Below are 50633 nucleotides of genomic sequence, written 5' to 3'. Positions count from 1 at the left end.
GGTGCTGGCGCAAGGCGAGGATCTGATCCCGATCCCCGGCACGCGCCGCATCGCGACCCTGGAGCAGAATGCGGCGGCCGTGGACGTCGTTCTGACGTCTGAGGATCTCGCCCGGATCGAGGACGTCTTCCCCAAGGGCGCGGCGACGGGGCATCGCTACGCCGAGGCGGCGCGGGCGGCGCTGAACCGTTAAACTAGGGCAGACATGAGAAAGGCCCGGTCGGATCACTCCGGCCGGGCCTTTCGTATGTGGGGGGTCCTGATCCTACTGGATGCGGGTCCAGGTCTGGGTCTTGCAGAGCGGAGCCACGATGCAGCCGCGCAGACGCAGGCTGTTGTCGTTTGTCATGGTAATGGTGCCGCGATAGGTGCCGCCGTCGGCCGGGTTATAGACCGAGCCGTTGCGCCATTCCGTCGGACCGCCGGTGAAGCCGGTCAGCATGGGCAGATTGCGCAGGGTGCGGTTCCGCAGCGAGGCGTCGCGATTGTTCGCGTCGCGCGCATTCGCGTCGCGGCGAATGTGGTCCGAGGTCACCAGCGTGCCGCACAGCGCCTGTCCGCAGCGCGCGATCCGCACCTGACCGCCATTGGTCGGCGTCTGCCACAGGCCCGTCGGGTCGCCCGCCAGGGCCGGAGAGGCGAGGGCGCCCGCCAGGGTCGCTGCGGCCAGCATGATCTTGTTCTTCATAGTCGTTCCCTTTCGTCGGGTCGGTCGCGCCGCCCGTTGAAGCGGACGTTGATCGCGGTTTCGGTTGAAAACAAGGCCAAAACCCCAGCGATCACCAACGAAAACCGACCCTTAGGTCAACTTCAGCCGCCGATCAGGGCCAGCCATTCGTCCTCGGTCAGCACCTGGACGCCATGTTTTTCGGCGTCCTTGAGCTTGGAGCCGGCGCCGGGGCCGGCGACAAGGTAGTCGGTCTTTTTCGACACCGAACCCGACACCTTGGCGCCCAGGCTTTCGGCGCGGGCCTTGGCCTCGTCGCGGGTGAAGCGCTCCAGGGCGCCGGTGAAGACGACGGTCTTGCCGGCGACCGGGGTGTCGGACTTGGGGCGTTCGGCGTCGAGGATCTGGGTCAGTTCGGCTTCCAGAGCCTCCACGACCCTTAGATTGTGCGGCTCGTGGAAGAAGTGGGCCAGGGCTTCAGCGGCGACGGGGCCGACGCCGGTGACGCCGGCGATCTGGTTCAGGATTTCGGACGGGCCGTCCTCGCGCGCGACTCGGGCCAGTTCGACCAGGCCGGACCAGTCGTGAACCATCGTCGCCAACGACCGGCGGGCGGGGGCGGCCATACCCGGAAAGGCCTGGCTGATCTTCATGTCCATCGTGGCCTCGGGCCAGGGATCAACGGCGGGCTGCTTCGCCTCGGCCATCAGGGTCAGGACGCGGGGCGATATGGCGTGGGCGGCGGCCAGAGCGGTCCAGGCGTCGGACGGCACACCCGAAGCGGCCTGGAGGCAGGCGGCCTTCAGCGCGGACCAGCTCTCGAAGGCGCGGGCCAGGACGATGGAGGTCTGTTCGCCGATGTCGCGGATGCCCAGGCCGAACAGGAACCGGTCCAGCGAAATGATGCGACGAGCGTCGATGCCGGCGACCAGGTTGCGGATGCTGGTCTCGCCATAACCATCGTCTCGCTCCAGTTCCTTCAGCCGCGTCTCGTCGCGCGCCAGTCGGAAGATGTCGGCCGGCTCCTTGATCCAGCCGCGCGCATGGAAGGCGACCAGCTGCTTTTCGCCCAATCCTTCGATGTCAAAGGCGCGGCGGCCCACGAAATGTTTCAGCCGTTCGACGATCTGGGCGTCGCAGATGAGGCCGCCGGTGCAGCGGCGCTTGACTTCGCCGCCTTCGCGCACGGCTTCCGAGCCGCAGACGGGGCAGTGTTCAGGGAAGACATAGGGCAAGGCGTCGGCGGGACGTAGCTCGGCGACCACGCCCAGGATCTGCGGGATGACGTCGCCGGCGCGTTGCAGGCGGACGGTGTCGCCGATGCGGACATCCAGACGTTCGATCTCGTCTTCATTGTGCAGGGTGGCGTTGCGCACCACGACACCGCCGACGGTGACCGGATGCAACCGGGCGACGGGGGTCAGGGAGCCGGTGCGGCCGACCTGGATGTCGATGCCCTCCAGCACAGTGGTGGCCTGCTGGGCCGGAAATTTGTGAGCGATGGCCCACCGGGGGCTGCGGGCGACGAAGCCCAGCCGGCGTTGCCAGTCGATGCGATCCACCTTGTAGACCACGCCGTCGATGTCATAGCCCAGGGTCGCGCGGTCACGTTCCAGTTCGCGATAGGCGGCGATCAGGCCTTCGGCGCCCTCGACCCGGCGCGAGCGGGCGTTCACGGGGAACCCCCAGGCCTTGAGCTTTTGCAGGGCGTCCCACTGGGTCTCGGCGAAGTCGCTGGAGTGTTCGCCCCAGGCGTAGGCGAAGAAGTTGAGCGGACGTTTGGCGGTGATCCGGGCGTCCTTCTGGCGCAGGGAGCCGGCGGCGAAGTTGCGAGGGTTGGCGTAGGTCCGGCGCCCTTCGGCCTCGGCGGCTGCGTTGAAGGCAGCGAAGGCGTCGTTGGGCGCATAGACTTCGCCACGCACCTCGATCCGGTCGGGCCAGTCGTCGCCGGCCAAAGTCTGTTGCACATCGGCGATCGTGTTCAGATTGGCGGTGACGTCCTCGCCTGCGCGGCCATCGCCCCGCGTGGCGCCGATCGTCAGTCTTCCATCGACATAGAGCAGATTGGCGGACAGGCCGTCGATCTTGGGCTCGGCGACAAAGGCGATCGGTTCGTCGGCGGGCAGTTTCAGGAAGCGGGCGATCCGGGCGACGAAGTCGCGCACCTCGCCCTCGTCGAAGGCGTTGTCCAGCGACAGCATGGGCACGCCGTGGCGCACCTCGGCGAACTGGGTTGAGGCGGCGGCTCCAACCTTGCTCGACGGCGAGTCGGGGCGGACCAGATCGGGAAAGGCGGTCTCGATCGCCAGGTTGCGCGCACGCAGGGCGTCGTAGTCGGCGTCGGAAATCTCGGGCGTCGCCTCGTTGTACAGCGCGTCGTGACGGGCCATTTCGGCGGCCAGCCAGGCCAGGGACTCGGCGGCTGTCTCGGCGGTGAGGTCTTCGACGGGGACTTCGAGAGGAATCGCGTTGGCCATGGCCGTCGTCATATCATCTGACGCGCCGCCCGTGCATCGCGCAAAGCCGATGATGACAGAACCGTAGGCTGACGCGCCGTCCGCTCTTCGCTAGGTTCGCGCGTCCCTATCGGAGCCTGTATGACTCGTTCGACCCTCTGCCTTTTCGTAGCTGGTGCCGCCCTGATCGTCAGCGGTTGCACCGCCGTTCCTCCGGCAGCGCCGATTGCGCCGAGCGCCGTCGCGACCGGTACGAGCCAACTGCTGGAGGACGTGCGCATCCTGTCGGCCGACGACATGCAGGGCCGCGACACGGGCTCGGAAGGCGGCGAGCGGGCGCGCGCCTATATCGTGTCGCGGCTGGAGGCTATGGGCGTCCAGGCGGCGCCGTTCGGGCGTTTGCAGCGGTTCGAGGCGCCGGGCCGCACGCGCGAGGGCGTGAAGACCTTCAGCGGCGTCAACATCGTCGGCCTGATTCCCGGAACGCGCGTCGCCGACCGCTATATCGTGGTGACTGCCCACTACGACCATGTCGGCGTCAATGACGGCCAGGTCTTCCACGGGGCCGACGACAACGCCTCGGGCGTGGCGACGATGCTGGAGTTGGCGGCGCGACTGAAGGCCCAACCGCCGGAACACAGCGTGCTGATCGTTGCGCTGGATGGCGAGGAGCGGGGGCTGTTGGGGGCTCGCGAGTTCGTCAAGGCGCCGCCGGTGCCCCTGTCGTCACTCAGCCTGAACCTGAACTTCGACATGACGGCGCGGGCGGAAACGGATGGCCATCTGTGGGTCACCGGGACCTATCAGCACCCCAATCTGCGCCCCGTGCTTGAGGCCGTGGTGCCGAACGGGGCCGTGTCCTTCGCCTTTGGCAAGGACACCCCGCAGGATACGGGCGAGAACAACTGGGTCGACGCCTCCGATCATGGCGCCTTCAACGAGGCGGGCGTGCCCTTCCTGTACATGGGCGTCGATTATCATCCCGATTACCATCGACCGAGCGACACCTTCGACCGGATCACGCCGTCGGTCTTCACTAGCGCGACCGAGATCGCCATCGCCGGGTTCCGCGCCTTGGATCAGGCGCTTGATCGATGAGATCTTCATGGGTGATCGTCGCGGTCATGGCCGTGCTGAGCTTGGCGGCATGCGAGCGGCGCGACGCCGCGACACCGACGTCGATGCCGGAAGCGACGTTCCAGCATCGTCTGAGCGGTGATATTTCGGGCGACTATCGCCCGACAGGTGAGGGGGAGATGCCGCTCGTGGCTTCCCTGTTTGTCGGTCAGGATGAGGCCTTCGCCGCCTGGGACGGCGGGGCCCGCGCTTCGCCGCCGCTGATCCTGTCGCTGACCGGCCCGCAAGGCGAGGCCAGGGTTCTGCCGGACGCCTATGTCGTCACCGACGATCGGATCCAGATGCGCGGCTCCGTACCCGGCATGGGCCCGTTGGAGTTGTCGGCGCGGATTGATCATGGCGCATTGGCGACAGCGCGGCGCAATCTCGGAGATCAGACGCCTGTCGTCACCGGGACGATTTCGGCCAACGGTCGTCGCACGCCGTTCACGCTAAGCTGGTGGGGCGGCGACTGATCTAAGCGATCTGTGCTGAAGACGCGCCAAGATTGCCAATCTCGCAATCCCAGGTCATGGTGACGCTTGGGGGCGCTGAATGTCGACATCGGAATTGGCCGGCTGCGATGTGACGTCGACACGCGGCGTCGTTGCGTCTCGACGCCGCATTCGTCTTGACCCGACCCGCGCCATGGATGTCCTCTTCGCCCTGACAGGTCTGCTTCTGACCTGGCCGCTCTTCCTTGTCATCGCTCTGGGCGTCAGGGCGCAGGACGGAGGGTCCGCGATCTTTCGCCAGCAGCGGATCGGGTGCGACGGCCGAATGTTCGACTGCCTCAAGTTTCGCTCGATGCATATAGGCGCGGAGCAAGCGCTGCCCTCAGCCTCTGATCCGGAATGGCAGGCGATGCGAAAGCTGACACACGATCCGCGCGTTACGTCGTTGGGCCGCCTGTTGCGACGGTTCAGCCTGGATGAACTGCCTCAGCTGATCAATGTGTTGAGGGGCGAGATGTCGCTGGTCGGCCCCCGACCGATCGTGATCGATGAGGCTGCACGATATGGCCGGCGACTGGCCGACTACTGCGCGGTCCGGCCGGGGCTGACGGGGCTGTGGCAGGTCTCGGGCCGAAACGCCGTGCCCTATCCGCGCCGTGTCGCGATGGATGTCTGGCTGGTCAGAAACCGCACCGTCGGCGTCTATCTGGCGATCCTGGCGCGCACGATCCCGGCGGTGCTGAGCCGACGGGGCGTGTCCTAGGGAAGACGCTCCTCAAAGCCGTCGTCCGTGCCGATGATGGCGAGGTCGGCGAGATCCAGGAACAGGCCGTGCTCCACCACGCCGGTGATCAGTTTCAGATCGTCGGCCAGACGGACCGGATCGTGGATCGCCTTGCAGACCGCGTCATAGATCAGATTGCCGCCGTCCGTGCGGACCAGGCCGCGATCCGCCTGACGCACGCGCGCCGGCTGGTTGATGTCGTGGTCGATCAGCACATCGGCGATGCGGTTGGCTGTCGTCTTGTGACCGAAGGCGACGACCTCGATCGGCAGGGGGAAGGTTCCCAGCACTGGCACCACCTTTGCCGCGTCGGCGATGACGATGCAGCGTGCCGAGGCCTCCCACACCAGCTTCTCGCGCAACAGGGCCGCTCCGCCCCCCTTGATCAGCGCCAGGCCCGGCCCGATCTCGTCGGCGCCGTCCACGGTCAGATCGATACGGGGCGTGTCCTCCAGCGTCGAGAGCGTCAGCCCGAGTTCGCGCGCGAGATCTGCGGTCTTCTCCGATGTCGGCACGCAGCGCAGGTCGGGCAGGTTGCGCGCCGCCAGCGCCTTGACGAACCAGGCGGCCGTCGAGCCGGTGCCCAACCCGACGATCATGCCCGCCTCGACGTGGGCGGCGGCGGCCTCGCCGGCGTTCTTCTTCTGGAGGTCGCTCATTTGGATTTCGCAGCCTTCCTGACCTTGGCTTCGGCACGGAAGGCCGCAGCCGCTTCGGGTTTGACAGTCTGGCGCGCGCGGCCGAAGGCCATGGCGTCGGCGGGCACGTCCTCGGTGATGACGGAGCCGGAGGCGATCAGGGCGCCGTCGCCGATGACCACCGGGGCCACCAGGCTGGAATTCGATCCGATGAAGGCGCCGGCGCCGACCTGGGTCTGAGCCTTGTTGAAGCCGTCATAGTTGCAGAAGATGGTCCCTGCGCCGACGTTGGCGCCGGCGCCGACCGATCCGTCGCCCAGATAGGCCAGATGATTGGCCTTGGCGCCTTCGGCCATCTTCACGTTCTTGACCTCGACGAAGTTGCCGACCTTGACCCCCTTCGCCAGGTCCGCGCCGGGACGCAGGCGCGCGTAAGGACCGACCTCGGCGCCGGCCGAGACCCGCGCGCCCTCGATATGGCTGAAGCTGCGAATGCGCGCGCCGGCATTGATCACCGCGCCGGGACCGAAGACCACGAAAGGTTCAATGACGGTTCCGGCGCCGATCTGGGTGTCCCAGGCGAAATGGACGGTTTCGGGCGCCGCCATCGTCACGCCGGCCGCCAGGAAGGTGTCGCGTTGCACGGTCTGAAACAGGGCCTCGGCCTGAGCCAGTTCGGCCTGGGAGTTGACGCCCATCACCGCGTCCTCTGCGGCGAAGACGGCGCGGGTCGGGTGGCCGCCCTTCCGCGCCAGAGCGACGACATCCGTCAGATAGTATTCGCCCTTGGCGTTTTCGTTCTTCACCTCGGCCAGCAGCGAGAAGAGCAGGGCCGCAGGCGCGGCCATGACGCCGGAGTTGCAGGCGGTGATGGCGAGAACGTCTGACGACGCCTCCTTGGCCTCGGTGATGGCGGTCAGGGTGTCGCCTTCGACGATCAGACGGCCATAGGCGCCCGGATCGCGAGCCTCGAACCCGATGACGGTCACGCCGTCCGCATTGAACACGGGCTCGATGTCGGCGGCTTTCAGCAAAGGGACGTCGCCATAGGTGACGACCACCTCGCCGTCGAAACCGGCCAGCGCCTGTTCGGCGGCGCGCACCGCGTGGCCGGTGCCGAGCGGCGGGTCCTGGACCGCAATGGCGGCCTCGCCCAGCCGTTTCACCACATGGGCCCGGACCTCGGGCGAGTGATTGCCGACCACGACGACGATGCGTTCGCACCCCAGGCCTTCCGCCGCATCGATGGCGTGGTCCAGCATGGCGCGGTGGGCGACGGGGTGCAGCACCTTGGGCAGCGGCGACTTCATCCGCGTGCCCTGGCCGGCGGCGAGAATGATGGCGGCGCGGGCGCGCGTCTGGCTGGTCATGAATCGTCTCGCAGTCTAGTCGTCCTGCGATCTAGCCCATCATGCGGGCCAGCGGGAGATGTGGATGAGCGATCGCGACCTGGAAGGCTGGACCATCGCCTTCGACCTTGACGGCACGCTGGTCGATTCCGCCCCGGACCTGATCGGCACGCTGAACCGGATGCTGGTCGAGGAGGGGCTGCCGCCCGTGCCGATGGAGTCCGCCTCGAGCCTGATCGGATCGGGCGCGCGGGCGCTGCTGGTGCACGGCTTCGAAGCCGCCGGCGCGCCGGTCGAGCGGGCCAAGTCCGACGAACTGTTCGAGCGGTTCCTGGTCGATTACGCCGCCCATATCGCCGACGGCTCGCAGCCTTTCGAGGGCGTAGTCGAGACGCTGGAGCGGCTCAGCGAGCGGGGCGCTATCCTGGTCGTGGCTACCAACAAGCGTTCGGACCTGTCGGAGTTGTTGTTGGGCAAACTGGACTTGACCCGACATTTCGCCGCCATCGTCGGCCCGGATCGGGTCAGCGCGCGCAAGCCCTCAGGCGCCCATTTGAAGGAGGCCGTCGTGATCGCAGGCGGCGATCCCGAACGAGCCATTATGGTGGGAGACGCTTCGCCGGACGCGGACGCCGCCAAAGACGCCAGCATGCCCTGCATTCTGACGACCTTCGGCTTTACGCCGACGCCTGTTGAAGACCTGGGCGGGGACGTGCTGATCGATGCCTTCGAAGACGTCGAAGAGGCGATCGACGGCATTCTCTCCGACTTCTACGTGCGGCGGGCGCTGAAATTCTGAAGCCAGCCGACAGGAAATCTGTTGGCTGAATGATCGCTGCTGCGGTTGCGGATCGCCATGGCGATGGACAGATTGGCGCACCCCAGTTGAAAGTGCCGTCATGCTCGCTCGCTTTTTCAAGATTCCGCTGTGGCAGCGGACCGCCGCCGGCTTCATCCTCGGCATCATCGCCGGGCTGATCCTGCGCGAGCGGGCCGAGACCTGGCTTCAGCCGATCGGCGACGTCTATCTGAACCTGATCCGCATGGTGGTGGCGCCGCTGGTGCTGTTCACCATCGCCAGTTCCATCGCCAAGCTGGGGGAAGGGGCGGGGGCTGTGCGGCTGGGGGTGCGAACCATCCTCTGGTTCGCCATCACGTCGCTGCTGGCGGTGCTGGTCGGTTTCGCCTTCGGTCACATCATCAATCCGGGCGTCGGCCTGTCCAACCTGCCGCTGGGCGAGGTTAAAGAGCGCGTAATCCCGACCCCGCTGGAAGTCTTGATCGGCGTCGTGCCGACCAATCCGTTCGCCGCCCTGGCCGAAGGCAAGGTGTTGCAGATCATCTTCTTCTCGGCCCTTGTCGGCATGGCCTTGGTGGCGCTGGGCGACCGGGCGCAGGGCGTTCGGCGTCTGGTGGATGAGGGGGCAGCCATCATTTTCCGCATCACCCGCTGGGTGATCCAGCTGACGCCCATCGGCGTGTTCGGCCTGATCGGATCGGTCGTCGGCGGCTACGGCTGGGAGGCGCTGCTGCCCCTGGTGAAGTTCATCCTGGCCATCTACGCCGCCTGCCTGTTCCACATCCTGATCGTCTATTCGGGCCTGCTGAAGGTCCATGGGCTGAAGGTGACCAGCTTCTTCCGCGGCGCCTTCGCGGCCCAACAGACTGCGTTCGCTACCTCTTCCTCGCTGGGGACTTTGCCGATCACCCTTCGCCAGACGGTCGAGCGTTTGGGCGTGCCGCAGGCCTACGCCGCCTTCGCCGTGCCCCTGGGGGCCAATGTGAAGATGGACGGGTGCGGGGCCATCTATCCGGCCATCGCCTCGATCTTCATCGCCCAGTATTTCAAGATCGATCTGACGCTGACCCAATACGTCCTCATCGGCCTGACGGCGGTGCTCGGATCACTGGGGACGGCCGGCGTGCCGGGCACCAGCATCGTCATGCTGACCCTGACCCTGTCGACCGCCGGCCTGCCGCTGGAAGGCATCGGCTATATCGTCGCCATCGACCGGATCATCGACATGATGCGCACCGCGACCAACGTCACCGGACAGATGCTGGTGCCGGTGCTGGTCGCCAAGGAAGAGGGCATCCTCAACCAAGACATCTACAACGGTCACGTCGCCTGGCTGCCGGGCGACCCGGAAGCCGATACGCCCGAAGGCGTTCGCGCCGCCGGAATCTGAAACAGGCGCTTGCGCGGGGCCGGCGACCGGGCTATGTCGCCGCCTCCGCAAGGCAAGGACGCGTAGCTCAGCGGGAGAGCACCTCGTTCACACGGATGAGGTGGCTTCCACGAAGTCAGCGCCTTACAGCCTTGCATCCGGTGCGAATGAACCGGGGACGCGTAGCTCAGCGGGAGAGCACGCCCTTCACACGGGCGGGGTCGTAGGTTCAATCCCTACCGCGTCCACCATTCCAACCAAGAGGAATGGTGATCCTGACTGGGCCGCGATTCTGCGACCGTTCGGCTTTAGCCCGCCTACCTATTCATCCCGCTCAGGCGACTATGTTCGCTGGCTCTATTTCATCCAGCGCGGCGACATCGTGAAAATCGGCATTGCCTGGGATGTGACGCGACGGCTCCACCAGCTACGGGCTGGATGCCCCGACGGGCTAAGGCTGGCCGGGAAAATCGCGATCCCCTCCCTTCTTGCTCTCCAGACTGAGAAGAAGGTTCACACGGCCTTGGCCAATCACGCGATTGGTCGGGAGTGGTTCCGGATATCACCCAAGGAAGCGAGGACGACTGCGGCCCCAATTTGCAAGATGGCGCACCAAGCGGCCGATGCCCTGGACCAGGCGCGGCATGACCTTCGATATTCGGCGGCGGCCTGATGTTCTCTTTCCGTTCTCATTGAGCTATGACCCAGCCCGTCGGTGGCGCGACGGAGGACATCATGGGTCAACCCCTATCAACCGAAGAACTGATGCGTCTCGACGCCGAGCTTGCCGCCCGCGTCGTGCGCAACCCGGCGCCGCATCCCAGCTTGCCGGCGACACCGGGGCCGGGATCGAACGTCGCCTATGTGTCGAAGGAGGAGAACGACCGGCTTGTGCGGCAGGCGATGGTGTTGGGCCTCGGTCTCTTCCAGGCGCGATGATGCTGCCGATTTCCACATGGGTCGATGACGGCATTGGCCTGGACGTGTTCTGCAACTGCGGCCGAACAGGCTATGTCTCAGCCGAGGCGGCGCGCAAGCTAGACACGTCGATGTCTCTACCGCTCGTCGCGCATCATCTGGTCTGCAAGGCCTGCGGGTCGAAGGGCGCCGCACTACAGGTCAGGTTCTCGATCTCGGACTATTACGATCAGGCGCGGGGCCATGGCTGCTTGATACCGGGCGGGCACAGCAAAACGCCCCCGGCGTGAGCCGAGGGCGATCAAGGCGGGCGGTCTCACCCAGGGAACGTAATAGACCGCCCACCGAGCGGGGTGGCGCATATTGCCGGGCCACCACCCTCACAGGCCGGCTCCGCGCAACTAACTCAGATCAACGACACTGCGTTCCGGAAGTCCGCAAAACGACAAAAGCCGCCGTCCTCGAAAGGTCGGCGGCAGTCGGAAAACACATGAGCCGACTTTGCGATCGGCTAGCCAGATAACCACAAAGCGCTGCGTCAAGTTCCCCTTAATCCACTCAAGCTTGGGATTTGCAGCGTCGGTTTTGATTGGTAAATCAGCGCGTTTAGTTCGGAGTGATCAATGCAACGCAAACCTATCGACGAGCTGTGTGAGCTAGCGCGCTGCGGGGGCAGCATCACAATCTATGCCGACACGCGTTCCGCTGACGAACTTATCCAGCTCGCGAGCGCGCTACGCCATGGGGCAAAGCTCACACTGAATGGCACAGCGATGCGGCCGAATGAGGAGCTATGTCGGATCGCCAAAGCGTCGCCGGGAAACGTCACTTTCACGGGCTAGAGGGCTCGCGAGAATACCAGAGCCGACGTCGCTGCTCTTTTAGCTTGAGCCACTCTTCTATCAGCCGCCGCTCCGCGATCAGCGTTTCGATTGCGAGGGCGCGGGCGGCATCCGCCACGCTCAAGGCCTGCTGGGCTGAGCTAAGCGGGGCTGTCGTCGTTGGAGGCTGGTCGTATCCGGGCGACATGGTGCCTCTGGATGGGAAATCACCAAATCGGTCGGGCGATAGAAAGCCCACAGGTCCGATGAAGCGGATCGGTCGGCCGGAGGATTGGGAATGACGAAGCAAAACGCCCCCGGTGTGAACCGAGGGCGCTATGCTCTGTACCCATGCAGCGCTGATCACACGCTGGGACGGCCCCGGAGCTTTGCGAGGCCGGGCGCTACTCCGGCTGGCTGAGAGGGCGATGGAGCCTCAACCTACCCCTCCCGCCCGGTTGCATGCCCACAGAGCCGGAAAATGGGAGCGCAATGTAGCGTGTCTGCTTTCCACGCCGCTCGCAGACGAATTATGAGTCAGTGACCGGCGATCCGCAAGGCGGAAACGACGGCGCCGTAAATACGGGATTTTCCCGCTATTTCGCTCAAAATGCCCGTAGCTGCTAATTTCTAGGTCGGCGCCGAGATTGCGCATCAAAACGACGAAGGCCGCCACCCCGAAGGGTGACGGCCCGACATTCAAGCTGCCGTGCGAGCAAGCTCTCTGGCGGCCTCCTCGCTTCCGACGTGACGCCGCCGCTTGAGCACTTCGTTCACCCGGCCGGGGTTCACGTCGAAGCTGGCAGCGATCCTGTTCTGGAACTCTCCCGACCAGTGACGAAGCCAGACCAGAACAGCGTCATTGAAGGTGAGGGTACGGCTTGGCGCGTTGTTGTTTGCAGCCATCATATTGATCGGGCTCCTTTGGTCCCGAGAATATGGCTGGCGGCTTGACTAAGGCTCCGAACAAACTCATAACGCGTCCTGTGCACAAAAACGAACCGCCAGCCGGTTCATCTAGGGGCCGGGGCTGTCACCCCGGCCTTTCGTCTGTCAGCAGCAAAGCCGCCAACTTGGGAGACATGCCCTAGTTGTGCGATTCGGGCAAGTAATTGTCCTGACTCATGTTTTTTACTTCAGGAACGGCGAAAGCCGCCCCGGTCTCCCGGAGCGGCCTCGATAGCGGAACCGAGGCTCGACGCTGGGATCGATAATGTCGAGGGCATCTAGCCCGGTCGCGGCGGCGGCGGACAATCCAGCCCTCGCATCCCCATGGTGTCGAAGAACCGGCAGAGCCGAGACACCCGCGCCCAGCCTTCCTCGCCCCAGGCTTCCACGGCGTTGTCGTATTGCTCGCCCGCGATGCGGCTGGTCAGCACGTCGTCAGGCGGGACTGGCTTGGGCTGGACGATCAAGTCCGTTGCAGTCGGGAAGGCTCCGACCGGCTTCGCGCAACTGGCGACAGCGGCGCCTAAGCTCGCGATCATCAGGGCGGCTGTCAGGGATCGCTTCAGCGGCATGGTCTCTCTCCTCTTGCCGGTTGCGGATGGTGGTCGTGTCGGCTTCGCGCTCGACAGCAGCGGTTTCCCGCGCGCCTGATGCCTTTGCCTCGGCCTTCTGTGTCTCGACCGCCTGTCGGTCGCGTTCGCCCTGTGCGCCTCTGTGAGAGCAGTAGGCTCCGGTCAGGACGAAGGCGGCGACGATGGCCACGATCAGCCAGCCGGTTGGATTAAGAAGGCGGGGGACGGAGCGGAGGAGGGCGAGGGCGGCGATCATCCGGCGCCGCCGCTTTCGATCTGCTGGGCGATCCGTTCGGCGCGGCCCTTCACCTGTCCAACCCACACCTTGTTTGCCCGGATCGCGGCGGCCGCCTCGCGCCAGCGGCCGGCCTTCATAAGGGCCACGGTATTGGGCCACTTCTCGACGAGGCCATCTGCCCCAAGGTTGAAGGCGATGTTCTGGATCGCGCGCTGGCGCACCGGATCAGCCGTCCGCCACCACGGCGCCACCCGGTCCAGGTCGCGCTTGAAGCGGGCGATATCATTGCGCTTCAGCAGGTCGGCTTCCTCATTCGAGATGCCGCCGCCCTTCCGCTTGTCGATCAGACGGCCGATGCCGATCGTCCAAAACCCAAGGCTGTCCTGATAGGCATGAAGCACCCGGCCTTCGTCACGCTCCAGCTCGCGGATCAGGGCCATGTCGTTCGGATCGATCTCACCGATCGCCGCAAGTGACGGCGCCGGGATCGCTGCCTTGATCTGATTGACTTCCGCTTGGGTCAGGCCGCGACCCGCGATGGCGCGCACGACGTCGAATAGAGCCCGGTCGCTCATGAGCAATCTCCAGATTTTGGGGGTGGCCGAGAGGCCGGCGTCAGCCCGCGTTTGCGGCGCTGTTGAGCGTCATCAGTAGGAGGAGGCTCGCAAGCACGATGATAGCGCCGCCCAACATGGCCAGCCGAAGCCAGCGGCGCCCGACTTGCGGGTGGTTCGGGTCTTGGCTGGCGGGAAGGTCAGCGACGGCCATTGCTGGCGCCTCGAAGGCCATGCGTATGGCGTCCCGATCCGAAACTCCCGACCTTTTCGCCATCTCGATCATCCGCTGGATCAACGCGGGCGGCGAGCGCTTACGCAGCACATAGTCGAGGATGAACAGCATCAGTATCAGATCAGCCGTAGCCTTCAGCGGCGACACCCAGCTGATGGCTGAAAGCGTCACGACCTGCCCAGGGAACAGGATCGTCACCCCCCGGAAGAACAGCACGCCCATGTAGACGGCGCCGCAGATGATGAAGGGCAGCGGTGCCGTGATCCGCGAAGGAAACAGCGGACCCAACACCTTGATGATCGGCACGCATACGGCTGCGGCTGCGATGTATGTCAGGCCGGAATAGAGGGCGATGGCTTCTTGCAGGGTCATTGTTCGCGACCTCCCAGCCGCTTATCGATCTGCCCTTTGATCCGCTCGATGAAGCCGGGGCCATACGGGGCAGTGATGAGGCCGAGCGTCAGAGCTACGGCGGGCATGGCGAGGCCTGGAATGACGGTCAGGACCCAGCCGGTGAACGCTTCTGCGACAGCTGGCGCAAACAGGGCGCCGGCCACCAACTCAAGGAGGGCTCGCCGGCGCGCCTCGGGCGTTCCGACCTTGGCGCTGAAAGCGGCAATGACGCCGAGGGCGCCGTAGAACATTCCGCCACACAGTCCCCAAAAGGCGGCGATCGTGCGCGGGTCAGGCAAGTCGAGCATCCGCCCCTCCAGATGGTCAGGCCGTAGTGAAACAGCCGTCGGGCGGCTGGAGGGAACCGAGCGGTCAGGCGGGACGCTTCAGAGCCATGGGAATGATCTGGTTCTTCATCGGCATTGTGGTTCTGGCCGGCGCGATGTTCGCCCTGTCGAACGGCATCCAGGGTTTCAACCGACGCCGCTCCTTTGAGGACAAAGACCTCGATGGCGCGCCGGACGAACCCAACGGCCCGGCGAAAGACCTCTGATCAGTCGCGGTTGAAGTTCAGCAGCACGGCGGCGCAAGCGATCAGCCGCCAGCCCAGCGGCACCCGGTCCACGCCCAGGGCTTCGAAGAAGACGTAGTCGCCCAGCAGCTTCGGCCAGCGGGTGTCGTTCCGCATCAGGTCGTGAACGATGGCGGCGCGGGCGATCTGGTCCCGCAGCCGTGTGCCGGCCGCCGTGCGGGCGAACCAGGCGGGCAGACTGGCGAGGTCGCTGCAGAAGCCCTTCCCCGCCTCGATCGACCAGCCGGAGTTGCGCATCTTGTCGAAGAGGGGGGCAGAGACGACGGCGGATTGGCCCTAACCATCGCCCGCGGCTTGCGGCCACTCCTGGAGTGCGCGAATGTGAGCGCTGTTTGCTCAGCGTAGAGTTGCTGACCCAGCGCGTCGCATTGAGGAAGATCATGCAAGGTAGCCACGCTGTCCCGGCCGGTGCCCACGAGTTCTTTCGCCAGCTTGTGGAGGATGCTTATGAAGCCGTGTTGCTGCGCGCTGCCGATCCGGCGAGCCTGGAGCGCTGGTCGGCGGACCTAGAACAAGGTCGGGCGGCGCTGTCCGATCTGCTCCGGTTTCTATTGGGCAGCGGCGAGTTCGCAGGAAAGGCCGATCGCTTTCTGGAGTCTCACGTGGCGGGCGCGCACAAGATCAAGGACCACTCTCAGAACGGAGAGCTCGGCGTCCTTCTCCCGCACCTGTTCGATCTCCCAGACAACGGTAGGGTGGTCGTCGACGTCGGCGCCCACGCGCGCCAGGGGTCGAACAGTTACGACCTGATGAGAGCGCTTGGATGGAAGGGCGTCCTGATCGAGCCAAACCCTGGCTTGATCGATGGCCTTCAACGGGACTTTGACGGGCTTGACTTCAGCATCCATCAGCTTGCCGTCTCGGATGAACCGCGGCGAGCGAAGCTCCACTTCGGCATCCACCCAGAGATTTCCTCACTGGTCCGGTCCAGCACCGAGCAATGGGGCGAGGTGACTAATGAGGTAGAGGTCGAGGTCGTCAGGCTCTCGGGTCTTCTGGACCAAGAGAGCGTCCCCCACGACTTCGGCCTCCTGTCCATCGACGCAGAAGGCGAAGACCTGCGCATCTTAACGGACGTTCTGTCTAACGGCTTCCGCCCCCGCTGGATGATCCTCGAGGCCTATAAAGCCTCTGAGGTCACGGGCTTGGACCCAGCCCAATACCCAGCCCAACTCGTCGATGACTACGACATCGTGGGCACGACCTACGCTAACCTCATCCTTCGTCGGAAACCTGGGTTGGCGTAGATCGCCGGGCTAGTACGTTTCCAGCACAGACATGGACTTGCACTCAAACGTCAGATCCTGCACCGCGACCAGCCAGGCCGGGTAGCCTGCTCTCCCAGTGTAGGTGATAGGCGATCCGACCTGCGCTCCGTTCACGTAGGCCGTGGCGGTAGAGCCGTTCAGGCCGATGGCGAGATCGACGTCTTCGGTCGCGGCGCTGAAGCAGTCGTCATCAACGACGATCGGCCCGCCGCCTATGAAGTTGCCGTCAACCAGATGCCAGAAGGTAAGCGCCGTCCCGACACGAAGCAGCGTGAGCTGATTGTTGTCGCCGAAGTCCCGCAGGGTGTCGTTGGTCGCGAACAAGCTGATCCCCTGTGAGGCAGGGCTCCCCAGCCTGAAGCGGCCCTGCAGAAAGCGGATCTTCTCGAAACGCTCGTTGGATCGCCGGTAAGACCAGCCCTCGGTCACGCCCGGCTTCAGGACGCCCGTCCCGGCCATGTCTCGCACGGAGCGCCAGTTGTGGGTGTCGAAGGATGACCCAACGGGCTCGAACCGGACACTGTCGATCTGTACATAGCCTGCGCTTTGGTTGTGCAGCAGGATCAGTTGCAGGCCCTTCCGCAGGACGGGAAGGGTCTGGGCGTTCCTGTGCGTGCCTAGCGGTTGCTGAGCCGTGCCGGCGCCGTATGCCACGCCGACCTGCCGACCGCCGACGTATTTGACGAGGCTGGAGGCGGAAGTGGAATTGTTCCACATTTCGATGACGGGGACGACGTCTTCCGTACAGTAGACGGCCAAAGCATAGGCCTTGCCTGGCGCGATATTGGTGACGCGCCCCGATCGGGAAGTTGCTTGAGCGTCATAGTTGCCCGAAGGGCTGGCGAAGTCGGTGCCATCGATCCGGGTCCCAGGCCCCACCCGCAGACAGTTGCTGCTGCCCCACGGCATGAGCATGGTGGCAAGCGTCCAGCCCAGCTGCGCATAGGCGTCTGCGGTTAGGTGGATCCCATCAGTGGTGGTGACGGGTACGCCTCGGAACTGGCGCAGGATTTCTTCAGCGTCGGCCCAAGGCAGGTCGTACTCAGAGGCCAGATCGCGGACGGCGGTGGCAAAGACCCTGTAGTCCTGGTTCCCAATACCGGCCCCGTTCGGGGGCGAGATGAGGGCGACGGCTTCCCCACGCGCGAGGGCAGCCTCGATGATGACGCGGTATCCCGCCACAAAAGCGTCGACGCTCATAGAGCCGCTGTCGTTCGTTCCGAGCATGAGGAAACGGACGTCAAACTCTCGACTGTCGTCTTTCCAGCGATCCCAACTGGCCAGGACGGTATCGCCGGGGAAGCCCAGATTGGCCACGCTTACGGCCGGGACGCCCCCTACGTTTCCCCAAGTCAGATATGTGGCAAGGCCTAGCATGCCCGGCCAATCATCAGCGGAGCGCCGGCTCGTGCTGCCATTGATGGGGTCTCTCGGCCCCGTGGTTCCGCCGTCGTTCTGGCCGTAGGTCAGGCTGTCCCCTTGGCAGGCCACCTGGAGCTGGACGGCGCCGGCCCGCAGCTTCTGTAGCGCCTTAGCCCACGCCCCGCGGCGCAGCTTGTCCTCCAGCAGCGCCACGCTCACCGCGCTGATGGCCTCGCGGAAAGCTTCGGCCTCTACGTTCGACCCATCTCGGTTGACCTTGTTGACCACAGACGGAGCTTCGGGCGCCTCGGCTGCGATATTAAGGATTTCTGCAAGGGCTCCGGTCGCGTCATCGCGGGCCTGTTGAACGGCCGAGATGGAGCCGTAAATCTCCAGCGCCGACGCGAGCGAGTCCGAGGCTATCGCGGCTGCTGCCTCGCTGCTTGTAACGGCTTGGGCTACGGTAGCGAGCCCGGACGCCACCGCGTCAATGTTCTCTGTCTTTCCCACCAGCTCGGCTAGATCAGAAGCCCAGTTGGCGGGCGCGGAAAACCCGCCGTCATCCAGCGCCACCAAGATCATCGCCAGCGCCGTTCTGATCTCATGTTTGATCGGCTCGTGGGGCCCGGAGGCTGGAACCCCCCGGACGGCGTGGTCGCGGAAGGCAGCATCGACCGCGCTTTGCAAGGCTTCGAATGTCGTAGGCATGGGCGCTCCTTCCCGCCGCGCGGGACTGTCAGGAGGTGAGGGAAAGTGGAACCGGGGCCGACTGGCCGGTCAGGGCACGGTCTCGGCTGTGCCGCCCGTGCCGCCCCAGCCGGGAGGCGGAGGGGGAGATGGCGGATAACCACCAGCGCCGTCCTCGGTAGACTGCCAACCGATGAAGACCCACGAGCCTGTCGACATGTGGTTGGGCGCGGGCGAGACCTCGGACTCGAACCCGGCGCCGTCCTTCCAGAACACGCCGTAACTCGTCAGTTCCGACAGGCCGGTGATCGTGCCATCGGGGATGGCGACGGGCGCGCCGTCATCCATCGTGGCGGTAAAGGTCGTGATGGTGATCGTGTCGACAGTCGCGCTCGTCGGATAGGGAATGGACCGGGCGATGGGCTTGCGGGCCGGTTCCTGATCGCCCGGCGTCACCGGCGGGCGTTCGACCTCTGGAACGTCCGGGGCTGGGGCTTCGCCGGCGTCGATCTCGGTGTCCGCCTTGATCACGTCGAACACGACCTGCGCATTGGCCAGGTCAAGCTCCACGTTCATGACCTCCAGCACGACATCGGCCATGGATTGCAGCTCGGGGTTCTGAACCCGGATATAGCGCTTTCCCAGACCGTTCAGGCCATAGATGCCGGTGCGGACCTGGCCCCGGCGCTCGGCCGTCAGCCGGGTCATCTTGCGACGTGCCAGTTCCATCGCCTGCTGACCGCTCGGGCACCACGGCAGTTGCAGCGGCTCGGAGCGCTCGATGCCTCGGGCGGTGATGTCGTCCTCGTCCCGGTACGTCCCGGCCTCGACTTCGGTGTAGTCCTTCGTCGGATCGACGAACGACACGACCAGGGCGTTGCAGGCTTCCTCGTCGGTCTGGAAGGCGCGCCAGCTATAGCCCTGGATATGCTCGCCGGTCAGGACGAATGTCGGCTCGACGTAGCGGCCGGACTTGACGATCATCCGCCCTCGGCCGTCGATCGACAGCCAGCCGTCAAAGGTGGCCAGCAGGGCCTCACGCACCGCCTGGGGTTCGGTGTTGACCGGATAGTTGCCGGCGCAGCGGTAGCGGGCCTCCGTGACGCCGTTGCGGGTCACGACCTCGTCGCAATAGTCCGCCTCGTCCGTCAGGTCATCAAGGACCGGGGCGATGCAGCGGTCCCAGCTGCGGCCGTGCCGATACCATTCGACGAAGACCAGCCAGACGACCGGGTTGGAACAGGCCTTCCACGAAGCGGGGTCGGTCCGGCTCTGGGTTCCGTCCCGCCAGTCGTAGCAGACGGGCGTTCCGACGATGGAAACTGACGGCTCGCCGTTCGGGAAATGCCGGGCGAAGCTCTCGCGCGAACGGTGCTGGGCGAAGATGCCGACCGAGGCGATGCCGTCGCCGCGCGAGGACGTGGGCCAGTACGAGCCGAAGTCCGGCGTCAGCATCGAGTAGTGGGTCTCGGTCGGGGCGCCCAGCCGGGTCTGGATCCGCAACAGGTCGCCGGACCCGAACTGCTCGCCCGCCATGCCCTGGACCCAGCCGTCGCTGTCCCGGGTGACGAGGTTGTCGTGCTCATAGACGGCGGAGATCGAGGCCAACCGCCCTTCGCACACCGACAGCACGGCGCCGTACTTGTTGCCGACGGCCTCCCTCAGCATGTAGGCCCCGGACATCCGCGACCCGCCGCCGACGGCATGGACCCGGATCGGCCGAGCCTGCTTGCGGGGCAGCTTCTGGCCTTCGGGGTCGGGAACCTGGGCCTGGGCGACGGCGCTCAGCCCCATGCTGACGGCCGTGTAGAGCGCAGCCTGGGCGCCGTAGTACAGCGTCGCCGTCACGATAGCGTGGGCCGCGCCACCATAGGCCAAGCCTGTCGCGGCGAAGGCCCAGTTGGCGAAGGCGGCTGCGGCGGCCGGAATGGCTTGCGGCATTCAGACCCTCCACGCCCTGACGACCCGGTCAGGAACCAGCGTCACCAATCCATCGCCCTGCAGGGCCCATCGCTCGCCGAGGCAGATGGCGCCGTACTGGCGCTCGCCATGCTCGATCACTCCGACGTCGCCGCGTTGGGGCTCTGCGGCTTCGTTCAGGCCCGCATGGGCGGCGCAACCCGCCACGACCGCCTCCATGCCACCGAGACGGCGCAGCAGGCGCTCACGGCCCAGCGGGGTGCTGTATCGGCCCCTGAGATGCGCCGCCGGGTCAACGCAGCCCCGCGCCACCATGACCCAATCCGCCAGCGACAGGCCGCAATCCGCCGCCCCGTCGTCAAAGGCGCGACAGGCCATGCGCTCCAGAAAGGCGTCCAGCATCAGCCCGGCGCCGGCCAGACGATCGTGCTCTCCTGGGTGTAGAGCGGGACGCGGTCGCAGAAGGTGTCGGTCGGGCTTCGGCGCTTCTGATCCGCAGGGGTATAGAACGCCAGTTGCGGCCGGGTCCGGTCGGTGAAGCCCGAAGCGACCGACAGCGTAACGCGGCGGGTGATCTCGCTGTCCGTGGCGTTCCGGTCGACGGCCGGCACATCCGCCGTCCCGTCCCATAGCCACGCGATCACATCGACCGCCTGCCAGTTCTCGTCGAAGAAGATGATCCCGACGTTGACGATGGCGCCACGCACCTCGTCCGCTTCGTCGTCGGCCAGGCTGAACGTCGTCTCGTCCGCACCGTTCAGCGTGAACTCTACCCGCTCGGCCAGCCCGCCGACCAACTGCCGCAGGGCCGGGATTTCCCCGACCAGGCCTATGCCCAGGTACGTCCCGCCCGTCGGGTCGACGTCATCCGCCGGCAGGTCGTAATCGCCAACCCCCAGCCACGCCCTGACATAGCCGGTCTTCGTCTTCATCAGGAAGAAGAGGGCGTATCGGGGCGCGCCCAGCGCGGACATGGCGGCGGCCTGTTCGGGGAGCATGACGCCTCCTGACTCGACAGATTGAACGAGATGCCGTCAGCCTCCTCCAGTTTTTGGAGGGCTCACGAATGGAACCAGCGAAGATTGCCGCGGTATTTGGATCAGCTAATGCGATGGGGCTGCACGCGACCCTGTCCAAGCTGATCGAGAAGAAGGTTTTGACAGCTCAAGAGGGAGCCGACGTGTTGGTGACTACCGCCCGCCGCATCCGAGAGGGCACCGAAGATGACGAAAAGGCCAAACTCGGCGAAGGCATTGCGCAGCACTACGAACGTTTGGCTGGGTGGCTTCTAGGATACGGTCTTCAAGGTGACGAAGGCTCTCCTTGATCTCCGCTGCGGTCGGTTCGTGAAGGGGGCGCTCAGGGAGCATCAGAAGGCCTCCACGAAGACCGGAGCCAGGTCTGCCGTGGCGCCCGCCCGGATCGCCGAAAGAAACTCGTCGGGGTTCGCAAGCCGCATAACGCAGCCGACGTCGGCGAAGTGAACCTCTGTGCCGCCCGTCACCGCTTCTCGGAGTTCGGGCCGGAAAGTCACCACGTCACCGTTGACGCGAGCAACCTGGTAGCGCCGCTCGCCCTTGTTGGGGTGCCGGATGGAAAAGGCCTCTCCGCCGGTCAGGGTGGCGCCCGTGGGAAGTTCGATCTGGAGGCTAGTGGCTCTCAGAGCGGCGGCCGCGACCACCGTCCCGGTCGGCGCCGCGCCGGCGTATAGGGTCTCATCCGAAAATGGCGACCCATCCGAATGCGGGACCGGATCGGTTGGAACAGCCCAGGGCGCGAGCGCGGTCTCGCAGGATCCGACGACAAGAGAAGTCAGACCGCCGTCGAGGATCATGTCGAGCGCACGTGCAGCCTTCAACTGCTCAGGCCGATAAAGCCAGATGCCGGTCATCTCGCAGACCCACAGGCCGGCGCCGATCGTGCCCACGGCCCGCGCGGGCCCGATCACGGGCATGCCGCCGCTGATGACGCGGTTCTGCAGCCGCCAGCGAACGTCCATGGCGGGGAATAGGTGGCGCGGCCAGTAATCCATCAATTCGGCGTAGTCCCTAATCGACGGAGGGAGGCCTGAACGGCCGGCGCTGCCTTGCGCGCGGCCATGGTCGAACCTCGAAATGCAGCGCCGGCGGCCTGCGAAGCGACAGGCTGCGCGGCAGTGGTGGCGAGCGTGATAAAGCTGTCTCGCTCCGGCGTGACGACGACGCGATGCTCAACCACGCCACCAGCTCGCATCCCGCCGGTTTCGAGCCCGCGCATCTGCCCGTGCGTCAGAACCGATCCATTCATCCCAGGGACGAACCACTCGCTCTGCGGGTTGTTGTGGTTGATCTTGTAGGGGCGTCCTGCGGTGACTGGCCCGCCAGTCGCGCGGGCGCCGCCTCTGAACAGCGAGCCGATGCCTGAGGCGATGGAGCCGAGGAGGTTGCCATCCTTGTTGGATATGAACGACTTGAAGATGTTGGAGAACAGGTCTTCCAGATTGTTGAAGGCGGCGCGCTTGAAGGCATTGCCTGCCGCCTCCCAAGGATCATCGGCCGCGATAACATCGACGAAGGTCCGCGCGGCATTCTCGGCCGCGTAGTTCATATCCCCTTCGGCCTGGGCTTGGTCGAACTTCAACTGCTCAGCCACCGCCAGGCCGACGCCCGCAACGCCGTAGCGCTCCACGAATTCAGCAATTCGCTGCCGTAGAGCCGCTTCGCGCTCGAGCCGGCGAATGGCTGCGTCGTCCCCGCGTAGGCGAGCGATCTCCAGTTCGGCGGTGTGCTGGCGCTCCGTCCAATCCGCCGCTGCGCGTTTCAGATCGGCCTCACGTTCAAGGCCCTCGCGAATACGCGCCTGTGTCTTCTCCCGCTGCTCTGCGACATCCTCGGCTTGATTTTCCGCCGCGATCAGATTGAGGGCGCGTTGTTCGGCGTCTGCATAGCCGGCCTCACGGTAGCGCTCAGTCGCCTCGATTATCCGCTGACGCTCTTCCTCGCGCTTGATGGCCGCCTCGTCACCAGTGGCGCGAACGCGGGCCAAGTCTTCCTCAAGCGACAGGCGTTCACGCAGGCCTGACGTGCGATCAGCGCTGGATGATCCGGCCGACGATCCAGCACCCGTTGATGCAGGTGCGGCGATAGCGCTGCCAGGTCCGCGAGGATTTTCGATGTCCTCCATCGCGCCTTTCAAGCGCTCGTAGGACTGGATAGCTGTGTCGGCTTCCTCTCTGGCTCGCACAGCGAGCGAGATATTTGCTCTCGCCTGTGCAGAGGCGCCCCCAGCCAGTGCCGCGTTGGCGTTATTAGGATTGGCAAAGGCGCGAGAGCGAGCGGAGGCAGAGTCCCCGATTGATCGATCCGCTCGTTGCCGAGCAGCGACAGCCTCATCAATCTGCTTTTGAGCGGCAACTTTGGCGTCGTTGATTCTGGCAAGGGTCACGTTCCGAAGTGCCTGGGCTTTTTTATCCAGCTCCTCGCGCTCTGCCTTGGACGCGTTTTTGGCCGCATCAACCGCCTTGCGATAGTCCTCTAAAGCCGCGTCGGCGGCCCCAACGACCCTGTCTAGCTCCCGCGCCGCAATGGCCGTCGTGTTGTAGCGAGTAGCCAAGATGTAAAGGCCAGCCGCCAAAGCAGCGACCACTGTGATGACGAGACCAACAGGGTTCGCCGCCATCGCCATATTGAGCGCGACCTGGGCGCGGGTGGCGCCGGTCATGCTGGCCGTCATGGCGATATTGAAGGCGGTTAGCCGGGCGGCGCCAACACCCGCAATCGCCATGCGGCTCGCCGCCATCGTCAGAGAGGCGACATAACCCCCGCCGATCAACGCAGCCAGGATTCCGACAATCGGAATGATCTGATCTAGGTTTTCCGCGAGCCCCTGGATGCCTTGAGCGACGCGCTGCGACGCGGACAAACTTTCATCGGCCCGGCCGATGTAACGACCAAACTCGTTGTCCAGCGTTTGAAGAGCGCTGCTGATAGTCGTCGCCGATCCCTCGGCCTGCTTCTGGATTTCAGGGAAACCTTTCAGCAGGGCATCGAAAAACTCTTTGCTGGTGACGCTGCCGGACTTCACAGCTTCCGTCAGCTTTGCCACATCGCCGCCGAAACGATCAGATCCTTTGGCGGCCGCCTGAAGAAGAACAGGCAGGCCGTCGATCAGGGAGTTATACTCCTCGGCTTGGACTTTCGCCCCGCCAAGCACTTGGCCCAACTGAAGAAGAGGGCCGGAAGCGGCCTCGGCCGAGGTGCCCTGGACCTTAAGCGCGGCTGCCGTCCCGGAAACCAGCGCCAGCAACTGCTGCTCGCTAGCGCCGAGGCGTTGGCGAGAAAGAGAAGCCCGCTGATAAAGTTCAGCTGTGGCCTGAACCTGAAGACCGTTCCGATTGGCGGTTTCATAGAGGGAGTCCTCGACCCTTTTGAGGTTCTCCCCTTCTAGGCCAGCAGCCTTCAGGCGGTTTTGCAGGCTCGTATATTGGTCAGCGTATCGGGTGACCTGTTGAGTGGTGAAAAGGCCCGCGAACACACCAGCGAGGCTGGCGACTTCTCTACGGAGGCCATCCCCAATAGGAGCAAACATGCGGCGTGAGGCCGCCTCAGTGTCTTTCTGAATGGCGTTCAGAGTCTTCCGGTTTTCGGCCTGCGATGCGTAAAGGCTCTTGTTGAGCTTCCGCATCTGGGACTCGAACTGGGTGGCGTTCGCTTCGACGCGGACAAGGAGGCGCTCGATTTCGTCGGCCATTCATGCCTCCGTTGTCGCTTTTGGTTGACAGTCTAGGGTGTCGTCGCCTATAAGCGACACATGATCGAAGTTCGTCAGACCGAAGTGTTCGCTGACTGGCTTTCGGGTTTGCGCGACGTGCGCGCCAAGGCCGAGGTGGCTCGCCGGGTCCGTCGTCTGGCGCTCGGCAACCCTGGCGACGTGAAGCCGGTTGGCGAGGGTGTCAGCGAACTCCGCATCACCTACGGCCCCGGATACCGGGTCTATTTCATCCAGCGCGGCGCTGTTCTGGTCATCCTGCTTTGCGGCGGGGACAAGGGCAGTCAGGACCGCGACATTCGTAACGCCAAGTCTTTGGCAAAGGAGGTCGATTAATGCCCCACGAAACCCGCCCCTTCGATCCTGCCGAATATCTCGACAGTCCCGAAGCTATCGCCGCCTACCTTGAAGGCGCACTCTCTGACGGTGACACCGCTGAAATCGCGGATGCCCTCGGCGTGGTCGCCCGCGCCAAGGGCATGACCGCTGTGGCGAAGGAAACCGGCCTCTCCCGGCAGGCGCTCTATAAGGCGCTGGGGGAGGGTGGAAATCCCAGCCTGGACAGCATCGTCAAGGTGACGAAGGCGCTTGGGCTGCGGCTTTCGCTCCAGCCTGCATAGGTGAGGGCGGCTCCGAAGAACCGCCCCGCCAGCGCTGACTTGCCATTACGCGCCGTGGCTCGCCTTGCGACGCCACGCCATGCCTGCCGATCCGCGCCTTGCCCGACCAAGCCCTGACAAGCCATGCCTGCCATGCCGCGCCTGACCGCGCCACGCCGCACCGGGCCGCGCCTTGCCTCGCCTGCCCCGACATACCTCACCAGGCCACGCCAAACCTCGCCTAGCCACGCCTGCCATGTTTCGTCCCGAAGGACCGGCCTCAACAGAGCCGTTACGCGACCTTCGTGTCGTCCATCGCGGAGAAGATGCGGGCGAACTCGGTCAGCTCTCGATGCCGTTCGCGCCACGCCTCCAGATCGGCCCACGCCTTCGCCACCACTTGCCGCCGAAGGTCGGCGTCAGACAGAGCGTGGACCGTGCTGGTGTAGGATCGCTGTCCCTCGCGCTCGACGCTGACGAACGCTCGAATGGTCTTCGGCGGCTCGACGTTGGAATGCGTCACGTCGATGGTGATCGCGCGGATCAGGTCGCCTGCCTGGCTGATGCGGTGCAGATGCGCCGCTTTGCCGTCGTCCCACTCGAAATGGTCGTGGACCGCGCTGTTGGCCGACCGCGCCCGCTCAAGAAGCGCCTCGGGAGTGAGTGCGCCGCCGTTCCGACGCCGCACGTCTTCCATTTCTTTACCGGCCTTCTCCGGGTCCAGGCGGACCCGAGAACCGGGCTTCCATGCATAGCGGACGGCCATCAGACCGTCTCCCCGTCGCGGGCGACATGGAACCGGCCATAAGGACCGTCGCGCTCGGGGCGCCATTCGCCGACGCCGACCGCGAACCCTGCCGTATCAAACAGGCTGACGACCTGTTCCGCCGACATCAGGTTGCCATTGAACTTCACTAGCAACTCGACCGCCCACTTCTGCCATTCGCCGCGATAGCGAAGGTCCGCCACGCCCATGCCGACGCGGGTCACATCCTCGCGCATAGACGGCGGGGCTGGAGACTTGATCTCCACCATCTCGCCTTCGACGTGGAAGGCTTGGCGAGCCGCAACCTTCGTCACGCCGCCGATGCTGGTGCAGGCCGTCACCGCCGCCGCCTTGAAGGCGATAGCCGGAAACCCGAACCTTGCCGTTTCGACATCCTCCTCTGTCGGCTTCTCCGGCCGGTCGCTCAGCCAATACATGGAGCCACAGAAGTCGGCCCAAGGGTCTTTCGCCTCGCGGCCGGCCGTCGCCTTCTTCTGCTGCTTGTCCGCCATCTGCTTGAGCGCCTTCGGGCTCCAGGCGTGGACGATGAGAGGGCTGTCGCCGATCAGGGTTAGCTTCAGGGTTTGGATGTTCAGTGGCGGCAGTTCGATGCCGCTCGTCTTCGCTGCGGCGGCCATCAGTGACGGCCCTCGACGAAGCTGATCATGCCCGAGAGCAGGGCGTCGTAGTCGATGGCGTACATGCTGCCGACCGTGAGCGAGGTGTGAACGATAGTGCGGAGCTTGACGCGGAATGCATCAAGGCTGTCGCAGGGCGCTTCGGCGATCTGGACCTCTCGCTCCACGATCTGATCAATCAGGTCGTTCGTCTCGTCGTCGGTTAGTGCGCGGTTGTTCGCGCGCACCGTGATGTCTTGGATTTCTCGCTCCAGGTGGAGCAGACGAGCCCCATTGTCGGAAGCGGACATGGCGGGGAGGGCGGGTAGCAATGCGGCGCCAGCTGCAATGGCGAACAGACTCCGCCTTGTGGTATGGGTGGCCGTAGCCATGACGTGATCTCCTGCGATCCGTTGCGGTTAGGGCCTTGGCAGGGATTGCCGTCCTTGCCTTGGCCCGTCTTTTCTGACATCAGTTAGTGATGTCGTCAATAACTAATGTCAGAAAAAGAGGGCGCCCTATCGTCGGGGCCAAGCCGGTCACGGTGCGTGTGCCGCCGGACCAGTTGGCAAAGGTTGATGCCTGGATAGAACGTCAGCCCGATCCAAAGCCGTCGCGACCGGAAGCGCTGCGGGCAGGGATCGAGGCGCTGATTAAGATGGGCGGACTCGACTAGCCGCTACTCGGATCGCTTTCGCGACATGGCCCGCGCCGATCAACGCGCTTCCCCCGACAAAAAGACCGACTGAGCCAGCCATGCACATATGGCGCAGCGCAATCTTATCGATATTCGCGACTTCATCCGGGATGCCGTAGAGTCCGGCCGTCTCGACGCCCACGGGGAAAAAGAACGATCCTATCGCTCCCGCCACACCGAGAATGGCGAGCCAAGACCCCCAGTTCTGAACTGCGTCAGAATCCTCAATCGACGCCGCCGGCCCAACGCCTTGGCTCTGAACTTGATCTGTCATGGCATCCTCCCTTTACGGGTCGAGCCTAGCCGCCTTCGTCGCGCGTTCAAACGCTTCAATCGACGGAGCGCCCGCCTTCTCCTCGATGCCCTGGGCTTTTCTCCAGCCCCGGTGCGCCTCGCCTAGCTGCCAGAGGCTGCTTTCTTGGACTTCGCGCGGGGAGAGCCCGATTTGGGCTCCGGCGGCGTAGAGCCCTGCGAACCGGATTTTTCGGCGGGGGAGGGGTCTTTCGCCCCCGCCTCGGGCTCCCCCGATGGCTTGTCCTCATCGGGAGCGCCAACCAGTGAGGCGGCGATGATGTTGAGTGCCAGCGGCTTTAGATCGGCTAGATAGCCTTCAGCGGCATATCGAGACACCAGAGCAAGCGCCCGCATCGGGTCCATGCCGCCCCGCACCAGACCAATGCGGATCGTCTCCCGAAGATGGGCGACCCGCCACTGGCCCGACGCGATGTCGGCATAGATTTGCTCCGGCCCGGCGTCGACTTTCTCCTGAAGCTCTTCCAGTCCGCCGATGTCGAGCCGGAAGTCATAGGTGCCGTCGCCAAACGGGGCGGTGATGCGGGCGCTGCGACTCATCAGGCGCCGGCCGTGATCGTCGGCTCGTCAGCCTGGACCAGCGTCACCGACGCCGTCGCATATTCACGGGCGTTACCCGTGATGCTGAACTCGGTCAGAATGTAGGGACCAGCGACTTGGAATGCGCCGGCCTTGCGGACACGGCAGTTGATGGTTTGGCCGACCCGGTTGAGCCATGCCAGGACCGACGCCGAGTGCAGCAGACCTTCGCCGCTGATCGTGCTGTCTGTGGAGTCCGTGCGCCGCATGGTCTTCGGCGGCTTGGACGGATCGGTGCAGTTCGGGATCTGCTGATCCGTGGTGGTTGCGGTCCGGTTGAAACCGCGTGATCCGTTGATCATGCAGTCATGGGCGAAGACCTCGGGGTCTGCACCATCGCCGATCTGGACGAGGATTTCCTCGCCCGAGACGACGCTCACGAAAACGTCCGACATATCGGATGCCTTTCTCTGTCGAAGAAACCCCAGAAGGGGCGGGATGGCCCGTCTAGGACGGGATCAAGCAGCCTTCATCAGGCCGTAGCGCAGGCGCAGGATGACCCGGCTCGTGAGCCCGTCCTGTTCGCGCTGGTAGGAAAGACGCTCCACACGATGCGTCACAACCTCGAAACCCTGAACAGCCAGCTTGGCGTTCAGCAGCGATGCGGCGCGGGCGCCGATGCGCTTGACTTCGGGATATCCCACCTCGCGCGACCAACCATTCAGGTCGATGAAGCAATCCGAGGGACCGATGCAGGACGTGTCATCTGCGGTCGTGTCAGCGCTGCCGAAACTCAGATAAGGGAAGGGGCCTTGCGGGATGCCGCTGGCGTTTACCGGAACCCGGTCGAAGATGCGCCCGCCGATGAGGGATGTCATTTCGGCGTCGGCCTTCACAGCGGCGACGATAGACGCCTGGAGCGGGAGCTGAGGATCGATCAAAGCCCGGCCTCCTTCTTGATCGCGCGCCGCATGGCGTTGGCCAGACGGCGCTTGACCTTGCGTTGGCTGGACCGGACGACGGGGTAGAAGTAGGGGCTCGGCTCGACCTGGCGACCGTTGGCGGCGATGTGGCCCAGCTCGACGCGGGACGCTTTCGGCCGGCCCTTGGCGTCCTTGGCGTCACTGATCACGACGTAGGACACATCACCAAGACGACCCTCTTCAACGAAGATGTGGTCTCGAACCTTTTGACCGCCGCTGGCTTCATCAGCCACAGGCGCAATCCGGCGCATCTGGGCCGCCATTTCCTCGGCTTGCAGGAACGCTTCCTGACCAGCAGCCTTCCTAACCGAGGGCGTCATGGCCGCGAGCTTGCGTTGAAGCCGCTCGACGCCTTCCAAACCGCCCTTAGCCATCGGCCCCGCCAGAGACCGCCTGGATCAGCAACCACGTTCTGTCGCCGTCCATGTCACCGATAAAGCCGATATTGAAGGTCCGGCTTGTGTCCCGCGCATCGACCATACGATCGCCAGTCTGAAGCGAGCGAGTTCCGCTGTCGGACCGAACCCAGCAGTCCCATTGGACCCGGCCTAACAACCGGTCAGACTGAACCGTCTCGCTGCCTCGGGTTGGGAGCAGGCTGGCGGCCCGACTTATGCCGAGTGGCGCCCAGTCTTGGACCGGATTTCCGTAATCGTCGGATCCTTCTGCGCGGCGCTCGAAATAGACCCGCTGACGAAGATCACCGGCGCCTTTAGGCTTCGGCATCGTCCGACTTTCGAACAGGCGCCTTGATCTCGACCGCCTTGCCGGCCGCAACAGCGGCCTCACCGGCCTCCCGCCTCACGGTCAACTCATGGCCCTTGCGGTATTCGATCAGGATGCGGTGATCGTCAGACGGGGTGTAGTCGAAGTCCTCGGTGAAGCGGACGCGCATGGCGGTCTCCTCAGGCTCTGTAGGTGCGGTAAGGACGCAGCATGGCTTCGACGGTCGGGTTAAGCGCCACGGTCTCGCCGATCAGCAGCGACTCCCGCGTCTTGTAGAGCGCGCCAAGCGTCAGCAGCGCCGCCGCCTTGAAGGCCGGTTCAGCCCCCATCGGGACCATCGCACGGTCGCAGTAGTTCAGGCAGGAAAGCACGGCCGCGTTCGAATAGGTCTCGATGAGCGCATCTCTGTCCGACGAATACTCGTTTAGGTGGTCCTTGGCCTCTTCCAACGTGAGAAGCGGTCCCGCACTCAGGATGACGACATCGAGCATCGCCATGGTCAGTCGGCTTTCGGCTTGGGCTCAGGCTTCGCCTTGGGCTCGCGGACCTCATTGGCTAGGCCACGTTCAAGCAACTGTTTCGCCTTGGCCTCTCCCATGGTGACGGTCGCGCCGCGCCGCATGGTGGCGTTGCCGACGCGCAGGGTCCGATTGAGGGTGATCTTCATGGTTTGCCTCCAAGGAGACGGGGCCGGCGTCTCCACCGGCCCCGGACAGGGTTACGGAGCGACGGCGGTGCCGAAGGCGCCGGTGACGAACGCCTCGGGGCGCTTGACCGCCAGGGCCAGTCGCTCTTCGCAGCGGATCGAGACCATGTTCTTCTCGAAGTCGTCCACGTTCTCGGTCGAGATGACGACGTTGGCGTCTTCCCGATCGAAAATCTGGGCGGCGGTGGAGAAGGCGCCCGCCAGGAACTCGCCCTCGAACTCGGGAATTTCGGTCTCGACGACCGGACGGCCCCACAGCGTCGGGCCAGCCAGGCGAAGCGGGTTCGCCAGAATGTAGCCGCCGTTGTTGTCCTTGGTCAGTTCGATCTTGGCCCAGTCGGTGTGGTGAACCACGAAGCCGGTGACCGGCAGGCGGGCGATGGCCGCTTGCAGGATGGCGAGGCGCAGATCGTCGATGGGCGTACGGTCCTCGGGCGCGAAGGCCGGCGCGAAGGCCGACGCTTGCGGCACGATGCCGTCCAGATGACCCGCGCCGCCCGCGCCGAACAGGATTTCCTGCTCTTCGACGTACTTCAGGCCGTAGCGCATCTCGGCATCGATCAGCGATTGAAGCTGAGCGAAGTCGTCCAGGATTTGCTTCGAAGCCTTGAACATGTGCGCGATGGTCACGACAGGCGTGATCTTCGTGTCGAACTCGATGTTCGAATATGGCTTGGCGGTGCCTTCCGTCGCGATCACAGCGGCGGCGTTGGTAAAGCCGGTCTGCTGGACCCAGAAGATCGCCGGCGACGTGGTGCGGCCCGGCGCGATCAGGTCTCGGATGAAGAGGCGCTGCTTCGGCATCTGGTCGATGCCGGGCAGACGCTGCGGCTCGACCACGCCGTCAGCAACATCGGTGCTGAGCAGCGCATTCTTGACCGGGACGCTGATGCGGCGACCGCCCTGAACCGAAGCGGCGAAATCCTTGACGGCCTGCGCTTGCACGGTCTGTGCGCCGACGCTCTGCGGACGGTCGCTGCCGCCGCCGCGACGGGCGCCCTTCTGCTCGACCTCGCCCAGGCGGGCCTTCAGGTCATTGACCAGGCCGTCCAGTTCGGTCTGCTTGGTCGCCAGCGTATCGACCACGCCCTTGGTCTCCTCGGACAGCTTGCCCGCGTTCTGGACCTCGCGCATGGCCTCTTCGGCCTTCTTGCTGAACTCGTCCGAGACGCGGACAAGCTCGTTCGACACCTGCTTCAGCAGGTCCTTGGTATCATCGGCCATGATGGCCTCCTTTCGGTGTAGGGGTTAGGCTCGCGCCAGTTTCAGTCGGGCCAGAGCGAGGCTCAGGTCCGTGGAGCCGTCATCGACGGCCTGGTCGCCAGCGCCCGGCATGGCGTTCTCAAGGACAGCGCGCGGCGTATCCTGGATTTCTTTCATTAGCCTGCGGCGCTCCGAGCGCGGCATGGGCTTTCCAGAGGCAAGTGCCGCCTCCAGGCGATACAGGGCCGCCGTGGCGTTTTTCACCTCGGCCGGCTGCACGTCGAAATCGACCACCTTGTCCGCGAAGCCCTGCTCGACGGGGCCATCACCACCGAACCATGTCTCCGCATCGAGCATCTTGGCGACATCATCAGCGGCGAGGCCTGTCCGATCCGCGTACATCTCGGCAGCGGCCCGGTCGAACACCGCCATGACTTCCGAAGTTTCGGCCATCACATGCCGGTCGCCGGCCGCGCCCCACTGCGTGTTGTGGATCATCATGAAGCCCAGCTTGGCGATCTGGATTTCGTCTGCGGCCATGGCGATCACAGAAGCCGCCGAGGCGGCGATGCCGACGATCTGAACCGTGACCTTTGCCGGGTGGGCGCGCAGGAGGTTATAGATCGTGACCCCTTCAAAGAAGTCGCCGCCGGGAGAGTTGATCTGCACGGTGACGGGCTTCGCGCCGATCTGCCGAAGCGCGGCAGATACCCGCTTGGCGGTTACGCCCTCGCCAGTCCACCAGTCGTAGCCGATCACGTCCAGGATGGTGATCACGTCGGAACCATCCGCCGCCGCCATGACCGGAGCCTCGATGGGCGTAAACATGCGGGCGGCTTTCTCGGCCAACTGCACGGAGCCGTTTAGCCCTTCGGGACAGGTCAGTTCGGGCAGGGTTCGAATGCTCATTGCGCGCCCTCCTGGGTCTGCGTGATCGGGACGTTCTGCATCTGGGTCATGATGGTGTCGCCGCCCTCAACCGGGGCGTCGCCCTCAATCCGGCGGACCTCATTCCGGCTCTTGAAACCGGCGCGCAGGGCGATTTCGTGGGCCTTGTATCGACTCTCGGTGTCGGTCCTCAGAAGGTCCTCGTAGTTGAAGCGGACCTTGAAACGCTCACGTTCAGCAGGTGTCATCACGCGTTTTGCGATGGCCTTCTCGATGCGCTTCAGACGAGACCTCAAGCCCAGCGTGAGCCAGCTCTGCATGATCGAACTGACACCGGTGCCCCACATGGTCTGACCTTCAGCCGCGTGACCGATGACGATGGGCGGAACACCGACCCAACGGCAGACCTCCTCGACGTTGAAGCGCCGCGACGTGATCAGTTCGGCGTCTCGGGGCGTAATGTTGACCGACTTGAAATCGATCCCGCCTTCCAGCAGTCCGACGCTCGGCGCATCCGGACGACTGTAGCGTTCCGCGAAATTCTTGCGGGCCTCGGCGCGCTGTTCCGCCGTCAGTTGGTTCGGGAAGGTGAAGAAGCCCTTGGTGCGCAGGCCCTTGCTGAACATCTGACCGGCGGCTTTTTCCGACGCGATGGCCAGGCCGAGGGTCTGCCGCGCGTACTCGACGGGCGACATACCAACGTCGCCGTCACCGAACGCCTTCAGGTGAAAGACCTTCTCCTCGGGCAGATCGATCAGCTTTCCTCGATCATCGAACCGATATCGCAGAGCCCCGTCCCGCAAGCGCTCAACCATCGTCGTCGCCGGCATTGGGTTTAGCGCGAGAAGACCGCCACGGCTGTTGAAGACCTTTTCGGCGAACCCGTTTCCGGTCGTGCACATGCCGAACACGCGCCCTTCCCAGAACTCCATGGATGTCTGATCAGCGTTGGGGCTGTCGTCCAGCAGGGCTTGCAAGGGGTGGTCCGATACCCGCACCCGCGCGCCGTCCTCGCGGCGTTCCAGAACCTCAACAGAAAGGCTCGCCACCGTCTCGGCCGTGATGCGCGTTCCAGCCCAGAAGGCCGAAAGATTCATCGCAGCGTGAGCGGAGACGGCCTCACCAGACCAGGTGTCACCACCGGAGAAGACTTCGTACAGCTCGCCGTCGCGGGCGGTGAGCTTGCGCCCTAGCAGGCGTTGCCACAGGCGCATCAGGCGAACACTGCGTTGACGAGAATGTCGTTCATATCCACGCCCCCGTTCGCCATCGGCTTGCGCGACATCAGCATCATCGCGTTGAACGCCGCTACCAGCGGGTCAATCTTCGCGCGCCCCGCTGACTGCTTCGTGATGATCACCGCACCGCCCCGGACTTCGACCTTCGCGTTTCCGACGCACCAGGCCATCATTGCCTGACCGCTATGCTTCAGCGATCCGTTCTTCAGCTTGATTTCAGAGCCCCAGGACGCCGGGGAGAGAGCAAAGCCCTGCCGGATCGCCACCTGTTGCCCTGGCGCGATGCCTCGTGCCTCTAACTCATCAACCAGAGCCGCAACGCCAATGGGGTCGATGCCGACAGCCTCGGCCTCCGGCAGAAGCCCGGTGTCTTTCACGCGTTCGATGTAGGCCGCCGCTTCCATGATCGGGGCCATCGGATCCTCGCTGATCGTCAGGTCGCCATCGCGCCTGAAGTCCAGCAATCGGCTGGCGATGTCGCTCCGACGCTTGAGCACGTCGTCATGCGCCCAGGCATGGGTCCACAGCAGCCAGCGCTTCGTCTCTTTGCAACGTCCCAGGACAGCCAAGCCGAACAGGTCATCCAAGCCGCCGCCATCGATCCCAACCGTGCAGACCTCAGAGCGCGTCAGGACCTCGTCTAAAGTCAGGCTCTGATCGCCCGCATCTTCCCAATAGTCCGCGCCGCCCCAGCGGTTGTTTGCCAGCTTAAGCCCGATCTCGACATTCAGGTGCTTGGCGAGAAAGACCTGCTTCTCGCCGCCGGTCGCGTTCAACACCTTGCGGAGCTCATCCTCCAGCCATGCCCGGCTGACCGAGCGGCCGAGATTGGGGTTCGTGATGTAGAAATTGTCGGGGACGAGGTAGGCCTCAGTCTCCACCATCGCTTCTGGGAACTCGTAGATGACTGGCAAGCTACGCTTGTCATCGACCTTGCCGTCCCGCACGTCGCGGAAATAGTCGAGCTTGGTCTTGAAGACGCCTGCCGGTTCCTCGTCGGCCTGGGTGCTGGCCCAGATAACGAATCCCTCGGGCCGCGAAACCGTGCCGCCCGTAGCCTCTCGCAACATGGCGTCCGCCTTGGCGCGCTTGCCGAACACCCAGAGTTCGTCGACGAAGATGTGACCGGCCTTCTTGCCGGAAACCGTATCCGTGTCCGCCGCCACGACCTTCAGCATGGCGCCGTTGTCGCGATGGGTGATTGTCCGAATGTGGTCCTGGACGTGCAGCAGCTCGTCCAACTCATCATCGGCCTTCACCATGTCGCGGGCTGGCTTATAGGCGTTCTGAGCGACTTCAATGGTGGGGGCCAGGATCAGAAGTTCGGCCGAATGGCGCCAGTTGCGGATCAGCGCCGTGAGCATGATGCCGGCCGCAATGGTCGATTTGCTGTTCTTCTTGGAGATAAGCAAAAAGAACTCTCGGATCAGGCGCTCACCGCTATTGGCGTCGTAGGCCCCGAAGATCGCCGAGACGAAGTCGAACACCCAAGGCTCGCACGCCTCGCCGAAAGTCGGCTGCCCGGGCGCATCCACGATCCGCAGCGCCTTAAACACTTCAAGCGCTTCGCGCCCCTCATCCGCGAATAGCGGGGCCGGGATCAGGCTCCGCTTGGCGACGATGCGATCGCGCCAGTCGAGGCAAGCTGTCGTCCACTCCACGGCCTACTGCACGAGCCTCAGCGGAGGAGGCGGAGCCGAAAACTTCCCGCCGCCCTTAGCTACACGCTCTCCAGCCTCCTGCCGTTGCTTCTTCACACCCTGCGGCGCAGACGATTCCGCCAGCGTCTTCGCAGCGGTCGCCAGCGCCTTCAGAACATCGGAGCGCGTCTTCAGCGAGACAGCCTGCATGAGAGCCGAGCGCTGCCCGCTCGCATCGGCCTCGTCCGTCGATGAAACAATCAAGGCTTCCAGTTCGCCGTTGCGCGTCGTGGTCGCGTCCAACTCATCCATCATGCGCATGACGAGGTTGCGGCCTCGGCCAACGATAGCCTCGGGCGTCGTGTTCTCTGGCGTCAGGACCGTGCCGACATAGACCTTGGGCTGCTCAGGTTCGGGGGCTGGTTCGCGGCGCGAACCCGTCGCTCCTGCCGGCCGCTCCCAGCCGTCGCGCTTAGCGCGCTTCCTGATCGCCGTGTCGCTGATGCCGTACCAGGCTGCCAATTCCCTGATCGACATAGTTCCGGAGCGGTAATCCCGCTCGATCTCTACCCAATCGACGGGCTTCTTTTCATCCGTCATGGGGGCTCCTGCCGGCCCGGTTCGCACCCGCGAACTTCCCAGCCGGGATTTAATCTGTGCGTGAGATGGCCGCCGGTCTCAGAGCGACGGATGTTCCTGGACTTTCCATGCCCCCCGGGGGCTAGGCTGCGGCGACCTCTCGCCATGGACCCTTGAGGGTCGGGGCAATCTGAAAGGCGTCAGTGTGCCCGTGCATCCGCACCACGGCGATGGCATCAGCCTCAGACGAGGCGCTCACGCACGCGTCGAAGCCTGGCTGTCCACGACCCTTCCTCTTGGCCCGCACGAAGAAGCAGGCGGCAGGATCAAGGCGCCCAATCACACCGTGCTTGCTCATCGCGCTCTCCCTCTCAGTCCCAAGCCCCACGGTGATGCAGGCTGGTCTGCTCCTCGCGCTGGATGTCGGCGTCATGAACAGACTTGGCCACAACTTCCAGGTTCTCGATGTCCCAGAACAGGCGCTCATCGCCTCGGTGCGGTCGCTTGTGGTTTACGACAGGGCTATCTGGCGCCGGATGTTTTCCGCCGCAGACCTGGCCGGTGCGTTGGCAGGTGTAAGCGTCGCGGATCAGAACCTGCTCGCGCAGGCGACGCCACCGAGCCGTCTTGTACCAAGCCTTCCATGGCTGGCTTTGCTGAACCGGCTTCGGACCCTTTGCCTGATCTGTAGGGAAGGCACGTCGATCGGGCGCAAAGCTGGTGCGGGGCTGGAGGTGCGTGAGCCGCGTAATGCTCGCCTCCGTACGATCTGTTCGGGAATGACCGCCATACCAGCAAACAGGGACGGCCGAGGCCGCACCGCACCACTGGCTTGACGCAGGAGACGGCGGGATAACCCGTCCGCGTCCGGCGCTGATCGGTCGAGATGAACGTCCCTGGTCCCGAAGCTGGACGACGTGAGGTCGGTGCGGCAATGTTGGGATGTCAGGCGCGCCAACGAAAAGCCCCGCGCTCGAAAGAGGCGGGGCTGATGTTCTGGACGCGCGAAGCGACCTTGGCTTTTGTCCCCCTGTTCGGTGGCCACGTCAAGCGGCTAGGCGACGATCACGGCGCGCCTTCTCCAATCGCCCAAGGTTGTCTCTCACCCAGGCAAGCGATGTGCAGGCGGCGCGTACTGTGGCGGCCTGCGCATGGCTATGTGTCTCGCCTGTGCAGCGTTCGACCACACCGCGCCAACGTGTGATCAGGTCGGCGTCTGGCTTGAGCAGCTCCATCAGCATGCGACCGTGTTGAGGCGCCATGTTCTCCATCACGACCTCTAGCCGAACGCTGGCTTGGATCATGGCATCGCTGATGTTCTGCCCTGGCGGGCCATCGTTTGATGCACGGACATGATCGGGCCTGCGCTCTTGTGCGTTCTCACCGTTTGCAGTCCGCACCAGCTCCTCCAGCCAATCGACAGCATCGCGCTCTTGGCACTTCGCCGGCAGTAGGGTGTTGAAGCAGTTCAGGCGCCACGCGCCGGTGAGCCGGCCTGTGCGCTTATCGACGTTGACCGCAGTCGACGGCTGAGCGCGCAAACGCGCGACCTCGGCGGCGTTCTCCATCCTCTCGACCTTATGCCGTGCGGCAGCAGCAGGGTCGTGAGGCTTGTTGCGTTTGCGGCTCATGCGGCTGCTCCATGGTCCTGATGGTGGTCGTTGTCGTGGTCTGCCAAGGGACGGATCACGCCCTCGGCCTCGAGCTTAACGCGCATGGCTGCGCTCATGTGACTTCCGGCCGGCAGGGGAGCGGACGGCGTCGGCTTCAGGCGCGCCTTCTGCGCGGCCTGTTTGAGTCGGTCCTGCGCCGTGAGCTTCTCCAAGGTCTCAGCCAGCTGGGCTTTCACGACCTCGGGATCCGGCTTCTCGACCTCGACGAATGGGGGCGGCGCCGATAGCGCGCGGGCCTTCTCCACTGCGGCGCGCGCCCGATTGTACGCCCGAGTGAACCGGCCGCACGCGTTGCTGTTGCGGGCCATGTGCGCCAGCTTGCCCGGCTTCGGCGCCCACTGGCTGTCCGGCAGGGCGATATAGGCCACCATGCCCGCTTCGATCGACGACGCAGTCAGACCATCCAGGGCCTCGAAATAGTCGGCATAGAACGCCGCCCATTCGACTTCGGTGCGTGCGGTCCGCAGATCGCCGAACGTCTGTTCGCGGCTCTTGATGATCCGAACGATGTCGTCATGCGAGGCCGGACGAAGCGCTTCTTGGCGGAGAGCGGGCATCATCATCGTGGCCTGGCTGCGCAGCATCTCGCTTTCGGCAATCACCTTTTCGGCGACAGCGTCAGAGGGCTCGTCGAGAAGCCATGACCTCAGAGGCCCAGTCAGCGCCGGCAGACGCACGGTCTCGGTTCTCGCGGCGGGCAGATTGGCTGGCGGAAATGCGGTCATGGGCTTGGCCTGCATGGGGGTTGGCTTCCGGGATTGAGAGGGCGGCTCGGTTGTCCGCGATGGATTGGGCGATGGCGTCGTCGAAGAACTTCCAGCTGGTGATCTTCCGTCCGGCTCGACCTGCCAGAGCCGTCACGGTCGGGACCACGTCGAACTGCCAGGACGCGCCGGCAGCCCTCCACGCCGCCAATCGCGCCGAGGTCAGCAGCAGACCCTCGGCCTTGCTGGGATCAAGCCGGTGCGTATTCGCCTCGGCCGCCAGCAGATCGGCGTGGCGTCGGCAGTCGCCCTCCGGCCAGTCATCGGCAGCGGCGGGTTTCGGCAGGGCGATCACGACCGCCGATGCGGCCCCCTCACGTGCGCGGGTAGTCTCGTCGCGGGGATGGGTGTGGGGTTGGGGGGTCTGGGGGGAAGGGGAGAGGGAAGGGGTGTGATCGGTGACGGTTTCGGCGTCACAGGCGTCACCACCGTCACATGTGACGCTCTGTGACGCTGCGTGACGCTCTCTCCACCGCCGAGTCCGCTCCGCACCCTTCGATCGGGTCGGCTGCATGGTTTCGTAGACCTCGGCCGCCTTCAGGGCGTCAGCAGCAGACAGACCGGCGTCCATCAGGGCGCGGATGTAGACCACCGTGCTCATGCGAAGCCCGCCATAGCCTTGACCACGTCGCACCAGGCGCGGCGGGTCTCATAGGCGCGGATGCCTGAAAGGACGGTTGTGTGGTCACGACCACCGAACAGAGCGCCTATGCGGGGAAGGGACAGGCCGAAGCGGTCTTTGATCACCGCCATGGCCTCGTGCCGTGCCCAGGCGAAACGGCGCGTGTGGCGCTTCGAGGTCAGGTCTTCGGGCTTCAGTCCGTATCGGCCCGCGACCGCTTCTAGGATGGCGGCATAGGCCTCCCTCGGAGACTGTCCCACCGGAGCGGCCGGGACCACCGGCATGGACTGAGGCTTAGGCGGCGGCGTGTAGCTGGACCGCTGAGAACGCAGCGTCTCCATGGGCCGAACCGTGTCGACGTGCATGCCGCAGATCATCGCCACCGACTGCACGCCATAGCCGCGTTTCAGCAGGGCTGCGGCGTAGTCTCCCGGCGTAGAGGCGTGAGGGGTCATGCTTCCCTCCGTTGGAATAGCTGTTCGGCTCTGGCGCGTGCCGTCACGCCGCTAACGATGGCCTGCTGCGCCTTTGCGGCGATGATCGACGAGGCGCCTGCCGGATCCAGAGACGCAGTCAGCTGCTCCCTGATGGCGTCCAGCATCCCTTCCATGTGGCGGACGCGGTCGTTCGCCGGCACGGCCATGATCGCCACCACCGTCGCCACACGGGCGTGCGCCAGCACCTGGGCCTCGCGCGCCCGGTCGTCTGACCGACGCTTGCCGCTGTCGATGCGCTGGATCGCAACAGTCTCTGGGTTCTGACGGTGTCGGTTCATGCGGCGGCCTTCTGGTGGGTCGGCGCGCACCAGCCCTTGCGGAAGGCGCGGGCGATCACGGCGGCCTTCGTGGCGCCGGGAATGGCGTTGGCGACCTCGGCCGCAGTCTTGTCACCGGACACGAAGTCACGTTTGACGATCGCGTCGAGTGCGGGCGTCCAGACGACCTTGTCGCTCTTGATCGCCCTGGACTTCAGGCCAAGGCGCGAGGCCCAATGCAGGATGCCGCTGTCCGAAAGACCGAAGCGGGTCGCCAATACCGCCGTCTTCACGCCCTTCTCCCACAGGTCCGTGAAATGCTGGTCAGCGCGCTCTTGGCGAGAAGGCTGGTCGGCCCTGCTCTCAGGCCTCAGCGTGACCAGCACCTGCGCGGCCTCGATCTCAGACCGGCAGGCCATGAACGGACGCACGTCTGCCTCGCACCGCCCGATCATCTTGGCGACCTGCGCGGCTGTGGCGCGACTGCCCAGCGCTGCGCGGGCCTGTGCGATCTCTTCATAGGCCACAGCGCCGCGGCGCGACGTGGCGAACGATCCGGCGCCAGCCAAGGCGGCAGAGGCATTCACGGTCATGGGCAAGGGATGGCTCCTCGTAGAGCGTTGAGGGTGAAGTCGCGGCGCGCTCTCCGCTCCCGGCCGACCTGGCGGTCTGCGCCTCGGGCGGCGGCGTTGCGTTCGCGCTGTTGGGATTGGCGATGGAAGGCGGCGAAAGCGTCATCGACCGCCGGCATGGGCAGAGGCGCGTCAAACAGGTCGGCGTCTCGCACCGGCTCGCGGAAGCACCCGCAGTTCCTGCACCGCGCCCAGGGCATCAGATCAGACGCTCCCGGTGCAGCAGGGCCATCAGGCCCGTATGAAGACGAGACAGCAGGGTGCCGATCATCACGCCACCTCACCGGGTTTCAGGCCAGCCGCGGCATCGTGCAGCTCGCGCGCCTCTCGCAGATTGCGGGCCGCGGCTTCCTGAACGGCACGAACCTCGGCGGCGTCACGATGGCCGTCCGAATCCATATCGTGGACGAGGCGCAAGGCGGCGGCGCTGCTGGCGACGCTCTCGACAACGGCGGCGGCGATGGGATCGGGTGCTGGGGCCTCAATGGCGCGGAACTGGGCGCCCGACACGATCGCGGCGCCCGCTGCGACTTCCAGCACGCGGATTTGCCGGAAGGTCGGCTCGTCCTCGTTGTTGGCGTTCTGCAGGTGAGACACGCGCTGATGGCTGATCTTCAGGTCGACGGCAGCAGCCTCGACGCCGCCGGCGGCCTTCACCAGCTGGCGGAAGAGCGCCTTGACCTCTCCGGTTTCGATCATGCGGGACATTGCAGGGTTCCGAGGTTTGCAACGGCACAGGTTGCGGGTGGACGGGTTAGACAGATCAGGCCGCCGGACGGGGCGGTTCAGGCGGGGATTGCGGGTGACGATCGTTGGCGATGGGGAAGGGCACGATGGTCGCGGAACGGGGCGTGAGGCCGTGCTCGTCCAAGAACTGGCCAATGGCGGCGACCTCTTCCGGCGTGGCGTGGCGAAAACCACCGCAGCGAGGCTGATCGACCACCGTGCGCAGATCGGCAGCGAGGCCTATGGCGACCGCCAGCCGGTCTTCGAACCAAGCGTTGAAGCGACGCATCAGCAATGGGACACCCGGCCGGGCGTCGGGGGAGGGGCGGGGGACTGCCCGGCGGGGACCACCGCACGAGGGCTCCGCAGCCCGCGCGATGAGAGAGCGAAGGCCATCTATGCAGCCTCCGCAGAAGGGCCGGCGTCATTCGCGGCGCGAAGCTCGGCGCACACCGACGATGCCGGCACGACGCCCGCGGACCACCGCTCGATTTTCAGGGCCAAACGCAGGGACGCATCCCTTTTCCCGTTCTCGATCTCGCTCAGCCAGCCTTTGCTGGTCGGCGCCAGCCCAAGGGCGACGGCTGTCTGCTCCAGCGACAATCCGCGATCTTTTCGATGCTGAGCGAAGTCCATGCCCAAAGTTCACATGGTTTGAACCTTACGTCAATCCGAAAGGTTCACATGCTGGCGGGCGACTTTCTGTTTTCAAGTTCGCATCATGTGAACATGGAAAAAGCGCCGCAGCACGACTGGTATCTGCATGAGTGGTTCGCCACCCAAGGGCTCAAGCAGAACGACCTCGTGAAGCAGCTGGGTTATCCGAAGAATACGGCCAATAGGCTTTGGCACGGTCTCCAGCCCTACCGCCGCGATCACATCGATGAGATCGCGGCGCTGTTGAACATCGCGCCGCACGAGCTGCTGATGCCGCCAGAAGAGGCTATGCGGATCCGACGGGTGCAGAGCGTGTTGAGCGAGGTTGCATCCCCAGCCGCACCACCGACGGCTGTTGCTGAGGATTTGCCGGCAGCCGGGCGCCGCAAGGCGGGCTGACAGCCTTATAGTTCTGGGAGGGGCGGCCCCAGCCTAAGCCAGGGCCGAGTATCGTCACGCCGCGTTGTCCGGCTTCAGGTTTTCGTTCGCCGGGAGGCCGGTACGACCGCGCCTATCCGCGCGATCCATTTCCATCCCGCGCCGAAGGTTTTGTGCCGATCGCTGAGTGGCGATCCGACACGCCTCGCCTCCATCAGCCCCTTCTTCGTCGATCCGCTCGCGCGCAAGGGTTTCTCCGGCGACGACGTAGGCGAGCTCGTCTGTCGATAGGTGATCGCGCAGGCTTGCCTTCTTGGCGATGCCCTTGCTGTCCTTCAGCGCTGCAGCTCGCTTATCAAACAAGCCAAGGTATAGGGTGTCGGAGCAGGCGGCGTAGTCGCGACCGCCCTTCACGCCATGGGCCTGAAGGGAGTCGGTGTACTTCCGGCGCTGAGCTCGGCTCAGGGCGCGGATCCCAGCCCATTCGTTTGCCTCAGGCGACGCTCGTTCCAAGACGTCATCAGACAAGATCGCATCTGCGGCCAGGTAGCGAAGAAAGACGTCCTTCACCTCCAAGGCCAACTCAGGGCTGAGATATTCAGCGTAGTCGAGGGCTAGGCGCGGATCGGCAAAAGTGCCGCCGGCGCGTCCCGGCACGCCCACTACCGGACAAACCGGTAAACCCCCGGATTTTTCGGAGGTTTGACGGATAACCGCCAGCATCCCCTTCGTAGAAGGAAGGGCTCGCCAATCCGATGGTTCATGGTTGGCGGGTGATCCGGCAGCGCGCCATATGTCGTTCAGACAGATGCGCTCTTGGTCATCCTTGCGGACGGCATGACCCCGTAAGACCGGCAGATTGGCTACGACATCTTGTCGTTTATTCTGGACGTTCGTGTCTTTGTCGTGCATGAATTTTTGGCCCAAGGGCCCTCCTGGTAGGGTTTCGATGGAACCGGGCAGGGGACTTTTCGACCGGAAAATCTATCGGTCCCCTGCTCGGCGTCGGCTCGCAAGCACATCATCTCGTGACCTCTGCGCTCTCTGAACCGCTGTTATTCCACGCAGATGGGTCAGGAGCCGTCAACGGCTTGCCAAAGCACTATGTGGGCGAATCGCTGATTCTCCGTGCCCAGCTAATATTTCCTCAGCATTTTCTGGGGACGTGGCTGGGGATGGACATCGCTTCAAACCAAAACAGCGGCCCCTGATGAAGCCGCCGTTGGTTTTTCAGGCGAATGATACGTCGCCGCGACTAGGCGCTGCGAGCCTGACGCCATAGTGGCCCTCGTCGTACTGATTGGTACGCCAGCCGCCCTGGACGCGCGCGTCGCAGATCGCGCGCTCAATACCCGCGGATCTCATTGCAGAACCGACCCGCTTGGCCTGCTCGCGTGGTAAATACCCGACCCGACGGCCCTCGATCGTCACCATTACGGCATTCTGATCGTAGGCGTTGGATGGTTCTAGCACGAGCATAGCCTCGTGCTCTCCGTCGTAGCCCAGGCGAGTGTGCTTTCCACAGATCGCGATGAGGGCATCCTGATAGTTGCTCTCGCCGACGACCTCCATGCCGAACGACTTTGTGGTCCGGACGACCCGCTTGACGGCAGAGCGCGGTTGAAGCCGTTCAGGCGTGTGTTTGGGCGCCGGGGAAACCACAACAGGGGCTTTCGGCTTGCCAAACAGCCAAGACAGAACGCTCATGAATCACCGCCATGCTGAAAGCATGACGTAAGCGCGCAACGAAGAGGAGAGTCTAGGCTGCCTCGCTGGGAACATCACCCACGGTCGCCAGAAGCTCGACTTCGCTCCAGACATCGCCGTCCTCGGCGCATTCGATCTTGAAGAACACCAGCCCATCGACGCGCTCCATCATCGAACGCCCGCGTTTGAAAGCGGCGTCTTCGTTATCGCATTCGACGATGTCTCGAGGCTCCAGCTGGCCTTTCTGCCGGCGGAACGGAGCGACGCAATACCGATGATCCATTTTCATGGCTCGTCCATTCGTTAACGCCTCACTGATTCCTGCCTCGTGAACAGGAGTCCAGTCAGGATACGCCAATCCCGGACGTAGGTTCACGACGTGTGAACTTTCCTATTGACGGAAAGGTTCAAGCCATGTGAACCTGTCTCCATCAACGGAGACCGTCATGCCCATCACCGACGCCGCATTGCTTCGCCGAGCCGCAGATTTGATCGAGAAGCAATCGAACTGGACGCAGCACTTCACCGCCCGCGGGCCGATTATAGTCGCCGGCCGTCAGACCGATCCCGGTAAGGACGCCTGCTGCTTGGCTACCGATAAGCATGCGGTCCAGTTTTCTGCCTTGGGCGCCATCTTCCGCCTTGGGCGCAAGGAAAAGCTCAGCAACGCCGAAATCTATGGTCTGGAACAGCGAGTCTGCGAAATTCTAGGCGTTCGGCGGCTTGCGGACTGGAACGCGCAGGTGGGCCATGCGGCCGTTCTAGCCGGACTCCGACACACAGCAGCAGCGATAGAGGGGTAACCTCTATGCATCCGCTCGCCACTGACCGGCTCTTCGATGCCGCCCGATCGACTAACTTACGCACGCGGTGCGCGCCAATCTCCACGCCGCCCATCATGGTCGCTGAACTTGGCGACCCGCGGACGCGCCCATTCGATGCGCGCGTCCGCCCGTTCTCTATCGTTCGCCAAATCGGCCCGTTCGCCTGCCTGATGATCGCCGTCTGGGCGGTCTGGTCGGCTGCTGCGTGGGTGGCCTGATGCTCGACTTCAACATCACCACCGTTGGGACTCCAAAGCGGGACATCGACCTGTTCGGCCCGACCACCGTTCGCATTGATCGCCGACGCAGCGACGAGATCGCCGGCGTCCCGGTCCTCTATCTGTCCGCCTATGTCGCTGACGATGAAGCCTTCGCTCAGAAGGTGCTGGCGGCGCTGGCATGGGTCACGGATGGGACGACTTCAGCAGCCAGGGCCGGGGACGCGCCGAACAAGCCGTCCCCGGAAGCTGCGGCTATCGTCGCCAACGACGCGGCGCCGGGCCCCTACACCATGCCCGACTATGTCGAGGACGTGGACTATGCCGAAATCCTGTTCCTGCCTGAAGACTTGCAGGGTGCGGACTGGAAGGCGTGGAGCGCGGCCGTGCTGCGCCGGATCGAGCTGGCGACCACCGCGTCACAGTTGGCCGATCTCACCAGCGCCAACGCCATCGGGCTGAAGTGGTGCACTTGGCAACAGCGCGCCCAGATCGGCAAGGCGCTGAACGACGCCTATCAGGTCACATTCGATCAGGCGGCTGCGGCATGATCCGCGATTACCGCATCATCACCACCGCCCAGGCCGAAGTGCTGACGGCCTTGAACGGCAATCGCTCGCTTCAGCGCGCGGCCTTCGCAGGCCAGCCCTTTCGGGTCACCTTCGACGAGCCGGAGCCGGGCCGGGAACGTACTGCCTTCTCTGAAGCCTTGGTCCTCAACATGATCGAGCAGGGCTTGCTCTCGACATTGCAGGCGGCCCCGCCATGGCCCGCACGCAACGTGCCTGCTCGACCCTTCCACGTCAGGCTGACGAAGGAGGGCGAACAGGAGCGCCGTCGTCTGCTGACCGGCGTGACGTCGCCGGCGAACGATGACGCACCTATGCCGAACAGGGCCGCCTGATGGGACGTCCTCTCTGGCAGATCGACGCTGACCTTCGACGCCTACAGGCCGAGAAGAAGGCCGCGCGAACCCGCACCTTCAAGCCGGGCATGCGCCTGCGCTCATTCAAGCCCGAGGCCCAGGGCCAGCGCGACCCGCGTCAACTGGATCCGGGCTTCATGACCTGGCTGCACGTCGACACCGACTGCATCGCCTGCCTGATCGAGGGCCGGCCGGCTCAACCCGGCCCGATCGAGGCCGCGCACCAGAAGCTGGCCATCGCGTCGAGGGGGTGGAGGGAAGGGGGCCTCGGCCCTCGCGTCCACGACCACCGGTGCGCGCCCCTCTGCGCTTGGCACCATCGTCACGCGGCGAACAGCTGCGACACAGGCGGGCAGCGCAAGTTCTGGGACCGCCTCGGCCTCGGTGACCGCGTCGCCGACTTCTGCCGCGACCTCCACGCCGCCTACACCACCGACGAGCCCGCAATGCCCATCATTTGCGCCTATGCCGCCTCTTCCTCCAACAGGGAGGGCTAGAGGATGGCTTACCGCGAGGAAGTCATTGGCGACTGTCGACTGATCCTGGGAGATTGTCGCGAGGTGTTGCCCGCTCTCACCGTCGACGCTGCTTTGTTCGATCCGCCGATCGGCATCGCCTACGCCAGCGGTTACGCGACGGATGACCTGTGGGGCGAAGACCGCACCATCGCCAACGACCATAACACCGATGCCCGCGACGCAGCTGTCGAGCTGCTGGGCGCCGTTCCTATGCTCGTGTTCGGCGCCCGCTCTAAGGCGGTGACGCCAGGCTGCAAGATGGTACTGACCTGGGACAAGGGTCCGGCGCTCGGCATGGGCGATCTCAGCCTACCTTGGAAGCCGTCGACGGAAGAGATCCACGTCGTCGGCAAAGGCTTCGTTGGAACCCGGAACAAGGGTGCCGTCATCTATCACCCGCCAGTCCAGTCGATGGCGAAGAACGGCCGCCAGCACCCGAACGAGAAGCCGGTCGGCCTGCTGCGTCTGCTGCTGCAGAGTCTGCCTTTTGGCGTGATCTGCGATCCGTTCATGGGCTCTGGATCTACGGGCGTCGCTTGCACCCTTGAGGGGCGCCCGTTGATCGGCTGCGAGATCAAGCCGAAGTTCTTCGACATCGCATGTCGCCGCATCGAGCAGGCTTTCGCTCAGCCGCGTCTGTTCACAGAGCCGGTCACGAAGCCGGTTCAGCAATCGCTTCTTGGAGCCGCCTGATGTCTGACCAGACCATCACATCGCAAAAAACGGGCTGGGAACCAGGGGGCGTTCATGTCGTCGCCGCTTTGCGCGGACTGACCAAGGCCGAGCGTCGGCACGTGGCTGCCGGCTACGTCGGAGACGTAACGCGCTCCACGCTGCGCAGCCTCCGGGATAAGGCCATGTTCTATCTGGAAATCACGAGTCCGAACGGGCGCGCCGGCTTCATGAAGCTGACGCCTCTGGGGGTGAACGTCCGATCGCTCATCCATGAGCGCGCCGCCGCCAAGAAAGCGGAGGGCGTCCATGCCTGAGACCATCACATCGCTGATCGAGAAGCTGGAAGGGGCTGTTTCCACCGGCATCATTTTTGAGCGCGAGGCCGTGGCGTTGCAGAGGGCGCTCGGTCTTGAAGACACGCCGGAGACGGACTGGAAGCAATGCTGTTGGGACGCTCTCAAGGGGTCCATCGATTCAGCCATGGCGCTCGCCAACTGGACGCTGGAGCAGAGAGGCCCGATCAACATCAACATCTGCCTGGCGGGATCGGCGCAGGTCGTCATCGACGACGTCGGTCCCTGCGACCCGGCCATGGCGCAAGTCGTCGCACAGAACGCGGCTTTGGCTCTAATCATCGCATTGCTCCGCGCCCAATCGGAGGCCCGCGTCTGATGGGGGAGAAGCAGGGACAACCCAACAACGCGCGGCTGATCGCTGAACTTCAGGCCGTGACGCTCGGCATCCACCTCGTCGGCCTGGATCGGCTGCCCGAAGTCATGACCTCGAACAGCACCCGCCCCATCGGAGAAGACAGCCCCGCAAACAGCCAGAACCAGGAGCATCGCTCGTGACCCAAGCCCCCACACCCGGCCCGCTGACGGCTGCTATCGATATGCTTTCCGATGCGCGTGACTTCATTGATCGATTTTCTGATGTGATCGACGGGGATTACGGCACGTCAGAACCAAACGCCGCCATGGTCATGGTTCATGAGATCAACGCAACCATCGACCATCTGTCCGCCCCCACCGCTCCGGTCGAAGCGAGCGGGTCGGAGCGGGAGAACCTGAAGGCGGCATTGCAGCGGTCAAAGGGATGGCCTCACGACCTGCACCCTGGCCCTGCTGCCGACGCCGCTATTGCCGCCCTCCACCCCCAAACGAGCGGAGAGACGCGGGAGCATGGTCCGAAGTGCTGGGGAAAGACCTCAGCATCTGACGAAATGGCGCATTGCTACTGCGGATCGACAGACCTCCGCCCCCAACCGAGCGGAGAGACGCGGGAGGCGGTGCGTCTGGCGCTAGAAGACGCTGACGCCTTGGATCGCGTGTCCGAAGAGGCAGACGACAACCAGTGGCAAGATTGGGCGGCAACCATGCGTCAGGCCGCGTCTCGTATACATCGCCTCGCCCTCTTATCCACCAGCCCCCTCGCCTTGGGAGGCCAGCAGGGGGATAGCGAAACCTTGCGCGTGTTGCTGGACAATCTGGTGATCGCACAAACGCTGTCGAAAGACATTCGCCAGAAAGCAACCGACGAGGCCTGCTCATACCTATACGACCGACGCACCACCCCCGCCCGAGCCGAGGCTCAGGACGAAGGGGCGGCGGGGGATAGCGCCATCGCTCTCGCCCGTCGCTGCACACAAACGATTGCTGCACAGCACGGACCTGACAGCGATTTCGCTAACGGCGCTCGCATGGTTCTTGCGGCTTTGATCTGCGCGCCAAGCGCCCACCCATCCCCGACCCCCGCCGCCTGCATCAGTGAGAGCGCCTTGTCTCATCTGATCGCAGAGGGCGATGTGCGGTATGTAAACGAGAACGACGTGCCGACGAGTGCTGAGGACAACAGGGCGTGGGCCTCCTTCATTGCCAAACACGTCTTACGCCATGTGACCCCCGCCGCCGATGCCGACGTGAAGGCTTTGCTGGACGATTTGTCGAAGGGCAAGCTGGGAAGGAAAGAGGGCGATCCTGTTCGGAACGAGTTCGACCGTCACATTCAAACAGTCCAACGTCTCGCTGCCGCCGCCGATGCCGACAGGGTGCGGATCGCGGTGGAGGCGTTCCTCAAGGCGGAGGATGAGGCGCGCGACAGGCTTCGTGAAGCCGGAACGCCGCTCCCGTCCACCCCCGAGGTTGACGCCCTGCGCGAAGCCCTCGCCGCCCTGGAATCGACCGCCGCGAAGGAAGGGGGAGAGTGATGAGCGCGCTCTACGAATCATGTGGCGGTTGCGGCGCGGAAACCCCGTCTGAACGCTGCATCGGGTGTCTTCACGACTTCGGCTCTGGTCTGACCGCCCCCTCTAACGCGAACACGTCGGGGCTGATCGCAGAGATCGACGCCGAAATGGAAGGGCGGCAGCGCGGCTATGCTGACGTGCGCGGCGAGTTGCTGTTTCGCTGTCGTGACGCACTCGTCACCGCCGCATCCGCTCAAGCCAGGATCGCGGAGTTGGAGGCGCTTGTGGCGTCAATCCGTCGTGCGCAGCGGGACGTTGTCCGAGCTGAGATCGAGCAGGAAGGCTACGCGCCGATCTCGGATGCCAACGACCGCGCCACCGCAGCCGAAGCCCGAGCGGATCGGCTGGCGAAGGCGTTGGAGCCGTTCGCCGTGCCGCATGAGTGCGATGGTCACGCGACCGTCGAGAACTTCAACATGGAGGTCCAGATATTCGTCAGGTGGTCGGTCATCAAAGCCGCCCGAGCCGCCCTACAGCAGGAGACGCAGAAGTGAGCAATGAAACCCCCACCGATGCGCTGCGCCTGGCGACCCGCTTTCACGAGACATACGAGCGCCTCGCTCCGTCGTTTGGCTATGAGACGCGACAGGACACCAAGGAGTTTGATCCAGAATCTCCCAATGGTCGTCTCATGGTTGCTGTCTGTGCCGACCTAGCAGCCGCCCCCGCATCGCCGCTGCCAGGGGGCGGGCAGTGTTCCGGGATTTCCGGAGAACTGGACCGGCGCATTAAGTCGGAAATGGACTTCATCAAGGACATCGCCTCCAACGTGCAGCGTGATCTAGCCGAGTTGGAAGACGGTTTCAGCAAAAGCCAGCGCACCGCCAAGACAGACCGTGCAGTTGCGAAGATGCGAGAGCTGACGTGACCCCCATTTCTCATCCAGCCATAACGAGAGTCCTTTGGTGATCTGAGCTGGGGTTGTCGGGGTTGGCAAGAGGCCGGTCAGCGCAGC

The 50633-nt window shown here is 64.5% G+C and carries 71 protein-coding genes and 1 tRNA gene (1 of these 72 running past the window's edge); 28 read left to right on the top strand and 44 right to left on the bottom strand.

Translation table 11 applies throughout. From position 1 onward, the window contains the following. Window positions 1–193, top strand: the final stretch of a protein-coding gene (locus tag ABIB58_RS14455) for an aldo/keto reductase (RefSeq protein WP_354042049.1). Its footprint begins 794 nt before the window's first position; 193 of the gene's 987 nt are visible here — the last part of the coding sequence; its start codon lies off the left edge, out of view; the stop codon is at window positions 191–193. Between the two features lie 72 nt (window positions 194–265). Here ABIB58_RS14455 and ABIB58_RS14450 read toward each other — a convergent pair whose 3' ends face one another. Together ABIB58_RS14450 and ligA are read right to left on the bottom strand one after the other, a co-directional pair. Beyond that, window positions 266–688 carry a DUF2147 domain-containing protein gene (locus ABIB58_RS14450; RefSeq protein ID WP_045811298.1) on the bottom strand — a complete coding sequence of 141 codons (423 nt, stop codon included), beginning with the start codon at window positions 686–688 and terminating at the stop codon, window positions 266–268. Window positions 689–810: 122 nt separating this feature from the next. Continuing rightward, window positions 811–3144: an NAD-dependent DNA ligase LigA gene (gene ligA, locus ABIB58_RS14445; protein WP_045811343.1), complete on the bottom strand. Its 2334-nt coding sequence runs from the start codon at window positions 3142–3144 to the stop codon at window positions 811–813. A 120-nt stretch (window positions 3145–3264) separates the two neighbouring features. Here ligA and ABIB58_RS14440 point away from each other — a divergent pair, with 120 nt between their 5' ends. From ABIB58_RS14440 to ABIB58_RS14430, 3 genes are all read left to right on the top strand, one after another. Then, window positions 3265–4221, top strand: a complete 957-nt coding sequence (locus tag ABIB58_RS14440) for a M28 family peptidase (RefSeq protein ID WP_045811297.1) — start codon at window positions 3265–3267, stop codon at window positions 4219–4221. Then, complete coding sequence (locus ABIB58_RS14435) at window positions 4218–4715, top strand: hypothetical protein (RefSeq protein ID WP_045811296.1); 498 nt, start codon at window positions 4218–4220, stop codon at window positions 4713–4715. Before ABIB58_RS14440 ends, ABIB58_RS14435 begins: the two co-directional genes overlap by 4 nt. Window positions 4716–4794: 79 nt before the next feature. Further along, complete coding sequence (locus tag ABIB58_RS14430) at window positions 4795–5457, top strand: sugar transferase (protein WP_317134083.1); 663 nt, start codon at window positions 4795–4797, stop codon at window positions 5455–5457. Here ABIB58_RS14430 and rpiA read toward each other — a convergent pair. Together rpiA and glmU are read right to left on the bottom strand one after the other, a co-directional pair. Then, on the bottom strand, window positions 5454–6137 hold the full coding sequence (rpiA, locus tag ABIB58_RS14425) for a ribose-5-phosphate isomerase RpiA (RefSeq protein ID WP_045811294.1): 684 nt from the start codon (window positions 6135–6137) through the stop codon (window positions 5454–5456). The genes ABIB58_RS14430 and rpiA overlap by 4 nt on opposite strands. Continuing rightward, entirely contained in the window at window positions 6134–7486 is a 1353-nt protein-coding gene (gene glmU / locus ABIB58_RS14420) for a bifunctional UDP-N-acetylglucosamine diphosphorylase/glucosamine-1-phosphate N-acetyltransferase GlmU (RefSeq protein ID WP_045811293.1), read from the bottom strand. Before glmU ends, rpiA begins: the two co-directional genes overlap by 4 nt. A gap of 64 nt (window positions 7487–7550) precedes the next feature. Here glmU and ABIB58_RS14415 point away from each other — a divergent pair, with 64 nt between their 5' ends. From ABIB58_RS14415 to ABIB58_RS14390, 6 genes are all read left to right on the top strand, one after another. Next, entirely contained in the window at window positions 7551–8264 is a 714-nt protein-coding gene (locus ABIB58_RS14415; protein ID WP_045811342.1) for an HAD-IA family hydrolase, read from the top strand. 100 nt (window positions 8265–8364) lie between these two features. Beyond that, window positions 8365–9654, top strand: a complete 1290-nt coding sequence (locus ABIB58_RS14410; RefSeq protein ID WP_045811292.1) for a dicarboxylate/amino acid:cation symporter — start codon at window positions 8365–8367, stop codon at window positions 9652–9654. A 155-nt stretch (window positions 9655–9809) separates the two neighbouring features. Then, a tRNA-Val gene (locus ABIB58_RS14405) sits at window positions 9810–9884 on the top strand. Between the two features lie 131 nt (window positions 9885–10015). After that, window positions 10016–10306, top strand: coding sequence for a GIY-YIG nuclease family protein (locus ABIB58_RS14400; protein ID WP_354042028.1), 291 nt, complete (start codon window positions 10016–10018; stop codon window positions 10304–10306). Window positions 10307–10332: 26 nt separating this feature from the next. Then, window positions 10333–10572 carry a hypothetical protein gene (locus tag ABIB58_RS14395; protein ID WP_354042024.1) on the top strand — a complete coding sequence of 80 codons (240 nt, stop codon included), beginning with the start codon at window positions 10333–10335 and terminating at the stop codon, window positions 10570–10572. Beyond that, window positions 10572–10841 (top strand): hypothetical protein, encoded by a 270-nt coding sequence (locus ABIB58_RS14390; protein ID WP_354042021.1) that lies wholly within the window; start codon window positions 10572–10574, stop codon window positions 10839–10841. The genes ABIB58_RS14395 and ABIB58_RS14390 overlap by 1 nt, the downstream gene beginning before the upstream one ends. Before the next feature lie 1230 nt (window positions 10842–12071). Here the strand turns inward: ABIB58_RS14390 and ABIB58_RS14385 are convergent. From ABIB58_RS14385 to ABIB58_RS14365, 5 genes are all read right to left on the bottom strand, one after another. Further along, on the bottom strand, window positions 12072–12281 hold the full coding sequence (locus ABIB58_RS14385; RefSeq protein WP_354042017.1) for a hypothetical protein: 210 nt from the start codon (window positions 12279–12281) through the stop codon (window positions 12072–12074). A gap of 317 nt (window positions 12282–12598) precedes the next feature. Continuing rightward, complete coding sequence (locus tag ABIB58_RS14380; RefSeq protein ID WP_354042014.1) at window positions 12599–12892, bottom strand: hypothetical protein; 294 nt, start codon at window positions 12890–12892, stop codon at window positions 12599–12601. A 252-nt stretch (window positions 12893–13144) separates the two neighbouring features. Then, on the bottom strand, window positions 13145–13705 hold the full coding sequence (locus ABIB58_RS14375) for a glycoside hydrolase family protein (protein ID WP_354042010.1): 561 nt from the start codon (window positions 13703–13705) through the stop codon (window positions 13145–13147). Window positions 13706–13745: 40 nt separating this feature from the next. Next, window positions 13746–14291 carry a hypothetical protein gene (locus ABIB58_RS14370; protein WP_354042007.1) on the bottom strand — a complete coding sequence of 182 codons (546 nt, stop codon included), beginning with the start codon at window positions 14289–14291 and terminating at the stop codon, window positions 13746–13748. After that, window positions 14288–14620, bottom strand: a complete 333-nt coding sequence (locus tag ABIB58_RS14365) for a hypothetical protein (protein WP_354042003.1) — start codon at window positions 14618–14620, stop codon at window positions 14288–14290. Before ABIB58_RS14365 ends, ABIB58_RS14370 begins: the two co-directional genes overlap by 4 nt. Window positions 14621–14712: 92 nt before the next feature. Between ABIB58_RS14365 and ABIB58_RS14360 the strand changes: the two genes are divergently transcribed. After that, on the top strand, window positions 14713–14865 hold the full coding sequence (locus ABIB58_RS14360; protein ID WP_313007494.1) for a hypothetical protein: 153 nt from the start codon (window positions 14713–14715) through the stop codon (window positions 14863–14865). On the opposite strand, the gene ABIB58_RS14355 is transcribed toward ABIB58_RS14360, so the two are convergent. Further along, window positions 14866–15141: a DUF1353 domain-containing protein gene (locus ABIB58_RS14355; RefSeq protein ID WP_354041998.1), complete on the bottom strand. Its 276-nt coding sequence runs from the start codon at window positions 15139–15141 to the stop codon at window positions 14866–14868. Window positions 15142–15236: 95 nt separating this feature from the next. On the opposite strand from ABIB58_RS14355, the gene ABIB58_RS14350 reads away from it, so the two are divergent. Further along, on the top strand, window positions 15237–16151 hold the full coding sequence (locus ABIB58_RS14350) for an FkbM family methyltransferase (protein WP_354041995.1): 915 nt from the start codon (window positions 15237–15239) through the stop codon (window positions 16149–16151). 9 nt (window positions 16152–16160) lie between these two features. Here ABIB58_RS14350 and ABIB58_RS14345 read toward each other — a convergent pair whose 3' ends face one another. The 4 genes from ABIB58_RS14345 to ABIB58_RS14330 all read right to left on the bottom strand — a co-directional run bounded on the left by ABIB58_RS14345 (window position 16161) and on the right by ABIB58_RS14330 (window position 21139). After that, the gene (locus ABIB58_RS14345) at window positions 16161–18242 is read right to left on the bottom strand and encodes an SGNH/GDSL hydrolase family protein (RefSeq protein WP_354041992.1); all 2082 of its coding nucleotides are present in this window, start codon (window positions 18240–18242) and stop codon (window positions 16161–16163) included. 69 nt (window positions 18243–18311) lie between these two features. Next, on the bottom strand, window positions 18312–20162 hold the full coding sequence (locus tag ABIB58_RS14340; protein WP_354041988.1) for a phage tail protein: 1851 nt from the start codon (window positions 20160–20162) through the stop codon (window positions 18312–18314). Beyond that, window positions 20163–20543, bottom strand: a complete 381-nt coding sequence (locus ABIB58_RS14335; protein WP_354041985.1) for a DUF6950 family protein — start codon at window positions 20541–20543, stop codon at window positions 20163–20165. Then, window positions 20543–21139 carry a hypothetical protein gene (locus tag ABIB58_RS14330; RefSeq protein WP_354041982.1) on the bottom strand — a complete coding sequence of 199 codons (597 nt, stop codon included), beginning with the start codon at window positions 21137–21139 and terminating at the stop codon, window positions 20543–20545. Before ABIB58_RS14330 ends, ABIB58_RS14335 begins: the two co-directional genes overlap by 1 nt. A 68-nt stretch (window positions 21140–21207) precedes the next feature. Between ABIB58_RS14330 and ABIB58_RS14325 the strand changes: the two genes are divergently transcribed. Beyond that, a complete protein-coding gene (locus ABIB58_RS14325; RefSeq protein ID WP_354041979.1) occupies window positions 21208–21468 on the top strand; it encodes a hypothetical protein in 261 nt (86 codons plus the stop codon). A gap of 42 nt (window positions 21469–21510) precedes the next feature. On the opposite strand, the gene ABIB58_RS14320 is transcribed toward ABIB58_RS14325, so the two are convergent. Beyond that, a complete protein-coding gene (locus ABIB58_RS14320) occupies window positions 21511–22173 on the bottom strand; it encodes a hypothetical protein (protein ID WP_354041976.1) in 663 nt (220 codons plus the stop codon). Beyond that, on the bottom strand, window positions 22173–24869 hold the full coding sequence (locus ABIB58_RS14315; protein WP_354041973.1) for a tape measure protein: 2697 nt from the start codon (window positions 24867–24869) through the stop codon (window positions 22173–22175). Before ABIB58_RS14315 ends, ABIB58_RS14320 begins: the two co-directional genes overlap by 1 nt. Before the next feature lie 60 nt (window positions 24870–24929). Between ABIB58_RS14315 and ABIB58_RS14310 the strand changes: the two genes are divergently transcribed. Both ABIB58_RS14310 and ABIB58_RS14305 read left to right on the top strand, forming a co-directional pair. Continuing rightward, complete coding sequence (locus ABIB58_RS14310; RefSeq protein ID WP_354041969.1) at window positions 24930–25223, top strand: type II toxin-antitoxin system RelE/ParE family toxin; 294 nt, start codon at window positions 24930–24932, stop codon at window positions 25221–25223. Beyond that, window positions 25223–25507 carry an addiction module antidote protein gene (locus ABIB58_RS14305; RefSeq protein WP_354041965.1) on the top strand — a complete coding sequence of 95 codons (285 nt, stop codon included), beginning with the start codon at window positions 25223–25225 and terminating at the stop codon, window positions 25505–25507. The genes ABIB58_RS14310 and ABIB58_RS14305 overlap by 1 nt, the downstream gene beginning before the upstream one ends. Window positions 25508–25778: 271 nt before the next feature. Here ABIB58_RS14305 and ABIB58_RS14300 read toward each other — a convergent pair whose 3' ends face one another. From ABIB58_RS14300 to ABIB58_RS14220, 17 genes are all read right to left on the bottom strand, one after another. Then, entirely contained in the window at window positions 25779–26252 is a 474-nt protein-coding gene (locus ABIB58_RS14300) for a hypothetical protein (RefSeq protein WP_354041962.1), read from the bottom strand. Continuing rightward, window positions 26252–26890 (bottom strand): hypothetical protein, encoded by a 639-nt coding sequence (locus ABIB58_RS14295; RefSeq protein ID WP_354041959.1) that lies wholly within the window; start codon window positions 26888–26890, stop codon window positions 26252–26254. The genes ABIB58_RS14300 and ABIB58_RS14295 overlap by 1 nt, the downstream gene beginning before the upstream one ends. Beyond that, window positions 26890–27261, bottom strand: coding sequence for a hypothetical protein (locus ABIB58_RS14290; RefSeq protein ID WP_354041955.1), 372 nt, complete (start codon window positions 27259–27261; stop codon window positions 26890–26892). Before ABIB58_RS14290 ends, ABIB58_RS14295 begins: the two co-directional genes overlap by 1 nt. A gap of 261 nt (window positions 27262–27522) precedes the next feature. After that, window positions 27523–27840: a hypothetical protein gene (locus ABIB58_RS14285; RefSeq protein WP_354041953.1), complete on the bottom strand. Its 318-nt coding sequence runs from the start codon at window positions 27838–27840 to the stop codon at window positions 27523–27525. Window positions 27841–27962: 122 nt separating this feature from the next. Next, window positions 27963–28418, bottom strand: coding sequence for a gene transfer agent family protein (locus ABIB58_RS14280; protein WP_354041949.1), 456 nt, complete (start codon window positions 28416–28418; stop codon window positions 27963–27965). Beyond that, a complete protein-coding gene (locus ABIB58_RS14275; RefSeq protein ID WP_354041947.1) occupies window positions 28418–28837 on the bottom strand; it encodes a phage tail tube protein in 420 nt (139 codons plus the stop codon). The genes ABIB58_RS14280 and ABIB58_RS14275 overlap by 1 nt, the downstream gene beginning before the upstream one ends. 78 nt (window positions 28838–28915) lie before the next feature. After that, window positions 28916–29338 (bottom strand): DUF3168 domain-containing protein, encoded by a 423-nt coding sequence (locus ABIB58_RS14270; RefSeq protein WP_354041943.1) that lies wholly within the window; start codon window positions 29336–29338, stop codon window positions 28916–28918. Further along, complete coding sequence (locus ABIB58_RS14265; protein ID WP_354041939.1) at window positions 29335–29754, bottom strand: hypothetical protein; 420 nt, start codon at window positions 29752–29754, stop codon at window positions 29335–29337. Before ABIB58_RS14265 ends, ABIB58_RS14270 begins: the two co-directional genes overlap by 4 nt. Further along, window positions 29747–30106 (bottom strand): head-tail adaptor protein, encoded by a 360-nt coding sequence (locus tag ABIB58_RS14260; RefSeq protein WP_354041936.1) that lies wholly within the window; start codon window positions 30104–30106, stop codon window positions 29747–29749. Before ABIB58_RS14260 ends, ABIB58_RS14265 begins: the two co-directional genes overlap by 8 nt. After that, a complete protein-coding gene (locus ABIB58_RS14255; RefSeq protein WP_354041932.1) occupies window positions 30093–30275 on the bottom strand; it encodes a hypothetical protein in 183 nt (60 codons plus the stop codon). Before ABIB58_RS14255 ends, ABIB58_RS14260 begins: the two co-directional genes overlap by 14 nt. Before the next feature lie 10 nt (window positions 30276–30285). Next, complete coding sequence (locus ABIB58_RS14250) at window positions 30286–30603, bottom strand: head-tail connector protein (RefSeq protein ID WP_354041928.1); 318 nt, start codon at window positions 30601–30603, stop codon at window positions 30286–30288. 2 nt (window positions 30604–30605) lie between these two features. Further along, window positions 30606–30773: a hypothetical protein gene (locus tag ABIB58_RS14245; RefSeq protein WP_354041925.1), complete on the bottom strand. Its 168-nt coding sequence runs from the start codon at window positions 30771–30773 to the stop codon at window positions 30606–30608. 51 nt (window positions 30774–30824) lie between these two features. Beyond that, on the bottom strand, window positions 30825–32036 hold the full coding sequence (locus ABIB58_RS14240) for a phage major capsid protein (protein ID WP_354041923.1): 1212 nt from the start codon (window positions 32034–32036) through the stop codon (window positions 30825–30827). Between the two features lie 24 nt (window positions 32037–32060). Further along, a complete protein-coding gene (locus ABIB58_RS14235) occupies window positions 32061–32924 on the bottom strand; it encodes a head maturation protease, ClpP-related (protein ID WP_354041921.1) in 864 nt (287 codons plus the stop codon). Next, window positions 32921–34117: a phage portal protein gene (locus ABIB58_RS14230; RefSeq protein ID WP_354041918.1), complete on the bottom strand. Its 1197-nt coding sequence runs from the start codon at window positions 34115–34117 to the stop codon at window positions 32921–32923. The genes ABIB58_RS14235 and ABIB58_RS14230 overlap by 4 nt, the downstream gene beginning before the upstream one ends. Further along, complete coding sequence (locus tag ABIB58_RS14225; protein WP_354041915.1) at window positions 34117–35802, bottom strand: terminase large subunit; 1686 nt, start codon at window positions 35800–35802, stop codon at window positions 34117–34119. The genes ABIB58_RS14230 and ABIB58_RS14225 overlap by 1 nt, the downstream gene beginning before the upstream one ends. Window positions 35803–35805: 3 nt before the next feature. Continuing rightward, entirely contained in the window at window positions 35806–36381 is a 576-nt protein-coding gene (locus tag ABIB58_RS14220; RefSeq protein WP_354041911.1) for a hypothetical protein, read from the bottom strand. A 371-nt stretch (window positions 36382–36752) separates the two neighbouring features. Between ABIB58_RS14220 and ABIB58_RS14215 the strand changes: the two genes are divergently transcribed. Further along, the gene (locus ABIB58_RS14215; protein WP_354041908.1) at window positions 36753–37196 is read left to right on the top strand and encodes a hypothetical protein; all 444 of its coding nucleotides are present in this window, start codon (window positions 36753–36755) and stop codon (window positions 37194–37196) included. Window positions 37197–37406: 210 nt separating this feature from the next. Here ABIB58_RS14215 and ABIB58_RS14210 read toward each other — a convergent pair whose 3' ends face one another. The 8 genes from ABIB58_RS14210 to ABIB58_RS14175 all read right to left on the bottom strand — a co-directional run bounded on the left by ABIB58_RS14210 (window position 37407) and on the right by ABIB58_RS14175 (window position 42167). Continuing rightward, the gene (locus ABIB58_RS14210) at window positions 37407–37991 is read right to left on the bottom strand and encodes a hypothetical protein (protein ID WP_354041906.1); all 585 of its coding nucleotides are present in this window, start codon (window positions 37989–37991) and stop codon (window positions 37407–37409) included. Then, on the bottom strand, window positions 37988–38773 hold the full coding sequence (locus tag ABIB58_RS14205) for a hypothetical protein (RefSeq protein WP_354041902.1): 786 nt from the start codon (window positions 38771–38773) through the stop codon (window positions 37988–37990). Before ABIB58_RS14205 ends, ABIB58_RS14210 begins: the two co-directional genes overlap by 4 nt. A 621-nt stretch (window positions 38774–39394) precedes the next feature. Continuing rightward, window positions 39395–39874 carry a helix-turn-helix domain-containing protein gene (locus ABIB58_RS14200; RefSeq protein ID WP_354041899.1) on the bottom strand — a complete coding sequence of 160 codons (480 nt, stop codon included), beginning with the start codon at window positions 39872–39874 and terminating at the stop codon, window positions 39395–39397. Continuing rightward, window positions 39871–40194 carry a hypothetical protein gene (locus tag ABIB58_RS14195; RefSeq protein ID WP_354041895.1) on the bottom strand — a complete coding sequence of 108 codons (324 nt, stop codon included), beginning with the start codon at window positions 40192–40194 and terminating at the stop codon, window positions 39871–39873. The genes ABIB58_RS14200 and ABIB58_RS14195 overlap by 4 nt, the downstream gene beginning before the upstream one ends. Then, complete coding sequence (locus ABIB58_RS14190) at window positions 40191–40766, bottom strand: hypothetical protein (protein WP_354041892.1); 576 nt, start codon at window positions 40764–40766, stop codon at window positions 40191–40193. Before ABIB58_RS14190 ends, ABIB58_RS14195 begins: the two co-directional genes overlap by 4 nt. Window positions 40767–41075: 309 nt before the next feature. Continuing rightward, window positions 41076–41513 (bottom strand): hypothetical protein, encoded by a 438-nt coding sequence (locus ABIB58_RS14185; protein ID WP_354041889.1) that lies wholly within the window; start codon window positions 41511–41513, stop codon window positions 41076–41078. Window positions 41514–41568: 55 nt separating this feature from the next. Continuing rightward, window positions 41569–41820, bottom strand: coding sequence for a hypothetical protein (locus tag ABIB58_RS14180; protein WP_354041886.1), 252 nt, complete (start codon window positions 41818–41820; stop codon window positions 41569–41571). 107 nt (window positions 41821–41927) lie between these two features. Beyond that, window positions 41928–42167, bottom strand: coding sequence for a helix-turn-helix domain-containing protein (locus ABIB58_RS14175; protein ID WP_354041883.1), 240 nt, complete (start codon window positions 42165–42167; stop codon window positions 41928–41930). A gap of 48 nt (window positions 42168–42215) precedes the next feature. On the opposite strand from ABIB58_RS14175, the gene ABIB58_RS14170 reads away from it, so the two are divergent. Then, window positions 42216–42587 carry a helix-turn-helix domain-containing protein gene (locus ABIB58_RS14170; RefSeq protein ID WP_354041879.1) on the top strand — a complete coding sequence of 124 codons (372 nt, stop codon included), beginning with the start codon at window positions 42216–42218 and terminating at the stop codon, window positions 42585–42587. Between the two features lie 54 nt (window positions 42588–42641). Here ABIB58_RS14170 and ABIB58_RS14165 read toward each other — a convergent pair whose 3' ends face one another. From ABIB58_RS14165 to ABIB58_RS14155, 3 genes are all read right to left on the bottom strand, one after another. Beyond that, window positions 42642–43493 carry a KilA-N domain-containing protein gene (locus ABIB58_RS14165; protein WP_354041876.1) on the bottom strand — a complete coding sequence of 284 codons (852 nt, stop codon included), beginning with the start codon at window positions 43491–43493 and terminating at the stop codon, window positions 42642–42644. 303 nt (window positions 43494–43796) lie between these two features. After that, window positions 43797–44273: an HIRAN domain-containing protein gene (locus tag ABIB58_RS14160; protein WP_354041872.1), complete on the bottom strand. Its 477-nt coding sequence runs from the start codon at window positions 44271–44273 to the stop codon at window positions 43797–43799. 52 nt (window positions 44274–44325) lie between these two features. Continuing rightward, entirely contained in the window at window positions 44326–44649 is a 324-nt protein-coding gene (locus ABIB58_RS14155) for a hypothetical protein (RefSeq protein WP_354041870.1), read from the bottom strand. 70 nt (window positions 44650–44719) lie between these two features. On the opposite strand from ABIB58_RS14155, the gene ABIB58_RS14150 reads away from it, so the two are divergent. The 11 genes from ABIB58_RS14150 to ABIB58_RS14100 all read left to right on the top strand — a co-directional run bounded on the left by ABIB58_RS14150 (window position 44720) and on the right by ABIB58_RS14100 (window position 50546). Further along, complete coding sequence (locus ABIB58_RS14150; protein ID WP_354041867.1) at window positions 44720–45076, top strand: DUF6197 family protein; 357 nt, start codon at window positions 44720–44722, stop codon at window positions 45074–45076. A gap of 238 nt (window positions 45077–45314) precedes the next feature. After that, window positions 45315–45866: a hypothetical protein gene (locus ABIB58_RS14145; RefSeq protein WP_354041863.1), complete on the top strand. Its 552-nt coding sequence runs from the start codon at window positions 45315–45317 to the stop codon at window positions 45864–45866. Then, entirely contained in the window at window positions 45863–46219 is a 357-nt protein-coding gene (locus tag ABIB58_RS14140; protein WP_354041860.1) for a hypothetical protein, read from the top strand. The genes ABIB58_RS14145 and ABIB58_RS14140 overlap by 4 nt, the downstream gene beginning before the upstream one ends. Next, window positions 46219–46737, top strand: coding sequence for a hypothetical protein (locus ABIB58_RS14135; RefSeq protein ID WP_354041857.1), 519 nt, complete (start codon window positions 46219–46221; stop codon window positions 46735–46737). Before ABIB58_RS14140 ends, ABIB58_RS14135 begins: the two co-directional genes overlap by 1 nt. A 3-nt stretch (window positions 46738–46740) precedes the next feature. Further along, window positions 46741–47451: a DNA methyltransferase gene (locus ABIB58_RS14130; protein ID WP_354041854.1), complete on the top strand. Its 711-nt coding sequence runs from the start codon at window positions 46741–46743 to the stop codon at window positions 47449–47451. After that, a complete protein-coding gene (locus ABIB58_RS14125; protein ID WP_354041850.1) occupies window positions 47451–47747 on the top strand; it encodes a hypothetical protein in 297 nt (98 codons plus the stop codon). Before ABIB58_RS14130 ends, ABIB58_RS14125 begins: the two co-directional genes overlap by 1 nt. Further along, window positions 47740–48105: a hypothetical protein gene (locus ABIB58_RS14120; protein ID WP_354041846.1), complete on the top strand. Its 366-nt coding sequence runs from the start codon at window positions 47740–47742 to the stop codon at window positions 48103–48105. The genes ABIB58_RS14125 and ABIB58_RS14120 overlap by 8 nt, the downstream gene beginning before the upstream one ends. Further along, the gene (locus ABIB58_RS14115; RefSeq protein ID WP_354041843.1) at window positions 48105–48284 is read left to right on the top strand and encodes a hypothetical protein; all 180 of its coding nucleotides are present in this window, start codon (window positions 48105–48107) and stop codon (window positions 48282–48284) included. The genes ABIB58_RS14120 and ABIB58_RS14115 overlap by 1 nt, the downstream gene beginning before the upstream one ends. Further along, window positions 48281–49639: a hypothetical protein gene (locus ABIB58_RS14110; RefSeq protein WP_354041840.1), complete on the top strand. Its 1359-nt coding sequence runs from the start codon at window positions 48281–48283 to the stop codon at window positions 49637–49639. Before ABIB58_RS14115 ends, ABIB58_RS14110 begins: the two co-directional genes overlap by 4 nt. Next, a complete protein-coding gene (locus ABIB58_RS14105; RefSeq protein WP_354041837.1) occupies window positions 49639–50172 on the top strand; it encodes an efflux RND transporter periplasmic adaptor subunit in 534 nt (177 codons plus the stop codon). The genes ABIB58_RS14110 and ABIB58_RS14105 overlap by 1 nt, the downstream gene beginning before the upstream one ends. Next, window positions 50169–50546: a hypothetical protein gene (locus tag ABIB58_RS14100; RefSeq protein ID WP_354041834.1), complete on the top strand. Its 378-nt coding sequence runs from the start codon at window positions 50169–50171 to the stop codon at window positions 50544–50546. The genes ABIB58_RS14105 and ABIB58_RS14100 overlap by 4 nt, the downstream gene beginning before the upstream one ends. The last annotated feature ends 87 nt before the right edge of the window (window positions 50547–50633 follow it).

The sequence above is a fragment of the Brevundimonas sp. UYEF29 genome, assembly GCF_040546195.1.
GTDB lineage: Bacteria > Pseudomonadota > Alphaproteobacteria > Caulobacterales > Caulobacteraceae > Brevundimonas > Brevundimonas huaxiensis.
Note: the sequence above shows the minus strand (reverse complement) of the source record. Positions and strands in the feature narration are given on the sequence as shown.

Bases quoted from the DNA above. Each gene is read 5' to 3' on its own strand.
- ABIB58_RS14240 (WP_354041923.1), bottom strand. From the start codon at position 32,036: ATGGCCGATGATACCAAGGACCTGCTGAAGCAGGTGTCGAACGAGCTT.
- ABIB58_RS14435 (WP_045811296.1), top strand. From the start codon at position 4,218: ATGAGATCTTCATGGGTGATCGTCGCGGTCATGGCCGTGCTGAGCTTG.
- ABIB58_RS14210 (WP_354041906.1), bottom strand. From the start codon at position 37,991: ATGAGCCGCAAACGCAACAAGCCTCACGACCCTGCTGCTGCCGCACGG.
- ABIB58_RS14145 (WP_354041863.1), top strand. From the start codon at position 45,315: ATGCTCGACTTCAACATCACCACCGTTGGGACTCCAAAGCGGGACATC.
- ABIB58_RS14430 (WP_317134083.1), top strand. From the start codon at position 4,795: ATGTCGACATCGGAATTGGCCGGCTGCGATGTGACGTCGACACGCGGC.
- ABIB58_RS14175 (WP_354041883.1), bottom strand. From the start codon at position 42,167: ATGGACTTCGCTCAGCATCGAAAAGATCGCGGATTGTCGCTGGAGCAG.
- ABIB58_RS14195 (WP_354041895.1), bottom strand. From the start codon at position 40,194: ATGAACCGACACCGTCAGAACCCAGAGACTGTTGCGATCCAGCGCATC.
- ABIB58_RS14255 (WP_354041932.1), bottom strand. From the start codon at position 30,275: ATGCGCGTCCGCTTCACCGAGGACTTCGACTACACCCCGTCTGACGAT.
- ABIB58_RS14295 (WP_354041959.1), bottom strand. From the start codon at position 26,890: ATGGCCGCCGCAGCGAAGACGAGCGGCATCGAACTGCCGCCACTGAAC.
- ABIB58_RS14325 (WP_354041979.1), top strand. From the start codon at position 21,208: ATGGAACCAGCGAAGATTGCCGCGGTATTTGGATCAGCTAATGCGATG.
- ABIB58_RS14160 (WP_354041872.1), bottom strand. From the start codon at position 44,273: ATGAGCGTTCTGTCTTGGCTGTTTGGCAAGCCGAAAGCCCCTGTTGTG.
- ABIB58_RS14370 (WP_354042007.1), bottom strand. From the start codon at position 14,291: ATGACCCTGCAAGAAGCCATCGCCCTCTATTCCGGCCTGACATACATC.
- ABIB58_RS14280 (WP_354041949.1), bottom strand. From the start codon at position 28,418: ATGAGTCGCAGCGCCCGCATCACCGCCCCGTTTGGCGACGGCACCTAT.
- ABIB58_RS14115 (WP_354041843.1), top strand. From the start codon at position 48,105: ATGGGGGAGAAGCAGGGACAACCCAACAACGCGCGGCTGATCGCTGAA.
- ABIB58_RS14305 (WP_354041965.1), top strand. From the start codon at position 25,223: ATGCCCCACGAAACCCGCCCCTTCGATCCTGCCGAATATCTCGACAGT.
- ABIB58_RS14395 (WP_354042024.1), top strand. From the start codon at position 10,333: ATGACCCAGCCCGTCGGTGGCGCGACGGAGGACATCATGGGTCAACCC.
- ABIB58_RS14200 (WP_354041899.1), bottom strand. From the start codon at position 39,874: ATGACCCCTCACGCCTCTACGCCGGGAGACTACGCCGCAGCCCTGCTG.
- ABIB58_RS14410 (WP_045811292.1), top strand. From the start codon at position 8,365: ATGCTCGCTCGCTTTTTCAAGATTCCGCTGTGGCAGCGGACCGCCGCC.
- ABIB58_RS14105 (WP_354041837.1), top strand. From the start codon at position 49,639: ATGAGCGCGCTCTACGAATCATGTGGCGGTTGCGGCGCGGAAACCCCG.
- ABIB58_RS14125 (WP_354041850.1), top strand. From the start codon at position 47,451: ATGTCTGACCAGACCATCACATCGCAAAAAACGGGCTGGGAACCAGGG.
- ABIB58_RS14320 (WP_354041976.1), bottom strand. From the start codon at position 22,173: ATGGATTACTGGCCGCGCCACCTATTCCCCGCCATGGACGTTCGCTGG.
- ABIB58_RS14260 (WP_354041936.1), bottom strand. From the start codon at position 30,106: ATGCCGAAGCCTAAAGGCGCCGGTGATCTTCGTCAGCGGGTCTATTTC.
- ABIB58_RS14340 (WP_354041988.1), bottom strand. From the start codon at position 20,162: ATGCCGCAAGCCATTCCGGCCGCCGCAGCCGCCTTCGCCAACTGGGCC.
- ABIB58_RS14380 (WP_354042014.1), bottom strand. From the start codon at position 12,892: ATGCCGCTGAAGCGATCCCTGACAGCCGCCCTGATGATCGCGAGCTTA.
- ABIB58_RS14230 (WP_354041918.1), bottom strand. From the start codon at position 34,117: ATGCGCCTGTGGCAACGCCTGCTAGGGCGCAAGCTCACCGCCCGCGAC.
- ABIB58_RS14450 (WP_045811298.1), bottom strand. From the start codon at position 688: ATGAAGAACAAGATCATGCTGGCCGCAGCGACCCTGGCGGGCGCCCTC.
- ABIB58_RS14235 (WP_354041921.1), bottom strand. From the start codon at position 32,924: ATGAGCATTCGAACCCTGCCCGAACTGACCTGTCCCGAAGGGCTAAAC.
- ABIB58_RS14360 (WP_313007494.1), top strand. From the start codon at position 14,713: ATGATCTGGTTCTTCATCGGCATTGTGGTTCTGGCCGGCGCGATGTTC.
- ABIB58_RS14390 (WP_354042021.1), top strand. From the start codon at position 10,572: ATGCTGCCGATTTCCACATGGGTCGATGACGGCATTGGCCTGGACGTG.
- ABIB58_RS14220 (WP_354041911.1), bottom strand. From the start codon at position 36,381: ATGACGGATGAAAAGAAGCCCGTCGATTGGGTAGAGATCGAGCGGGAT.
- ABIB58_RS14215 (WP_354041908.1), top strand. From the start codon at position 36,753: ATGCAGGCTGGTCTGCTCCTCGCGCTGGATGTCGGCGTCATGAACAGA.
- ABIB58_RS14130 (WP_354041854.1), top strand. From the start codon at position 46,741: ATGGCTTACCGCGAGGAAGTCATTGGCGACTGTCGACTGATCCTGGGA.
- ABIB58_RS14355 (WP_354041998.1), bottom strand. From the start codon at position 15,141: ATGCGCAACTCCGGCTGGTCGATCGAGGCGGGGAAGGGCTTCTGCAGC.
- ABIB58_RS14415 (WP_045811342.1), top strand. From the start codon at position 7,551: ATGAGCGATCGCGACCTGGAAGGCTGGACCATCGCCTTCGACCTTGAC.
- ABIB58_RS14170 (WP_354041879.1), top strand. From the start codon at position 42,216: ATGCTGGCGGGCGACTTTCTGTTTTCAAGTTCGCATCATGTGAACATG.
- ABIB58_RS14180 (WP_354041886.1), bottom strand. From the start codon at position 41,820: ATGCGTCGCTTCAACGCTTGGTTCGAAGACCGGCTGGCGGTCGCCATA.
- ABIB58_RS14245 (WP_354041925.1), bottom strand. From the start codon at position 30,773: ATGAAGATCACCCTCAATCGGACCCTGCGCGTCGGCAACGCCACCATG.
- ABIB58_RS14365 (WP_354042003.1), bottom strand. From the start codon at position 14,620: ATGCTCGACTTGCCTGACCCGCGCACGATCGCCGCCTTTTGGGGACTG.
- ABIB58_RS14345 (WP_354041992.1), bottom strand. From the start codon at position 18,242: ATGCCTACGACATTCGAAGCCTTGCAAAGCGCGGTCGATGCTGCCTTC.
- ABIB58_RS14385 (WP_354042017.1), bottom strand. From the start codon at position 12,281: ATGATGGCTGCAAACAACAACGCGCCAAGCCGTACCCTCACCTTCAAT.
- ABIB58_RS14265 (WP_354041939.1), bottom strand. From the start codon at position 29,754: ATGGCTAAGGGCGGTTTGGAAGGCGTCGAGCGGCTTCAACGCAAGCTC.
- ABIB58_RS14375 (WP_354042010.1), bottom strand. From the start codon at position 13,705: ATGAGCGACCGGGCTCTATTCGACGTCGTGCGCGCCATCGCGGGTCGC.
- ligA (WP_045811343.1), bottom strand. From the start codon at position 3,144: ATGGCCAACGCGATTCCTCTCGAAGTCCCCGTCGAAGACCTCACCGCC.
- ABIB58_RS14300 (WP_354041962.1), bottom strand. From the start codon at position 26,252: ATGGCCGTCCGCTATGCATGGAAGCCCGGTTCTCGGGTCCGCCTGGAC.
- ABIB58_RS14290 (WP_354041955.1), bottom strand. From the start codon at position 27,261: ATGGCTACGGCCACCCATACCACAAGGCGGAGTCTGTTCGCCATTGCA.
- ABIB58_RS14135 (WP_354041857.1), top strand. From the start codon at position 46,219: ATGGGACGTCCTCTCTGGCAGATCGACGCTGACCTTCGACGCCTACAG.
- glmU (WP_045811293.1), bottom strand. From the start codon at position 7,486: ATGACCAGCCAGACGCGCGCCCGCGCCGCCATCATTCTCGCCGCCGGC.
- ABIB58_RS14310 (WP_354041969.1), top strand. From the start codon at position 24,930: ATGATCGAAGTTCGTCAGACCGAAGTGTTCGCTGACTGGCTTTCGGGT.
- ABIB58_RS14190 (WP_354041892.1), bottom strand. From the start codon at position 40,766: ATGACCGTGAATGCCTCTGCCGCCTTGGCTGGCGCCGGATCGTTCGCC.
- ABIB58_RS14140 (WP_354041860.1), top strand. From the start codon at position 45,863: ATGATCCGCGATTACCGCATCATCACCACCGCCCAGGCCGAAGTGCTG.
- ABIB58_RS14285 (WP_354041953.1), bottom strand. From the start codon at position 27,840: ATGACAGATCAAGTTCAGAGCCAAGGCGTTGGGCCGGCGGCGTCGATT.
- ABIB58_RS14205 (WP_354041902.1), bottom strand. From the start codon at position 38,773: ATGCAGGCCAAGCCCATGACCGCATTTCCGCCAGCCAATCTGCCCGCC.
- ABIB58_RS14440 (WP_045811297.1), top strand. From the start codon at position 3,265: ATGACTCGTTCGACCCTCTGCCTTTTCGTAGCTGGTGCCGCCCTGATC.
- ABIB58_RS14150 (WP_354041867.1), top strand. From the start codon at position 44,720: ATGCCCATCACCGACGCCGCATTGCTTCGCCGAGCCGCAGATTTGATC.
- ABIB58_RS14120 (WP_354041846.1), top strand. From the start codon at position 47,740: ATGCCTGAGACCATCACATCGCTGATCGAGAAGCTGGAAGGGGCTGTT.
- ABIB58_RS14185 (WP_354041889.1), bottom strand. From the start codon at position 41,513: ATGTCCCGCATGATCGAAACCGGAGAGGTCAAGGCGCTCTTCCGCCAG.
- ABIB58_RS14315 (WP_354041973.1), bottom strand. From the start codon at position 24,869: ATGGCCGACGAAATCGAGCGCCTCCTTGTCCGCGTCGAAGCGAACGCC.
- rpiA (WP_045811294.1), bottom strand. From the start codon at position 6,137: ATGAGCGACCTCCAGAAGAAGAACGCCGGCGAGGCCGCCGCCGCCCAC.
- ABIB58_RS14250 (WP_354041928.1), bottom strand. From the start codon at position 30,603: ATGGCGATGCTCGATGTCGTCATCCTGAGTGCGGGACCGCTTCTCACG.
- ABIB58_RS14330 (WP_354041982.1), bottom strand. From the start codon at position 21,139: ATGCTCCCCGAACAGGCCGCCGCCATGTCCGCGCTGGGCGCGCCCCGA.
- ABIB58_RS14335 (WP_354041985.1), bottom strand. From the start codon at position 20,543: ATGCTGGACGCCTTTCTGGAGCGCATGGCCTGTCGCGCCTTTGACGAC.